Origin of the sequence: Piscinibacter sp., assembly GCF_047600445.1 — a bacterium.
Classification (GTDB): Bacteria; Pseudomonadota; Gammaproteobacteria; order Burkholderiales; family Burkholderiaceae_C; genus Piscinibacter.
Map to the genome: position 1 here is coordinate 834,616 of NZ_JASGKT010000002.1, position 53,790 is coordinate 888,405.

General features: G+C 66.9%; 65 protein-coding genes (2 of these 65 cut by a window edge). 8 read left to right on the forward strand and 57 right to left on the reverse strand.

The features are described 5' to 3' along the window. The 10 genes from QM792_RS07990 to QM792_RS08035 all read right to left on the reverse strand — a co-directional run. Positions 1-478, reverse strand: the start of a protein-coding gene (locus tag QM792_RS07990) for a transglutaminase-like domain-containing protein (RefSeq protein WP_415149022.1). The gene continues 623 nt to the left of window position 1, outside the view; 478 of the gene's 1,101 nt are visible here — the first part of the coding sequence; the start codon lies at positions 476-478; the stop codon falls past the left edge of the window. 26 nt (positions 479-504) lie between these two features. After that, positions 505-1,038: a TlpA family protein disulfide reductase gene (locus QM792_RS07995; protein WP_415149024.1), complete on the reverse strand. Its 534-nt coding sequence runs from the start codon at positions 1,036-1,038 to the stop codon at positions 505-507. Then, a complete protein-coding gene (locus QM792_RS08000; RefSeq protein WP_415149026.1) occupies positions 1,035-2,387 on the reverse strand; it encodes an FAD-dependent oxidoreductase in 1,353 nt (450 codons plus the stop codon). The genes QM792_RS07995 and QM792_RS08000 overlap by 4 nt, the downstream gene beginning before the upstream one ends. A 23-nt stretch (positions 2,388-2,410) precedes the next feature. Beyond that, a complete protein-coding gene (gene selA / locus QM792_RS08005) occupies positions 2,411-3,865 on the reverse strand; it encodes an L-seryl-tRNA(Sec) selenium transferase (RefSeq protein WP_415149028.1) in 1,455 nt (484 codons plus the stop codon). Further along, entirely contained in the window at positions 3,862-4,896 is a 1,035-nt protein-coding gene (fdhE, locus tag QM792_RS08010) for a formate dehydrogenase accessory protein FdhE (protein WP_415149030.1), read from the reverse strand. Before fdhE ends, selA begins: the two co-directional genes overlap by 4 nt. Then, positions 4,893-5,522, reverse strand: coding sequence for a formate dehydrogenase subunit gamma (locus tag QM792_RS08015; protein WP_415149032.1), 630 nt, complete (start codon positions 5,520-5,522; stop codon positions 4,893-4,895). Before QM792_RS08015 ends, fdhE begins: the two co-directional genes overlap by 4 nt. Next, positions 5,522-6,400 (reverse strand): formate dehydrogenase subunit beta, encoded by an 879-nt coding sequence (gene fdxH, locus QM792_RS08020; RefSeq protein WP_415149033.1) that lies wholly within the window; start codon positions 6,398-6,400, stop codon positions 5,522-5,524. The genes QM792_RS08015 and fdxH overlap by 1 nt, the downstream gene beginning before the upstream one ends. Positions 6,401-6,403: 3 nt before the next feature. Next, complete coding sequence (fdnG, locus tag QM792_RS08025) at positions 6,404-9,490, reverse strand: formate dehydrogenase-N subunit alpha (RefSeq protein WP_415149035.1); 3,087 nt, start codon at positions 9,488-9,490, stop codon at positions 6,404-6,406. Positions 9,491-9,624: 134 nt separating this feature from the next. After that, positions 9,625-10,101 carry a hypothetical protein gene (locus QM792_RS08030; protein ID WP_415149036.1) on the reverse strand — a complete coding sequence of 159 codons (477 nt, stop codon included), beginning with the start codon at positions 10,099-10,101 and terminating at the stop codon, positions 9,625-9,627. A gap of 73 nt (positions 10,102-10,174) precedes the next feature. Then, a complete protein-coding gene (locus QM792_RS08035) occupies positions 10,175-12,271 on the reverse strand; it encodes a sigma-54-dependent Fis family transcriptional regulator (RefSeq protein ID WP_415149038.1) in 2,097 nt (698 codons plus the stop codon). A 193-nt stretch (positions 12,272-12,464) separates the two neighbouring features. Between QM792_RS08035 and pedF the strand changes: the two genes are divergently transcribed. Continuing rightward, on the forward strand, positions 12,465-12,947 hold the full coding sequence (gene pedF, locus QM792_RS08040) for a cytochrome c-550 PedF (protein WP_415149040.1): 483 nt from the start codon (positions 12,465-12,467) through the stop codon (positions 12,945-12,947). Positions 12,948-13,013: 66 nt separating this feature from the next. Here pedF and QM792_RS08045 read toward each other — a convergent pair whose 3' ends face one another. From QM792_RS08045 to QM792_RS08055, 3 genes are read right to left on the reverse strand one after another with little or no spacing between them, the layout of a single operon-like run. After that, the gene (locus QM792_RS08045) at positions 13,014-14,324 is read right to left on the reverse strand and encodes a TRAP transporter large permease (protein ID WP_415149041.1); all 1,311 of its coding nucleotides are present in this window, start codon (positions 14,322-14,324) and stop codon (positions 13,014-13,016) included. Beyond that, entirely contained in the window at positions 14,325-14,858 is a 534-nt protein-coding gene (locus QM792_RS08050) for a TRAP transporter small permease (RefSeq protein ID WP_415149042.1), read from the reverse strand. It abuts the gene before it with no gap. Positions 14,859-14,895: 37 nt separating this feature from the next. Next, a complete protein-coding gene (locus tag QM792_RS08055) occupies positions 14,896-15,888 on the reverse strand; it encodes a TRAP transporter substrate-binding protein (protein ID WP_415149044.1) in 993 nt (330 codons plus the stop codon). 99 nt (positions 15,889-15,987) lie between these two features. On the opposite strand from QM792_RS08055, the gene QM792_RS08060 reads away from it, so the two are divergent. From QM792_RS08060 to QM792_RS08085, 6 genes are all read left to right on the forward strand, one after another. After that, positions 15,988-16,536 carry a winged helix DNA-binding protein gene (locus QM792_RS08060; protein WP_415149045.1) on the forward strand — a complete coding sequence of 183 codons (549 nt, stop codon included), beginning with the start codon at positions 15,988-15,990 and terminating at the stop codon, positions 16,534-16,536. After that, a complete protein-coding gene (locus tag QM792_RS08065; protein WP_415149046.1) occupies positions 16,533-20,267 on the forward strand; it encodes a hydantoinase B/oxoprolinase family protein in 3,735 nt (1,244 codons plus the stop codon). Before QM792_RS08060 ends, QM792_RS08065 begins: the two co-directional genes overlap by 4 nt. A gap of 13 nt (positions 20,268-20,280) precedes the next feature. Further along, on the forward strand, positions 20,281-21,048 hold the full coding sequence (locus tag QM792_RS08070) for a hypothetical protein (RefSeq protein WP_415149048.1): 768 nt from the start codon (positions 20,281-20,283) through the stop codon (positions 21,046-21,048). 11 nt (positions 21,049-21,059) lie between these two features. Next, positions 21,060-21,647, forward strand: a complete 588-nt coding sequence (locus QM792_RS08075) for a restriction endonuclease (protein WP_415149050.1) — start codon at positions 21,060-21,062, stop codon at positions 21,645-21,647. Between the two features lie 43 nt (positions 21,648-21,690). Then, positions 21,691-22,746: an NAD(P)/FAD-dependent oxidoreductase gene (locus QM792_RS08080; RefSeq protein ID WP_415149052.1), complete on the forward strand. Its 1,056-nt coding sequence runs from the start codon at positions 21,691-21,693 to the stop codon at positions 22,744-22,746. A gap of 66 nt (positions 22,747-22,812) precedes the next feature. Next, positions 22,813-23,412: an ATP-dependent Clp protease proteolytic subunit gene (locus QM792_RS08085; protein WP_415149053.1), complete on the forward strand. Its 600-nt coding sequence runs from the start codon at positions 22,813-22,815 to the stop codon at positions 23,410-23,412. A gap of 3 nt (positions 23,413-23,415) precedes the next feature. Here QM792_RS08085 and QM792_RS08090 read toward each other — a convergent pair whose 3' ends face one another. The 28 genes from QM792_RS08090 to QM792_RS08225 form a co-directional block, all read right to left on the reverse strand. Beyond that, positions 23,416-23,721, reverse strand: a complete 306-nt coding sequence (locus QM792_RS08090) for a DUF1330 domain-containing protein (protein ID WP_415149055.1) — start codon at positions 23,719-23,721, stop codon at positions 23,416-23,418. A gap of 23 nt (positions 23,722-23,744) precedes the next feature. Then, a complete protein-coding gene (locus QM792_RS08095; protein WP_415149057.1) occupies positions 23,745-24,116 on the reverse strand; it encodes a VOC family protein in 372 nt (123 codons plus the stop codon). 22 nt (positions 24,117-24,138) lie between these two features. Further along, a complete protein-coding gene (locus tag QM792_RS08100; RefSeq protein ID WP_415149058.1) occupies positions 24,139-24,453 on the reverse strand; it encodes a hypothetical protein in 315 nt (104 codons plus the stop codon). A 63-nt stretch (positions 24,454-24,516) separates the two neighbouring features. Next, positions 24,517-24,912 (reverse strand): DUF488 domain-containing protein, encoded by a 396-nt coding sequence (locus QM792_RS08105; RefSeq protein WP_415149060.1) that lies wholly within the window; start codon positions 24,910-24,912, stop codon positions 24,517-24,519. A gap of 34 nt (positions 24,913-24,946) precedes the next feature. Beyond that, positions 24,947-25,396 (reverse strand): GNAT family N-acetyltransferase, encoded by a 450-nt coding sequence (locus tag QM792_RS08110; RefSeq protein ID WP_415149061.1) that lies wholly within the window; start codon positions 25,394-25,396, stop codon positions 24,947-24,949. A gap of 20 nt (positions 25,397-25,416) precedes the next feature. After that, positions 25,417-25,848, reverse strand: coding sequence for a signal peptide prediction (locus QM792_RS08115; RefSeq protein WP_415149062.1), 432 nt, complete (start codon positions 25,846-25,848; stop codon positions 25,417-25,419). A gap of 16 nt (positions 25,849-25,864) precedes the next feature. After that, the gene (locus QM792_RS08120) at positions 25,865-26,233 is read right to left on the reverse strand and encodes a VOC family protein (protein WP_415149064.1); all 369 of its coding nucleotides are present in this window, start codon (positions 26,231-26,233) and stop codon (positions 25,865-25,867) included. Positions 26,234-26,259: 26 nt separating this feature from the next. Continuing rightward, on the reverse strand, positions 26,260-26,508 hold the full coding sequence (locus QM792_RS08125; RefSeq protein ID WP_415149065.1) for a DUF1272 domain-containing protein: 249 nt from the start codon (positions 26,506-26,508) through the stop codon (positions 26,260-26,262). A 31-nt stretch (positions 26,509-26,539) separates the two neighbouring features. Next, complete coding sequence (locus QM792_RS08130) at positions 26,540-27,043, reverse strand: GNAT family N-acetyltransferase (RefSeq protein ID WP_415149067.1); 504 nt, start codon at positions 27,041-27,043, stop codon at positions 26,540-26,542. A gap of 12 nt (positions 27,044-27,055) precedes the next feature. After that, positions 27,056-27,640: a uracil-DNA glycosylase family protein gene (locus tag QM792_RS08135; RefSeq protein ID WP_415149068.1), complete on the reverse strand. Its 585-nt coding sequence runs from the start codon at positions 27,638-27,640 to the stop codon at positions 27,056-27,058. Between the two features lie 28 nt (positions 27,641-27,668). After that, positions 27,669-28,169, reverse strand: a complete 501-nt coding sequence (locus QM792_RS08140) for a GNAT family N-acetyltransferase (protein WP_415149070.1) — start codon at positions 28,167-28,169, stop codon at positions 27,669-27,671. Between the two features lie 28 nt (positions 28,170-28,197). Further along, complete coding sequence (locus QM792_RS08145) at positions 28,198-28,530, reverse strand: YegP family protein (RefSeq protein WP_415149072.1); 333 nt, start codon at positions 28,528-28,530, stop codon at positions 28,198-28,200. Positions 28,531-28,593: 63 nt separating this feature from the next. Beyond that, entirely contained in the window at positions 28,594-29,025 is a 432-nt protein-coding gene (locus QM792_RS08150; RefSeq protein ID WP_415149074.1) for a polyhydroxyalkanoate granule-associated phasin, read from the reverse strand. Between the two features lie 33 nt (positions 29,026-29,058). Next, positions 29,059-29,496: a PACE efflux transporter gene (locus QM792_RS08155; RefSeq protein WP_415149076.1), complete on the reverse strand. Its 438-nt coding sequence runs from the start codon at positions 29,494-29,496 to the stop codon at positions 29,059-29,061. 83 nt (positions 29,497-29,579) lie between these two features. Further along, the gene (locus QM792_RS08160) at positions 29,580-29,948 is read right to left on the reverse strand and encodes a hypothetical protein (RefSeq protein ID WP_415149078.1); all 369 of its coding nucleotides are present in this window, start codon (positions 29,946-29,948) and stop codon (positions 29,580-29,582) included. Positions 29,949-29,967: 19 nt separating this feature from the next. Continuing rightward, positions 29,968-30,393 (reverse strand): DUF3052 domain-containing protein, encoded by a 426-nt coding sequence (locus QM792_RS08165; protein ID WP_415149079.1) that lies wholly within the window; start codon positions 30,391-30,393, stop codon positions 29,968-29,970. Beyond that, a complete protein-coding gene (locus QM792_RS08170) occupies positions 30,390-30,695 on the reverse strand; it encodes a hypothetical protein (RefSeq protein ID WP_415149081.1) in 306 nt (101 codons plus the stop codon). The genes QM792_RS08165 and QM792_RS08170 overlap by 4 nt, the downstream gene beginning before the upstream one ends. 35 nt (positions 30,696-30,730) lie before the next feature. Then, positions 30,731-31,216, reverse strand: a complete 486-nt coding sequence (locus QM792_RS08175; protein ID WP_415149083.1) for a hypothetical protein — start codon at positions 31,214-31,216, stop codon at positions 30,731-30,733. 622 nt (positions 31,217-31,838) lie between these two features. Further along, complete coding sequence (locus QM792_RS08180; protein ID WP_415149084.1) at positions 31,839-32,303, reverse strand: DUF2127 domain-containing protein; 465 nt, start codon at positions 32,301-32,303, stop codon at positions 31,839-31,841. Between the two features lie 57 nt (positions 32,304-32,360). Further along, positions 32,361-32,756, reverse strand: coding sequence for a DUF3224 domain-containing protein (locus tag QM792_RS08185; RefSeq protein WP_415149085.1), 396 nt, complete (start codon positions 32,754-32,756; stop codon positions 32,361-32,363). Positions 32,757-33,445: 689 nt separating this feature from the next. After that, a complete protein-coding gene (locus tag QM792_RS08190; RefSeq protein ID WP_415149086.1) occupies positions 33,446-33,781 on the reverse strand; it encodes a hypothetical protein in 336 nt (111 codons plus the stop codon). Then, the gene (locus QM792_RS08195; protein ID WP_415149087.1) at positions 33,768-34,061 is read right to left on the reverse strand and encodes a BrnT family toxin; all 294 of its coding nucleotides are present in this window, start codon (positions 34,059-34,061) and stop codon (positions 33,768-33,770) included. Before QM792_RS08195 ends, QM792_RS08190 begins: the two co-directional genes overlap by 14 nt. Positions 34,062-34,262: 201 nt before the next feature. Further along, a complete protein-coding gene (locus QM792_RS08200) occupies positions 34,263-34,562 on the reverse strand; it encodes a type II toxin-antitoxin system RelE/ParE family toxin (RefSeq protein ID WP_415149089.1) in 300 nt (99 codons plus the stop codon). A gap of 8 nt (positions 34,563-34,570) precedes the next feature. Then, positions 34,571-34,786, reverse strand: a complete 216-nt coding sequence (locus tag QM792_RS08205; protein WP_415149091.1) for a hypothetical protein — start codon at positions 34,784-34,786, stop codon at positions 34,571-34,573. 767 nt (positions 34,787-35,553) lie between these two features. Next, a complete protein-coding gene (locus QM792_RS08210; protein WP_415149092.1) occupies positions 35,554-35,880 on the reverse strand; it encodes a hypothetical protein in 327 nt (108 codons plus the stop codon). Positions 35,881-36,581: 701 nt separating this feature from the next. After that, the gene (locus QM792_RS08215; RefSeq protein ID WP_415149094.1) at positions 36,582-37,019 is read right to left on the reverse strand and encodes a hypothetical protein; all 438 of its coding nucleotides are present in this window, start codon (positions 37,017-37,019) and stop codon (positions 36,582-36,584) included. A 761-nt stretch (positions 37,020-37,780) separates the two neighbouring features. Next, positions 37,781-38,239 carry a hypothetical protein gene (locus QM792_RS08220; protein ID WP_415149095.1) on the reverse strand — a complete coding sequence of 153 codons (459 nt, stop codon included), beginning with the start codon at positions 38,237-38,239 and terminating at the stop codon, positions 37,781-37,783. Positions 38,240-39,059: 820 nt separating this feature from the next. Then, the gene (locus tag QM792_RS08225) at positions 39,060-39,482 is read right to left on the reverse strand and encodes a winged helix-turn-helix transcriptional regulator (protein ID WP_415149097.1); all 423 of its coding nucleotides are present in this window, start codon (positions 39,480-39,482) and stop codon (positions 39,060-39,062) included. An 80-nt stretch (positions 39,483-39,562) separates the two neighbouring features. On the opposite strand from QM792_RS08225, the gene QM792_RS08230 reads away from it, so the two are divergent. Beyond that, positions 39,563-39,985 carry a GFA family protein gene (locus tag QM792_RS08230; protein ID WP_415149099.1) on the forward strand — a complete coding sequence of 141 codons (423 nt, stop codon included), beginning with the start codon at positions 39,563-39,565 and terminating at the stop codon, positions 39,983-39,985. Between the two features lie 167 nt (positions 39,986-40,152). On the opposite strand, the gene QM792_RS08235 is transcribed toward QM792_RS08230, so the two are convergent. The 16 genes from QM792_RS08235 to QM792_RS08310 all read right to left on the reverse strand — a co-directional run. Beyond that, entirely contained in the window at positions 40,153-40,365 is a 213-nt protein-coding gene (locus QM792_RS08235; protein WP_415149100.1) for a type II toxin-antitoxin system HicA family toxin, read from the reverse strand. Continuing rightward, complete coding sequence (locus QM792_RS08240; RefSeq protein WP_415149102.1) at positions 40,362-40,571, reverse strand: type II toxin-antitoxin system HicB family antitoxin; 210 nt, start codon at positions 40,569-40,571, stop codon at positions 40,362-40,364. The genes QM792_RS08235 and QM792_RS08240 overlap by 4 nt, the downstream gene beginning before the upstream one ends. Positions 40,572-41,829: 1,258 nt before the next feature. Continuing rightward, complete coding sequence (locus QM792_RS08245; RefSeq protein ID WP_415149104.1) at positions 41,830-42,201, reverse strand: hypothetical protein; 372 nt, start codon at positions 42,199-42,201, stop codon at positions 41,830-41,832. A gap of 2,296 nt (positions 42,202-44,497) precedes the next feature. Beyond that, entirely contained in the window at positions 44,498-44,713 is a 216-nt protein-coding gene (locus tag QM792_RS08250) for a hypothetical protein (protein ID WP_415149091.1), read from the reverse strand. A 190-nt stretch (positions 44,714-44,903) separates the two neighbouring features. Continuing rightward, positions 44,904-45,359 carry an NUDIX domain-containing protein gene (locus tag QM792_RS08255; protein WP_415149105.1) on the reverse strand — a complete coding sequence of 152 codons (456 nt, stop codon included), beginning with the start codon at positions 45,357-45,359 and terminating at the stop codon, positions 44,904-44,906. A gap of 135 nt (positions 45,360-45,494) precedes the next feature. Then, on the reverse strand, positions 45,495-46,028 hold the full coding sequence (locus QM792_RS08260; protein WP_415149107.1) for a hypothetical protein: 534 nt from the start codon (positions 46,026-46,028) through the stop codon (positions 45,495-45,497). 1,227 nt (positions 46,029-47,255) lie between these two features. Then, the gene (locus QM792_RS08265; protein ID WP_415149109.1) at positions 47,256-47,549 is read right to left on the reverse strand and encodes a type II toxin-antitoxin system RelE/ParE family toxin; all 294 of its coding nucleotides are present in this window, start codon (positions 47,547-47,549) and stop codon (positions 47,256-47,258) included. Beyond that, positions 47,546-47,770, reverse strand: coding sequence for an addiction module protein (locus QM792_RS08270; RefSeq protein ID WP_415149111.1), 225 nt, complete (start codon positions 47,768-47,770; stop codon positions 47,546-47,548). Before QM792_RS08270 ends, QM792_RS08265 begins: the two co-directional genes overlap by 4 nt. A gap of 182 nt (positions 47,771-47,952) precedes the next feature. Beyond that, positions 47,953-48,486 carry a hypothetical protein gene (locus tag QM792_RS08275; protein ID WP_415149107.1) on the reverse strand — a complete coding sequence of 178 codons (534 nt, stop codon included), beginning with the start codon at positions 48,484-48,486 and terminating at the stop codon, positions 47,953-47,955. A gap of 162 nt (positions 48,487-48,648) precedes the next feature. Next, a complete protein-coding gene (locus QM792_RS08280) occupies positions 48,649-48,999 on the reverse strand; it encodes a hypothetical protein (protein WP_415149112.1) in 351 nt (116 codons plus the stop codon). Between the two features lie 162 nt (positions 49,000-49,161). Beyond that, positions 49,162-49,788: a LysE family translocator gene (locus QM792_RS08285; protein WP_415149114.1), complete on the reverse strand. Its 627-nt coding sequence runs from the start codon at positions 49,786-49,788 to the stop codon at positions 49,162-49,164. 139 nt (positions 49,789-49,927) lie between these two features. Continuing rightward, positions 49,928-50,401 carry a hypothetical protein gene (locus tag QM792_RS08290; RefSeq protein ID WP_415149115.1) on the reverse strand — a complete coding sequence of 158 codons (474 nt, stop codon included), beginning with the start codon at positions 50,399-50,401 and terminating at the stop codon, positions 49,928-49,930. 708 nt (positions 50,402-51,109) lie between these two features. Next, a complete protein-coding gene (locus QM792_RS08295; protein WP_415149116.1) occupies positions 51,110-51,565 on the reverse strand; it encodes a GNAT family N-acetyltransferase in 456 nt (151 codons plus the stop codon). A 138-nt stretch (positions 51,566-51,703) separates the two neighbouring features. Further along, positions 51,704-52,162, reverse strand: coding sequence for a hypothetical protein (locus QM792_RS08300; protein ID WP_415149118.1), 459 nt, complete (start codon positions 52,160-52,162; stop codon positions 51,704-51,706). A 649-nt stretch (positions 52,163-52,811) separates the two neighbouring features. After that, positions 52,812-53,366: a GNAT family N-acetyltransferase gene (locus QM792_RS08305; RefSeq protein ID WP_415149119.1), complete on the reverse strand. Its 555-nt coding sequence runs from the start codon at positions 53,364-53,366 to the stop codon at positions 52,812-52,814. Between the two features lie 143 nt (positions 53,367-53,509). Continuing rightward, positions 53,510-53,790: the 3' portion of a hypothetical protein gene (locus tag QM792_RS08310; RefSeq protein WP_415149120.1), read on the reverse strand. Its footprint extends 178 nt past the window's final position; the window shows 281 of its 459 coding nt (coding positions 179-459); the start codon falls outside the window, past its right edge; the stop codon is at positions 53,510-53,512.

Consider the following 53,790-nt stretch of genomic DNA (forward strand, 5'->3'; position numbering starts at 1 on the left):
GCAGCGCGGTCTTGCGCACGATGCCGTCGGTGGGCAGCAGCGCGGTCGGCGCGAGGCTGGCGCGCAGCAGCGCCGGGTCTTCGTCGACCTTCGTGCGCGCCGCCCAGTCGACCGCGCGGCTGCGCGTCTGCACGCGGCTGACCAGCGTCAGCGCCGGCGCGCCGGCCGTGGGCGCGAACTCGGCATACAGCATGCGCACGCCGCGCGCCGGGTCGGCGACGATGCGCGCGGCCGTGGCGTTGCCACTCCAACTGTTCTCGCCGGGGCGCTGCCAGTCGCTCGCCACGTCGGGAATCGGCAGCCAGACGCGCGTGGTGCCCAGCGCCTCGGGCACGCTCACGCTGGTGCTCAGGTCGAAGGTGCGCCAGGCGCCGGGCTGCGGCTCGAAGCGGCGTTCCTGGGCGCGCGCGGCCAGCGGCGCGGCGAGCAGCGCGGCGCCGCCTTGCAGCAGCGCGCGGCGGGTGAGGGTGCGGTTCATGGCAGTCCTTTCGTTCCAGGGTTGATTCACAGCAGGGCGCGCAGCCAGCCGCGCGCCGGCTCGCCGGTCCAGTCGGCGGCGCCGATCACGCTGAAGGCGGCGCGCCCGTCGCGGCCGATGAAGACGGTGCTCGGGAACAGCCGCACGCCACAGGCCTTGGCGGCCGAGCCGTCGGCGTCGCGCAGCACCGGCAGGCTCATCGCCTCGTTCTCCATGAAGCGGCGTATGGTCGCGGCGCCTTCCTTGAAGTTCACCGCCACCACCTGCAGGCCGTCGGCTTCGTGGCGCTGCGCCATCAGTTCGAGCGAGGGCATCTCCTCGCGGCAGGGCGGGCACCAGGTGGCCCAGAAGTTCAGCGCGAGCACGCGGCCGCGCTGCTCGGCCAGGCGCCAGGCGCGGCCGTCGAGGTCGGGCAGTTCGAGCGCCGGCGTCGCCGCGCCGCGCGGCCAGGGCCGGCGCTGCGCGGGCGGGTCGGCGGCCGGCGCGGGCAGCGCCAGCAGCGCACCGAAGGCGCCGAGGGCGCCGAGCAGCCGGCGGCGCGGCGGCCGCGTCGTCGTCACGCGAACATGTCCTCGAACTTCAGCCCGGCCCAGCGGAAGTTCTCGGCCACCAGCTCGGCGCGGCGCTGGTTGTCGTCGATCTGCTGCTGCTCGATCACGCCCTGCGCGTTCACCGAATAGTCGAACTGCACGCTGATCGCCTCGCGCGGGCTGCCGTTGACGAGCATGTAGCACAGGTTGTCGGGCAGCTTCAGCTCGGGCTCCTTGCCGGCCAGGCGCTGCGCGATGTAGCCGGCGACGATGTGGCCGTGCGAGTTCGCCACGTGGCCGCTCTTCGGATAGAAGCGGAAGCTCGGCGCCACCTCGCCGACCGCGTCGCCGATCACGTAGACGCGGTCGTCGTTCTTCAGGTGCAGCCGGCGCGGCTCGATGTCGGCCCAGCCAGTCGGCTTGCCCTGCGCGTCGGCGCCGATCGTGCCGGCCTTCCAGGCGATGTCGGCGGCCTGGTGCGGCGCCATCAGCACGGCGTGGTCGAAGCGCATGTCGCCGGCGCTGGTCTTGATGCGCTTGGCGAAGGGGTCGACCTCCTGCACGTGTGCGTTCGGCACGTAGGTGATGTAGTCCTTGTACAGCTCGTCGAAGGCGGCCTTGAAGCCCACGCCGATCGGCATGATGCGCGGCTTGTGGTCGAGGATGGTCACGCGGCCGGGGATCTTGTTGGTCTTGAAGTGCCAGGCCACCATGCAGGCGCGTTCGTAGGGGCTGGGCGGGCAGCGCTGCGGCGGCGGCGGCAGGTTCATCACCCAGTCGCCGCCCTTGAAGTCGTGCAGCGCGCGCTTGAGCGCGACGTGCTCGGCGCCGGGGATGTAGGCGGCCGGGAAGCGCGAGCGCGCCGCGTCGGCGGCGCGGCGGTCGTTGCCGAACCAGGCCTCGTAGCCGTAGCGTATGCCCGCGGCGATGACGAGGTAGTCGTAGTCGAGCGCGCCCTGCGTGGTGACGACGCGGCGCGCGGCGCGGTCGATCTCCAGCACCTCGGTCTGCACGAAGCGGTAGCCGTGGCGCTCGGAGACGCGCAGGTAGTCGTGCGTGAGGTAGGCGGTGTCGACCACGTCGATCAGCCACTTGTTGCTCAAGGGGCAGGAGAAGAACACCGGGTTGCGCTCGAGCATCACCACTTCGGCCTGCGGCGCGAGCAGGCGCAACTGCTTGGCGACGCTGAGGCCGCCCCAGCCGCCGCCGACCACGACGATGCGCGGCGCCCTGCCCTTGGGCAGCAGCGTCTGCCCGGGCGTGGCGATCAGCGGGGGAAGCGCGGGCGAGGAGGAGGTGGCAGTGGTGGCGCAGCCGGCGAGCAGCGCGGCCGACGCCCCCGCCGCACCGGCGAGGAACTGGCGTCGAGCTAGGGTCATCTCTTGTCTCCGTTTTTTGTGGGTCAGGCCAGCGCGTCGCGCAGCGCCGGCAGTTGGGCGAGGAAGGGCTGTGCGTCTTTTTCGGTTTCGAGGCAGCGCAGGTCGAGCAGCAAGCGGTCGTCGGCGATGCGGGCTATCACCGGCAGCGGCAGCGAGCGCAAGGCGGCGGCGAGTTCGTCGAGCGCGCGGCCGGCGCCTTTCTTCTGCGCCGGCGCGATCGCGAGGCCGGCCGAGGGCAGCCGCTCCACCGGCAGCGAGCCCGAGCCGATCTGGCCCTGCATCGCCGCCACCTCGACCGTGAAGCGCGGCGCCACGGCCTCGGCCACGGCCGGCGCGAGCTGCTGCGCGAGGGCGCGGATCTCGTGCTCCGGCCGCGTCAGCAGGCGCAGTGTCGGCAGATCCCGTGCGAGGCGCTCGGGGCGCAGGTACAGGCGCAGTGTCGCTTCCAGCGCGGCCAGCGGCAGCTTGCTCATGCGCAGCGCACGCTTCATCGGGAACTTGCGGATGCGGCCCACCGCGTCTTGGGTGCCGACGATCAGCCCGGCCTGCGGGCCGCCGAGCAGCTTGTCGCCGCTGAAGGTGACGACGTCGCAGCCGGCGGCGAGCTTGTCCTGCGGCAGCGGCTCGCGCGGCAATCCATATGCCGCCAGGTCGACCAGCGCGCCGCTGCCGAGGTCGGTGGCCATCGGCAGGCCGCGCGCGTGCGCGATGCGCGCGATCTGCGCCTCGTCTACCGCCGCGGTGAAGCCCTGCACCGCGTAGTTGCTGGTGTGCACCTTCATCAGCAGCGCGGTGCGTTCGCCGATGGCGCGCTCGTAGTCGTGCGCATGGGTGCGGTTGGTGGTGCCCACTTCGACCAGCGTGGCGCCGGCCGAGGCCATCACGTCGGGCATGCGGAAGGCGCCGCCGATCTCGACCAGCTCGCCGCGCGAGACGATCACCTCCCGGCCGCGCGCCAGCGCGGCGATGCTCAGCAGCACGGCGGCGGCGTTGTTGTTGACCACCGTCGCGGCCTCGGCGCCGGTGATCGTGGTGAGCAGTTCCTCGACGACCGAATCGCGGTCGCCGCGGCCGCCGGAGGCGAGCTCGTATTCGAGGTTGTTCGGCCCGGCCATCATCGCCAGCAGGTGCTGCAGCGCCGGCTCGGCCAGCAGCGCGCGGCCGAGGTTGGTGTGGATCACCGTGCCGGTGAGGTTGAGCACGCGCCGCAGGCGCGGCGCGAGGCGCGCCTCGACGCGCGCGCGCAGCGCGGCGTTCAAAGCATCGGGCTGCACCGCGGCAGCGGAAAGCTCACCTGCCAGCGCCTGCGCGCGCAGCGCGTCGAGCAGCGCGCGCGCCTCGCCGGCCACCAGCGTGTGGCCGTGCTCGGCCAGCAGCGCGGCGGCGGCGGGCGTACGGATCAGGCGGTCGACGGAGGGGAGGTCCTTCGCGCTGGCCTTGGAACCGTGTACCACGGATTCTTCGGGCCGGGCGTTCATGGACCGGGGTCTGGCGGCGGCGCCTCGGGCGCGCCGAACAGCAGCATCAGGTTGACGCCATGGCGCTGGTAGCCGGCGTCGGAGACGAGCAGGTCCAGCGTGACGCTGGCCAGGTCATCGGCCACCGGCTCGACGAAGGGGTCGCGGTCGGTGTGCATGATCTTCAGGTAGCTGTGGCAGTCGTCGCAGGTCTCGGCCTGCAACGCGGCGCTGGCGGCGCGGCTGCGGCCGCCTTCGCCGCCTTCGCCGCCGTCGTCGGCGCCGGCGGTGTCCAGCGACTGGTAGGCCATGCGCTTCGTCGACAGGCAGCTCGGGCACTTGATGCGCACCATGTGCCACTGCAGGCCGCACAGCGAGCAGTGCAGGTAGCGCTGGCCCAGCGATTCGCCGCTGCTGCGCGTGATGCTGGCGGTCGGCCGGCTGCCGCAGCAGGGGCAGGCGGTCTCGTCGTCGATGCGGCCGAAGGGCGCGCCGCGCTCCGGCGGCTGGGCGAGCAGGGCGGTCGCCATGTGGGTCCAGTAGACCTGCAAGGCCGCGGCCACCAGCGGCGCCGTGGCCAGGTCCAGCCCTTCCATCACGCCGGTGAGCAGGCAGTCGGCCTGGCGCTCCAGCCAGTCGGCGTCGGCCTGGGCCGCCACGTCCAGCGCCGCCTTGGCGCCGGGCGGCGCGCCGCGTTGCAGGTCGGCGGCGATCTGCCGCGCGGCGCCGTGCCAGGCCGGGTCGCGCGGCCAGTCGGCCGCCGGCAGCGGCGGCCGGCCCATGCCGAAGGCGCGGTCCAGCGCCGCGGCATCCGGCAGCGGCACGGACGGGAAGGCCTCCAGCCGGCGCTGCTGCGCCTGCGCCAGATCGGCCATGAACAGCAGGTAGTCGCCCATCGCGTGGCCGCGCGCCAGCTGGCGCAGGCGCATCGCGCGCTCGGCGAACAGCGTGCCGCGCTGCGGCGGGTGCAGGAAGGCCGTCTCGCCGCCGGCGCGCGCGGCGATCTCCTCGGGTGTCATCACCCGCACGCTGGCGGCGGCGGCTTCCGTCATCGGCGGCCCTGCGTCATGTCACGGTGCCACAGCGCGTGGTGCTGCCGCGCCCAGCTCTCGGTGACGGTGCCGCGGGTCATCGCGCGCACCGTGCCCTTCACCCAGATCGCCGCGTAGACGTGCACGATGGTCGCCAGGATCAGCACCACCGCCGCGATCGCGTGCAGCAGCACCGCGATGCGGCCCACGGTGATCGGGAAGTAGGGCGCGAACCAGGGGCGCCAGAACATCACGCCGGTGACGATCAGCACCGCGAGGCTCACCGCCATCGCCCAGAAGATGCCCTTCTGCCCGGCGTTGTACTTGCCCACCGGCGGCATCTTCGACTTGTCGCCGCGCAGCATGTCGGCGCTGTGGCGGCGCCACTCGCGGTCGGCGTCGGTCATCACGTTGGCGCGCCACAGGCGGAAGAACAGTCCGAGGAAGGACACGAACATGATCACGCCGAAGAACGGGTGCAGGATGCGCGACCACGAACCGCCGCCGAACAGGTTGGTGAGGAAGAAGAACGCCGGGTGGAAGAACGCCAGGCCGGAGAGCGCGGCGAACACGAAGAAGATCGCGATGACCCAGTGGTTCATGCGCTCGCTGTCGGTGTAGCGCAGCAGCAGGCTGTCTCGTCTCATCACGCATTCTCCTTCTCGTCTTCGCTCTTCTCCTCGATCGGGCCGACCTTCATGTAGTGCAGGAAGCCGACCAGCACCGCGCCGATCATGCCCGCCACCGCGAGCGGCTTGGCGAAGCCCTTCCACAGCGACACCATCGGGCTGATGCTCGGGTTGTTGGGCAGCTCTTCCAGTTCGGGCCGGTCGGCGTGCTTGAGCACGTACATCACGTGCGTGCCGCCCACGCCGGCCGGGTTGTACAGCCCCGCGTTCTGGAAGCCGCGCTCCTTCAGCTCGGCCGCGCGCTTCTCGCCGTAGACGACCATGTCGTCCTTGGTGCCGAAGCCGATCGCCCCGGTCGGGCAGGTCTTCACGCACGCCGGTTCGAGGCCCACGCCGACGCGGTCGGAACACAAGGTGCACTTGTAGGCCTTGTTGTCCTTCTCGCTGATGCGCGGCACGTCGAAGGGGCAGCCCTTGACGCAGTAGCCGCAGCCGATGCAGTTCTCCGAGATGAAGTCGACGATGCCGTTGGCGTACTTGACGATCGCGCCCGGCGACGGACACGCCTTCAGGCAGCCCGGATCCTCGCAGTGCATGCAGCCGTCCTTGCGGATCAGCCATTCGAGGTTGCCCTCGGTCGGCTCGACCTCGAAGAACTTCATCACCGTCCACGACGACGGCGTGAGGTCCACCGGGTTGTCGTAGACGCCGACGTTCTGGCCGACCTCGTCACGCAGGTCGTTCCAGTTCATGCACGCGACCTGGCAGGCCTTGCAGCCGATGCACTTGGACTCGTCGATGAGCTTGGCGACCTGCGGTACGGCGGAGCGTGCCTGCGGGGTGGGCGTGGTGGTGGCCGAGCGCGCGACCACATCTTGCGATTGGAGGCTGGCCATGGCTTACACCTTCTCGATGTTGACGAGGAACGCCTTGAACTCCGGCGTCTGCGAATTTGCGTCGCCGACGAACGGGGTCAGTGCGTTGGCCAGGTAGCCGTTCTGCGTCACGCCCTTGAAGCCCCAGTGGATGGGTATGCCCACCATGTGGATCTTCTTGCCGTCGACGTCCCAGGCCTTGATGCGCTTGGTGACCACGCAGGCCGCGACCACCTCGCCGCGGTTGCTGCGCACCTTGACCTTGTCGCCCTGCTTGATGCCCTTCTCCTTGGCCAGCTCCTCGCCGATCTCGACGAAGGGCGCCGGCTGCACCACGGCATTGCTGCGCGAGTGCTTGGTCCAGAAGTGCTGGTGCTCGGTCAGGCGGTAGGTCGACGCGGTGTAGGGGAACTCCTCCTTCTTGCCGAAGGCCTCCAGGTCGCCCTTGTAGACCCGCGCGGCCGGGTTGCTGACGGCCTTCGGGTTGTTCGGGCACATCAGGTTCACGCCCAGCGGGGTCTCGAAGGGCTCGTAGTGCTCGGGGAAGGGGCCTTCGGCCATGCCGATCGCGTGCAGCCGCGCCACGCCCTCGGGGTTCATGATGAAGGAGCCCACGCCCTGGTCGGGCGCGGCGTCGGGCCGCATGTCGGGCACGTCGGCGCCGCCCGCCCAACTCGTGCCGTTCCAGGCCAGGTACTTGCGGCTCGGATCCCAGGGCTTGCCGTCCTTGTCGGCGCTGGCGCGGTTGTAGAGGATGCGCCGGTTCGCCGGCCACGACCAGCCCCAGCCGGGGTACACGCCCAGCCCGGTGGGGTCGGACGTGTCGCGGCGCGCGGTCATGTTGCCCGACTGCTGCCAGCAGCCCGCGTAGATCCAGTTGCCGCAGGCAGTGGAGCCGTCGGCCTGGAGCAGCGCGAAGTTGGGCATCTGCTCGCCGGCCTTGACCAGCACCGGCCGCGGCGACTTCGGATCCTTCGGGTCGGCCGGCGGGCCGAGCACGTCGGTGATCGCGCGGCCGTTGATCTCGCGCAGCAGTTCGGCCGGGGTCGGCACGTTCGCGTTCAGGTACGGCCAGGTCAGCGCGGCCACCGGCTCGGGCAGCGCGCCGCCCTCCTTGGCGTACAGCGCGCGGATCTTCATGAACAGCCGCGCGACGATCTCCGAATCGACCTTGGCCTCGCCCGGCGGATCGACCGCCTTCTCCTTCCACGAGATCACGCGGCTGGAGTTGGTGAAGCTGCCGGTCTCCTCGGCGAAGCAGCTCGTCGGCAGGCGGAACACCTCGGTCTGGATCTCCTCCGGCTTGACGTCGTTGAGCGGCCCGAAGTTCTTCCAGAACTCGCTCGTCTCGGTCTCCAGCGGATCCATCACGACCAGGTACTTCAGCTTCGAGAACGCGGCCGACAGCTTCTTCTTGTTGGGCACCGCCGCCAGCGGGTTGAAGCCCTGCACCAGGAAGCCGTTCATCTTGCCTTGATGCATCAGCTCGAAGATGTGCAGGATGTCGTAGCCGGCGTCGCGCTTGGGCACCCAGTCGTAGGCGAAGCCGTTGTCCGCGGTGGCCGCCGCGCCGTAGTACGACTTCATCAGGCTGGTGAACCACTTCGGGAAGTTCTGCGTGAACGCCATCTGCCCGGGGCGCAGCGGCTTGCCGGTGCGTGTGGCGAGGTACTTGTCGCGCGTGTCGTCGGCGTCGGTCGGCGCCGAGAGATAGCCCGACAGCACCTCCGAGTAGGCGTTCATGTCGGTGATGCCCTGCACGTTGGCGTGGCCGCGCAAGGCGTTCACGCCGCCGCCCGGCCGGCCCATGTTGCCCAGCAGGAGCTGGATCATCGCCATCGTGCGGATGTTCTGGCTGCCCACCGAGTGCTGCGTCCAGCCCAGCGCGTACATGATCGTGCTGGTCTTGTCGGGCGCCGACATCTCGCCCAGCATCCGGCAGATCTGCAGGAACTTGTCCTTCGGCGTGCCGCAGATGCGGCTGACCATCTCCGGCGTGTAGCGGCTGTAGTGCTTCTTGAGCTGCTGGTAGACGGTGAGCGGATCCTGCAGGGTCTCGTCGACCTTGACGAAGCCGTCCTCGCCGATCTGGTAGCCCCACGAGGCCTTGTTGTAGCTGCGCTTGCCCTCGTCGTAGCCGCTGAAGAAGCCGTTGTCGAACTTGAAGTCCGGCTTGGTCAGGAAGGCGATGTCCGTGTTGAAGCGCGCGTAGTCGTGGTGGATCTTGTCGTTGGACAGCAGCCAGTTGATGACCCCGCCCAGGAAGGCGATGTCGGTGCCGTTGCGGATCGGCGCATAGACGTCGGCCACCGCCGCCGAGCGCGTGAAGCGCGGGTCGACGACGATCAGCTTGGCCTTGCGCTGCTGCATGGCCTCGGTCACCCACTTGAAACCGCAGGGGTGGGCTTCGGCGGCATTGCCGCCCATGATCAACACCAAGTCCGTGTTCTTGATGTCGTTCCAGGAGTTGGTCATCGCTCCGCGACCGAAAGTCGGGCCCAGACTGGACACCGTCGGCGCGTGTCAGATACGTGCTTGCGTATCGAGTGCGACCATCCCCAGGCCGCGCGCGACCTTGACGGAGAGATAACCGGATTCGTTGGACGCCGCGCTGGACATCAGGAACCCGGTAGTGTTCCAGCGGTTCACCGTGACGCCGGCGGCGTTGGTCTTGATGAAGTTGGCGTCGCGATCGGCCTTCATCAGCTTGGCGATGCGCGTCAGCGCCTCGTCCCAGCCGATGCGCTTCCACTCGCTGCTGCCGGGCTCGCGCACCTGCGGGTACTTGGTGCGGTTGGGCGACTGGATCATGTCCATCACGCCGGCGCCCTTCGGGCACAGCGTGCCGCGGTTGACCGGGTGGTCGGGGTCGCCTTCGACGTGGATGATGGTCGACTTGACGTTCTTCGCCTTGTCGCCCAGCGTGTACATCACGACGCCGCAGCTCACCGAGCAATACGGGCAGGTGCTGCGGGTCTCGGTCGTCCTGGCCAGCTTGAAGTTGCGCGTCTCGGCGAGCGCCGCCGTGGGCGAGAAGCCCAACGCGACGAGGCTGGAACCCACCAGCCCCGCTCCGCTGACCCGGAAGAATTGCCTCCGGTTCATGTCCATCGTTCCAGTTCTCCTGCGGGCCCGCGGCCCGGCGCAAACCGCCTGCTTCACGGCAGAGCTGGGGAGATTGAAACCCGATACGTTTGCACGTTCGATGGAAGTGATCCCTTATGAAGATCAATGCATAAGAGACATCACGACACGATCTCCGTCGATTCGCTCGAAAAGGCGAGCCGCTGGCCGCTGGCCCGATCCTCGATCAGCAGCGCGACGCTGTCGCCGACACGCAGCGCGTCGCCGCCGGGGCGGTCGACCGCGATGCAGCGCAGGCCGCGCATGCTCTCGACGACGAACTCGGCGCTGTGCACATCGCCGGCCACCGGCAGGGGATGCCAGCGCAGGTCGCCCAGGCGCGGCAGCCGCGTCGTCAGCGCTTCGAACACGCTGGGCGTGGCGTAGAGCGCGAGCGGGTGGCGGCGGCTCAGCGCCGTCAGGCGCGCGGCGTGCTCGAGCTGCGCATCGAGCAGCACCACGCCGGCCAGCCGGCCGTCGTGCGCGGCGGCGTCGAGCGGCGCGTGCGGCGCGATCTCGGGCGCGGCGATGAGCAGCAGCCAGCGCCGCTGCTCGTCACTGACGGCGATCGTGCCGGGGCCCAGCTCGAGGATGTCCATGCTGCGCCGTGCTGCAAAACACATGCCGCGGCTGCTGTTCCAGCCGGGCACAGGGTTCCCCCGTGGTCGCCGATCAGGCGGCTTTGTTCCAGCGCAGCTTGCGGTAGATGGTGTTGCGGCTGATGCCCAGGCGCTTGGAGGCTTCGGAGATGTTGCCGCCGGCGGCGTCGAGCGCGGTGCGGATCATCTCGATCTCGATCTCCTCCAGCGTGCGGTTCGGCAGCGGAGCGGGCGCCGGTGTGGGCGCGGGTGCCATCGGTGGCGGCGGGGCCATCATGGGAGCCACCGCGGCCGGCGCGGTCACCGCCACCGCGACGGGCGCCGCGACGGTTGCCGGCGCCGGCGTCGCCGCGCGCGGCGGCAGGCGGCGCGCGTCCTCGAGGAAGTCGTCCGACAGGTGCGCCTCGGTGATCTGCCCCTCGCCGCAGGCCATCACGGCGGCGGTGCGCAGCACGTTGGCGAGCTGGCGGATGTTGCCCGGCCACTGGTAGCGCAGCAGCAGGTCCATCACCGACGCGCTGATCTCCGGCGTGCCCCGCGGGCACTCGCCCTGCAGGATGCGGCGCGCCACCACCGCGAGGTCGCTGCGCTCGCGCAGCGGCGGCATCTTCAGCACCAGGCCGTTGAGGCGGTAGTAAAGATCCTCGCGGAACTGCTGGCGCTCGATCATCTCGCGCAGGTTGCGGTGCGTCGCGCCGATCACCGCGATGTCCACGCCGATGTGCTTGTGGCTGCCCAGCGGCGTGACCACGCGCTCCTGCAGCACGCGCAGCAGCCGCGCCTGCAGGGGCAGCGGCATGTCGCCGATCTCGTCGAGGAACAGCGTGCCGCCATTGGCCTGCACGATGCGGCCCACCGCGCCCTTGCGCCGCGCGCCGGTGAAGGCGCCTTCTTCGTAGCCGAACAGCTCGGCCTCGATCAGTGATTCGGGGATCGAGGCGCAGTTCACCGCCACGAAGGGCTGCTTGGCGCGGTTGGACTCCTGGTGCACGGCGCGCGCCAGCAGTTCCTTGCCGGTGCCCGTCTCGCCGAGGATCAGCAGCGGGATGTCGCGGTTGATCACGCGGCGCACCTTCTGCACCACCGCCTCGACCTGAGCGTCGCCGGTCTGCAGGAACTGCAGGCCGCTGGGCGGCTTGGGCGCGGTGCCGGCGCTGGCGAGGGCGCCGCCGTCGCTGCGCGTTTCTTCGTCGCGCCGCGCCGTGGTGTCGTCGAAGCCTTCGGGCAGGCTTCCGAAGACGCGCCGCGCGCCCCAGTCGAAGCGTGCGCTGGCGTGGAAGTGCAGCCCGTTGGGCAGGCTCAGCTTCATCGGCACCGGCAGCGGCATGCGGAAGTGGTCGTGCACCGCCGCCACCGTGGTGCCGAACAGCGTGGTCAGCGTGTGGCCGCGCAGCGAGATGCCGGTCATCGCGAGCTGGTCGAGCGCGCTGCGGTTGGCGCCGAGGATCTTGCCGTCGGGGCCGACGACGATGATGCCCTCCAGCAGCGTACCGATGAACTCGGCGCGGGCGTGGAAGTGCAGGCGCAGCCGGTCGCTGAAGTCGTCGGACAGCCAGTGGTTCTCGATCATGCGCGCCGACATGCGCACCAGCCCCATCGTGTGCTGGTGGAAGCTGCGCTGGTCGCCCGACACGTCGAGCACGCCCAGCATGTTGCCGCGCGGGTCGAAGATCGGCGCCGCCGAGCAGGTGAGGAAGTGGTTGGCGTGCATGAAGTGCTCGTCGGCATGCACGATCGTGGGCCGCTCCTCGAATAGCGTCGTGCCGACGGCGTTGGTGCCCTTGCTGTGCTCGGCCCAGTTGACGCCCGGGGCCAGCGCCACCTTGCCGGCGCGGCCGAGGAAGTCGCTGTCGCCGATCGCGTGCAGGATGGTGCCCTGCGCGTCGGTCAGCACGATCATGCTTTCGGTGTCGACGATCTGCTCGAACAGCATCTCCATCACCGGCGCGGCGTGCGTGAACAGGCGCTGGTTGCGGTCCTTCGCGACGTTCAGGTCGCTGCGCATCAGCGGCGCGAAGTCGGGGCGCTCGATGCGCGTCAGGCCGAGCGCGGCGCAGCGCTCGTGCGACTGCTGGATCAGATCGACGTGGCGCGCGTCGCGCAGCGGCGGCGCGCTGGCGGCTTCGGCGCTGCTCCAGCCGCGCGGACTCGGGTTCCGGCTCATAGGCATGGCTGCTTGCTGGCCGCCGGCGGTGGGGCGGCCTGTCTCCTGGATGGCGCACTGTCGGGCAGGCGTGCGCCATTGTCCACCGAGGGACTGCCCCGACGCCACGGCCCGAAGTGTTCGAGGATGAAACACTTCCAGTGGCATGGCGTTTGCAGTCGCTGGGGCAGTCCATGACGAGCCACAAGGAGACAAGCTCATGCCCGCCACCCTCTCTCGCCACCCCCGATTCCGCCTGGCCGCCGCCGTGCTGGCGGCCGCCTTCCAGGCCGGCGCCTGGGCGCACGGCGACGTCACGCCACAGGCGGTCGACACCAGCGCCCTGCCCAAGCTGGGCGACAACTGGCGCGCCGAGAACCCGTTCCGCAAGAACGACGCGGCCATCAAGATCGGCAGTTCGGCCTACAACCAGAACTGCGCGCGCTGCCACGGGCTGGAGGCGGTGTCGGGTGGCATCGCGCCCGATCTGCGCAAGCTCGACAACGATTGCGCCACGCAGAAGGACGAGAAGAAGAAGGCCGTCTGCGTGAAGGAGGTCGACGACTACTTCCTCGGCAGCGTGCGGCGCGGCAAGACGCGCAACGGCGCGGTGTACATGCCGCCGTTCGAGGGCCTGCTCAACCAGGAGGCGATGTGGTCGATCAAGTCCTACCTGGAAACGCGCCGCGAGAAGCCGCTGTAAGCCCGCAGCGTTGTAGCCGCCTGGAACAGCGAGCGAGGGTTTTCCCGATGCGCTGGTGAAGGGCGGCTACTTCGAGACGCCCATCACCGCGTCGGGCAGCCAGGTGACGATCACCGGGAACAGCGTGATCAGCACGATGCACAGCACCAGGCAGACGAAGAACGGGATCGCCGCGCGGGCGATCGTGTTGCTGTCCTTGCCGGTCATGTTCTGCAGCACGAACAGGTTGAAGCCCACCGGCGGCGTGACCTCGGCGATCTCGACCAGCAGCACGATGAAGATGCCGAACCACACCAGGTCGAAGCCGGCCTGCTGGATCATCGGCAGCACCACCGCGCTGGTCAGCACGATCATCGAGATGCCGTCCAGCGCGGTGCCGAGCACGAGGTAGACCAGCGTCAGCACCGCGATCAGCGCGTAGGGGCTGAGGTGCATCGCGTTGACCCACTCGGCCAGCTCGCGCGGGATGCCGGTGAAGGCCATCGTCTTGGTCAGGTACGACGCGCCGGCGAGGATGAACATGATCATGCACGAGGTGCGCGTCGTGCCCATCAGGCCTTCCCGGAAGTTCTTCCAGGTCAGCGAGCGGCTCCACGCCGCCAGTGCCAGCGAGCCCAGCACGCCGTAGGCGGCGCATTCGGTGGCGGTGGCCCAGCCGGCGATCAGCACCCAGCAGATGAAGACGATCAGCGCCGCGCAGGGGATCAGGTTGCGCGATTGCCTCAGCTTCTCGCGCCAGCTCGACGGCGGATCGGCCGCCGGCACGCGGGCGGGGTGCCGCAGGCTCCACCACGCGATGTAGCCGGAGAACAGCAGCATCAGCAGCGCGCCGGGCAGGAAGCCGGCCAGGAAGATGCGGATGATGGAGGCGTCGGCCGCCACCGCGTAGACCACCATCGTGATCGACGGCGGGATCAGGATGCCCAGCGTGCCGGCGGTGGCCAGCGAGCCCAGCGCGATGCGCTCGTCGTAGCCGCGCTTGAGCAGCTCGGGCAGCGCGACCTTGCTGATGGTCGCGCAGGTGGCCGCCGACGAGCCCGACACCGAGCCGAAGATGCCGCAGCCGAGGATGGTGGTGTGCATCAGCCGGCCGGGCACGCGGTTCAGCCAGGGGCGCAGGCCCTCGAACATCTCCTCCGACAGCCGCGTGCGGAACAGGATCTCGCCCATCCAGATGAACAGCGGCAGCGCGGCCAGCTCCCACGAGGCGTTGCTCTCCCAGAAGGCCGAGAACAGGTTCTTGCCCGGCTGCGTGCTGGTGAAGAAGGCCTGCCCGACCCAGCCGCAGATGGCCAGCGTCATCGCGATCCACACGCCGCCGGCCAGCAGCACCAGCATCAGCGCGAGCAGCACGGCGCCGACGACCAGGATGTCCATTCAGACCTCGGAGGAAAAGTCGCCGTGCGCGTGGCGTTCCTCGACGGCGACCACGTAGCTCGGCCGCCCGCCGCGCAGCACGATCAGCAGCTCGTCGGCCAGCGCGACCCACAGCAGCACCGCGCCGAGCGCGAAGCTGGTCTGCGGGATCCACAGCGGAATGGGCAGCAGGCCCTGCGCGATGTCGTTGAAGCGCCAGCTCTCCCAGGTGAAGGCCAGGGCCGACCAGGCGAGGTAGCCGACCGCGACGCAACCGATCGCGAGCGCGGCGGTCTCCAGCGCGCGCCGCGCGCCGTCGCCCAGGTGCTCGAGCAGCAGCGTCACGCGCACGAAGTCGCCGTGCTTGAAGGCGTGCGGCATCGCCAGGAAGGCCGCCGCCGCGCAGCACCAGGCCACCATGTCGTTGACCGCGCCGGTGCGCACGCCGAACTCGCGCAGCACGCTCTGGCCGAGCATCAGCACGGCGATCAGCAGCACGAAGGCCGCGGCGAGCGCGCCGGCGCCGAGGTAGATCGCATCGAGCGCGCGGCGCATCGGGCGGGTGTCCGTCGGTCCGTCGGTCGTGGTCGGCTCAATTGCCGCGGTAGGCCTTGACGATCGCCTGCCCGTCGGGGCCGGCGCGCTTCTCCCAGTCGGCCAGCATCACGGCGCCGACCTGCTGCATGTCGGCCACCAGCTTGGGCGTCGGCTTGACGATCTTCATGCCCTTCTCGGCCAGCGCGTTCTTGTACCAGTTGTCCTTCTCCTCGCTGACCTTCCAGCCGCGCTCCTCGGCGTCGGCGGCGGCCTTCAGCACGGCGGACTGCGTGGGCTTGTCGAGCGCGTCGAAGGCGGCCTTGTTGACCAGCACCGCGTTCTTCGGCAGCCAGGCCTGCGTGTCGTGGAAGTACTTCAGGCTCTCGTAGGTCTTGCTGTCGTAGCCGGTCGAGCCGGAGGACATGTAGGAATCGACCACGCCGGTGGCCAGCGCCTGCGAGAGCTCGGCCGCCTGGATGGTGACCGGCTGCGCCTCCACCAGCTCGGCGATCTTCGCGGTGGCCGGGCTGTAGGCGCGCCACTTCAGGCCGCGCATGTCGGCCCCCGAGTTGATCTCCTTCTTGGCGTAGATGCCCTGCGGCGGCCAGGCCACCGTGTACAGCAGCATCAGGCCCTGCGCGCCGAGCAGTTTGTCGAGCACCGGCTTCTGCGCCGCCGCCAGCTTGCGCGCCTGCGCGTAGCTGGTGGCCAGGAAGGGCACGCCGTCGGCGCCGAACACCGGGTTCTCGTTCTCGAAGTTGACCAGCAGCACCTCGCCGATCGGCGCCTGCCCGCCCTGCACCGCGCGCTTGATCTCGTTGGCCTTGAACAGCGAGGCGTTGGCGTGCACGGTGATCTTCAGCTTGCCGGCCGTGGCCTTGTCGACGTCGGCGGCGAACTGCGTCAGGTTCTCGGTGTGGAAGTTCGTCGCCGGGTAGGCGGCGGGCAGGTCCCACTTGGTCTGCGCGAAGGCGGGAAGCGCGAGGGCCGACAGCACGAGGGGCGCGGTCAGCGCGGCGGCGTTCAGGGTGCGGCGGGTCAGCGGCATGCGAACTCCTGCGATGGTGGTGGGGTGATGTGCCGTTGCAGTCTAGGGAGCGTTCCGATAAATTGTCAATAAATCTTCAATGTTTCGGGGTAATCACCCATGAGCGCACGGACGGCCGGCAAGGCCCCGGCCAAGCCCAAAGCACGAAACGCGCCGCGCGGCATCGTCTCGTCGTCGCACCTCGTGTCGGCGCGCAGCGTCGAGCTGTCGGAGTTCGAGTTCGGGCTGATCGTCGCCTGGAACGCCTTCTCGCGCTGGGCGATGCGCTGCATGGCCGCCGCCGGCTGCCCCGACCTGACCATCACCGACGTGCTGGTGCTGCACCACATCAACCACCGCGCGCGCAACAAGAAGCTGGCCGACATCTGCTTCGTGTTGAACTACGAGGACACGCACGTGGTCGGCTATTCGCTGAAGAAACTGGTGGCGCTCGGCCTCGCGCGCGGCGACAGGCAGGGCAAGGAGGTCTTCTACAGCCCCACGCCCGAGGGCGAGGCGGCGGTGGCCAAGTACCGCGAGGTGCGCGAGCGCTGCCTCGTCGACAACCTCGACACCGCGCGCAACACCGACATCGGCGAGGTGGCCAAGCTGCTGCGCACCATGTCGGGGCTGTACGACCAGGCCGCACGCGCGGCGACCTCGCTATGACGACGACGCATCGAGCCCCGCGCTGGCAGTTCTGGATAGACCGCGGCGGCACCTTCACCGACATCGTCGGCAAGCGGCCCGACGGCACCCTCGTCACGCACAAGCTGCTGAGCGAGAACCCCGAGCAGTACCGCGACGCGGCGGTGGCCGGCATGCGGCACCTGCTGGGCCTGGGCGCGGACGAGCCGATCACGCCCGATCGGGTCGAGTGCGTGAAGATGGGCACCACGGTGGCCACCAACGCGCTGCTCGAACGCAAGGGCGAGCCGACGCTGCTGGTGATCACCCGGGGCTTTCGCGACGCGCTGCGCATCGCCTACCAGGACCGGCCGCGCCTGTTCGAGCGCCACATCGTGCTGCCCGAGCTGCTGTACACGCGCGTGATCGAGGCGCAGGAGCGTGTCGGCGCCGACGGCGCGGTGGTCGAGCCGCTGGACTGCGACCACCTGCGCGAACGGCTCTGGGCCACCCACGACGCCGGCCTGCGCAGCGTGGCGATCGTCTTCATGCACGGCTACCGCTTCCCGGCGCACGAGAAGGCGGCGGCGCGGCTGGCGCGCGAAGCCGGCTTCACGCAGGTCAGCGTGTCGCACGAGGTCAGCCCGCTGATGAAGCTGGTCGGCCGCGGCGACACCACGGTGGTCGACGCCTACCTCTCGCCCATCCTGCGCCGCTACGTCGACCAGGTGGCCGCCGAGATGCCGGGCGTGAAGCTGTTCTTCATGCAAAGCAGCGGCGGGCTGGCCGACGCGCGCGCCTTCCAGGGCAAGGACGCCATCCTCTCCGGCCCGGCCGGCGGCATCGTCGGCATGGTGCGCACCGCGCAGCTCGCCAGCGCCGACCTCGGCGGCGACAAGGTGATCGGCTTCGACATGGGCGGCACGTCCACCGACGTGAGCCACTTCGCCGGCGAGTTCGAGCGCGCCTTCGAGACGCAGGTGGCCGGCGTGCGCATGCGCGCGCCGATGATGAGCATCCACACCGTCGCGGCCGGCGGCGGCTCCATCCTCGGCTTCGACGGCGCGCGCCTGCGCGTCGGCCCCGAGAGCGCGGGCGCCAACCCCGGGCCGGCCTGCTACCGGCGCGGCGGGCCGCTGGCCGTGACCGACGCCAACGTGATGGTCGGCAAGCTCCAGCCGCGCTGGTTTCCCAAGGTGTTCGGGCCGAACGCCGACCAGCCGCTGGACTGCGAGGTCGTCGCCGCGCGCTTCGGCGAACTGGCGGCGCGCATAGCGCAGGCCACCGGCACGAAGCGCACGCCGGAGGAGGTGGCCGAGGGCTTCATCGACATCGCCGTCGGCGCGATGGCCAGCGCGATCAAGAAGATCTCGGTGGCGCGCGGCTACGACGTGACGCGCTACACGCTGCAATGCTTCGGCGGCGCCGGCGGCCAGCATGCCTGCCGCGTGGCCGACGCGCTGGGCATGGACCGCGTCTTCGTGCACCCGCTGGCCGGCGTGCTGTCGGCCTACGGCATGGGCCTGGCCGACCAGAGCGTGATGCGCGAGGCGGCGGTCGAGCTGAAGCTCGGCGCCGAGGCGCTGCCCGCCGTCGCGCAGCGGCTCGACGCGCTGGCGGCGCAGGCCGAGGCCGAACTGCTGCGCCAGGGTGTCGCCGGCGGCGCGCTGCGCACGCACCGGCGCGTGCACGTGCGCTACGAGGGCACCGATTCGGCGCTGGTGGTGCCCTTCGGCGCGCTGGCCGAGATCGAGGCCGCCTTCGAGGCCGCCTACCGCCAGCGCTTCGCCTTCCTGATGAAAGGCCGCGCGCTGGTGGTCGAGGCGGTGTCGGTGGAAGCGGTGGGCGCGGGCGACGCGCCGGCCGAGCCGGCGCAGCCGCTGCAGGCGCCGGCCGTGATGCCGGAGGCCGAGACCGTGCGGCTGTTCAGCGGCGGGCGCTGGCACGAGGCCGCGCTGGTGCTGCGCGAGGCGGCGCGGCCCGGCCTGTACGTCGACGGCCCGGCGGTGATCGCCGAGCGCAACGCCACCACCGTGGTCGAGCCCGGCTGGCGCGCGCGCGTCACCGCGCTCGACCACCTCGTGCTCGAACGTGTGCAGCCGCGCGAGGCCCGGCGCGCCATCGGCACCACGGTCGATCCGGTGATGCTGGAGGTCTTCAACAACCTCTTCATGAACATCGCCGAGCAGATGGGCCTGCAACTGCAGAACACCGCCTACTCGGTGAACATCAAGGAGCGGCTCGACTTCTCGTGCGCGCTGTTCGACGCCGAGGGCAACCTGATCGCCAACGCGCCGCACATGCCGGTGCACCTGGGCTCGATGAGCGAGTCGATCAAGACGGTGATCGCGCGCAACGCCGGCGCGATGAAGCCGGGCGACGTCTACGCGCTCAACGACCCCTACCACGGCGGCACGCACCTGCCCGACGTGACGGTGGTGACGCCGGTATTCATGGAGCCCCCGGGCGATGGCGTACCGTCGCCCACCCTTCGAGGGGGTTCGGGCCCGGCTTCGGAGCGGCCGGGCGCCGGGCCCGGCGCGACGCCGCAGATACTGTTCTACGTCGGCAGCCGCGGCCACCATGCCGACATCGGCGGCAGCACGCCGGGCTCGATGCCGCCGTTCTCGACGCGCATCGAGGAAGAGGGCGTGCAGCTCGACAACGTCAAGCTGGTCGAGGGCGGCCGGCTGCGCGAGGCCGAGATGCTGGCGCTGCTTTCGAGCGGCGAGTTCCCCTCGCGCAACCCGCAGCAGAACCTCGCCGACCTGAAGGCGCAGATCGCCGCCAACGAGAAGGGTGCGCAGGAACTGCGCCGGATGGTGGCGCAGTTCGGCCTGCCGGTGGTGCAGGCCTACATGCGCCACGTGCAGGACAACGCCGAGGAATCGGTGCGGCGCGTGATCACCAAGCTGAAGGACGGCGCCTTCACGCTGCCGCTGGACAACGGCGCGCGCATCGCCGTGGCGATCCGCGTGAACGCCGCCGAGCGCGGCGCCGTGGATGACAAGACCGCGCCGAGCGCGGTCATCGACTTCACCGGCACCAGCGCGCAACTGGAGAACAACTTCAACGCGCCCACCGCGGTGTGCATGGCCGCGGTGCTGTACGTGTTCCGCACGCTGGTGGGCGACGACATCCCGCTGAACGCCGGCTGCCTGAAACCCTTGAAGGTGATCATCCCGGAAGGCTCGATGCTCAACCCGCGCCCGCCGGCATCGGTGGTGGCGGGCAACGTCGAGACCTCGACCTGCATCACCAACGCGTTGTACGGCGCGCTCGGCGCGATGGCCGCCGGCCAGTGCACGATGAACAACTTCACCTTCGGCAACGAGCGCCACCAGTATTACGAGACCATCTCCGGCGGCTCGGGTGCCGGCCCCGGCTTCGACGGCACCAGCGTCGTGCAGACCCACATGACCAACTCGCGCCTGACCGACCCCGAGGTGCTGGAGTTCCGCTTCCCGGTGCGGCTGGAGAGCTACGCGATCCGCGCCGGCTCGGGCGGCGCGGGGCGCTGGAAGGGCGGCGACGGCGGCGTGCGCCGCGTGCGCTTCCTCGAAGCGATGACGGCGTCCATCCTCTCCAACGGCCGCGTGCACGGCGCCTTCGGCATGGCCGGCGGCGCCGACGGCCTGCCCGGCGTGAACCGCGTCGAGCGCGCCGACGGGCGCGTCGAGCCGCTCGGCCACATCGGCTCGGTGCAGATGAACCCGGGCGACGTGTTCGTGATCGAGACGCCCGGCGGCGGCGGGTACGGCACGGCCGGCTGAAGCGCGCCGCGCGATGCTGCTCAAGCTGCTGCTGGTCGCCGCCTCGGCGCTGCTGTCCTCGCTGGTGGCGCGGCGTTTCGGCCACGCGGTGGGCGGCACGCTGGCCGGCATGCCGATGATCGCCGGGCCCATCATGGGCTTCGTGCTGTGGGCCACGCCGGTGGACGGCGTGCGCGCCATCGCGCTGGCCACGCTGGTGTGCCTGCCGGCCACGGTGGCGCACCTGGTCGTCTACGCCTGGAGCGCGACGCGGCTGCCGTGGTGGCCGGCGCTGGCGCTGGCCAACGTCGCCTTCTTCGGCCTCGGCGCGCTGCTGCCGCTGCTCGGCCTGCCGGCCTGGCTGAGCTGCGCGCTGGCGCTGGGCGCGCTGGCGGTGGGCGGCGCGGCGATGCCGCGCCTGCCGGTGGCGCCCGGCGCGGTGGACATCCCGAACATCGAGCTGGCCTGCCGCGTCGCCGCGGCGCTGCTGGTGGCCTGGCTGATCATCCGCAGCGCCGGCGTGGCGCCGGCGGCGCTCAGCGGCCTGCTGCTGGCCGTGCCCATCACCGGCAACGTGCTGCCCTGCTTCACGCTGCCGCGTTACGGCGCTGCCGCCACGGTGGCGCTGCTGCGCGGTTTCGTGCGCGGGCTGTCGGGTTTCGGCGCCTTCTTCGTCACGCTCTACCTCGGCCTGGCCGCCTGGCCGGCCGCCGCGGCGTATGCGCTGGCCTGGGTGGCGGCGCTGCTGGTGGCCAGCGGCCTGTACCTGCTGCAGCGGCGCCGTCTCGCGGCGACCGCATAGACTGCACCCCGATGAAGCTGCAACCCGCCCCCAACTCGATCTTCGGCCTGCTGCTGCGCTCGCCGTGGTGGTATGCGCTGGTCGTGGCGCTGCTGTTCGGCGGCGCGTTCGCCGCGTTCCTGCCCGAGGGCTGGCGCGTGGCGGGGGCGCTGACGGGCTTTCCGTTCGTGGTGATCGCGGTCATGGCCTTCGCGCGCCAGCGCGGCCGGCCGAGCGAGGCGCAGGTGGAATCCGCCCGCGCCGCGCTGGCGGCCATGCCCTGGCCGGAGTTCGCCGCGCTGCTGGAGCAGGCCTTCGTGCGCGACGGCAACCGCGTCGAGCGCCTGGCGCACGAGGCGGGCGACTTCGCGGTCGAGCGCGGCGGCCGGCAGATGGTGGTCAGCGCGCGGCGCTGGAAGTCGGCGCGCACCGGGCTCGAGCCGCTGCGCGCGCTGCAGGCGCTGCGCGAGCAGCGCGGCGCGGCCGACGCGCTGTGCATCACGCTGGGCGAGCTGGGCGAGCCGGCCGCGGCCTACGCGGCCAAGCAGCGCGTCGAGGTCTGGCGCGCCGCCGAGCTGGCGCAAGGCCTGCGCGGGCTGCTCCCGGACAGGCAGCGCTGAGGCCGCTCGGGGGCCGCCGGGCGGCCGCTACCATGCGCCCGCGATGAAACGTCTGCTGCTGCTCGGGGCCGGCCCGGCCCATCTCCACGTGATGCGCGCGCTGGCCGCCGAGCCGCTGCCCGGCGCCGAGGTGACGCTGGTGTCGCCGTGGCCGCGGGCGGTATGCCCGGCCATGCTGGCCGGCCACGTGGCCGGCGACACCACGCTAGACGAATGCAGCGTGGCGCTCGCGCCGCTGGCCGAGCGTGCCGGTGCGCGGCTGCTGCAAGCCGCCGCGACCGGCCTGGACGCCGCCGCGCGCAGCGTGGCGCTGGCCGACGGCCGCACGCTGGCCTACGACGCGCTGAGCCTCGACCTGGCCGCGACGATGGAGCGCGACGCGATCGCCGGCGCGCGCGAGCACGGGCTGTTCCTGCGCCCGGCCGAGGTCTTCGCGCCGCTGTGGCAGCGCATGCTCGAACTGGCCGAGCGCCAGGCGCTGTGCGTGGTGGTGGTCGGCGCCGGCGCGCCGGGCGTGGAGATGGCGCTGGCCTTGCAGCGGCGCCTGGGCGAGCGCTCGCGCGTCAGCCTGGTCGGCGCCGGCATGGCGCTGCCCGGCGGCATGCTGCGTTCGTGCGTGCTGCGCGCGCTCAGGCGCGCGCGGGTCGCGCTGCTCGAAGACGAGTGCGTCGAGATCACCGCGCAGCACGTGCGGTTGGCCGGCGGAACGCGCGTCGCCTGCGACGCCGCGGTGATCGCGCTGCCGCAGTGCGCGCCGGCCTGGCTGGGCGCGAGCGGCCTGCTGCTCGACGAGGCCGGCTTCGTCGCCGCCGGCGCCACGCTGCAAAGCCGTTCGCATGCCGAGGTGTTCACGGCCGGCGCTGTCGGAACGGATGCGCGCGGCGCCGGCGCGCTGGCGCTCAACCTGCGCCGCTTCCTGGCCGGCGGCGCGCTGACCCGATGGACGCCGCCGGCGCGCCGGCTCGAACTGCTGGCCAGTGGCGAGCGCCGCGCCATCGCCGCCTGGGGCGGCTGGGCGGCGGAGGGCCGCTGGGCGTGGCGCTGGAAGCGCCGCCACGAGCGCGCCTGGCTCGACGCCCAGCGCGCCCACCGCGCCTGACGCGCCTGACGCGCCTGACGCGCTGGGCCAGAATCACGCACCCGCCGCAACGAACCGGAGAACACGATGACCCCCTCGCACCTCGCCGCCGACGACAAGAAACCCGCGGAGGCCGGCCCCGGCCGCATCGAGGAACAGCTCGCCTTCAAGTCGCGCTACGTGCTGGTGTTCGGCGAGATCGACGACAAGCTCGCGCTGGCCACCTGCCGGCGCCTGCTCGCGCTGTCGGAAGACTCCGACGCGCCGATCACGATGCTGATCTCCTCGCCCGGCGGCCACGTCGAATCGGGCGACGCCATCCACGACATGATCCGCTTCGTGCGCGCGCCGGTCACCACCGTGGGCAGCGGCTGGGTGGCCAGCGCCGGCGCGCACATCTTCCTGGCGCCGCCCAAGGAGCGCCGCCTGTGCCTGCCCAACACACGCTTCATGATCCACCAGCCGGCCGGCGGCGCCGGCGGCCAGGCCACCGACATCGCCATCCAGGCCAAGGAGATCCTGCGCACGCGCGAGCGCATCGCGCGCGTGATCGCCGCGCAGACCGGCCGGCCCTACGAGACCGTGGTGTCCGACATGGAGCGCGACTTCTGGATGAGCGCGAGCGAGGCGGTGGAGTACGGCATCGCCGCGCGCATCATCGAGCGGCAGGCGCAGATCGGCGGTTGATTTCTACGCGGGCTGCGGCCCCTCGTAGCCCTCGACGATGATCAGGTCGGCCTGCGACACCGGCTGGCGGATGGCCCGCGCGTGGCGGTATTCGGGCGAGTTCCAGCAGTCCAGCGCCGCCTGGTAGCTGGGGAACTCGATCACCACGTTGCGCTGGCGCGAGGCGCCCTCGAGGCTCTCGAAGCGGCCGCCGCGCGCCAGGAAGCGCGCGCCGTACTTCGCGAAAGCGGCCGCGCCGGCGGCCACGTAGTCCTTGTAGCGCTCGGCGTCGGCGACGTCGACATGCGCGATCCAGTAGGCCTTGGGCATGGTTGCTCCTTCTTCGATGGCTGTCAGCCGCGTGGCCGCTGCACGACCTGGAATTCGTTGCCGTCCGGGTCGCGCACGGTGGCCAGCGTGCCGCCCCAGAACTGCCGCTGCGGCGGGCTGGTGAAGACCACGCCGCGGGCGCGCAGGTCCTGATGGGCGACGTGGATGTCGTTCACCTGGAAGGATAGCCCGGTGAAGCGGCCGACGAGCGCCTGCTCGTCGGGCGGCGCGTCGACGTGTACCGCTTCGACCACCAGCTCGCAGTTGCCGGCGTTGAACACGCACCAGCCGCGCGCCGGGTCCTGCGCATGCAGCGTCAGGCCCAGCGCGTCGGCGTAGAAGCGCCGTGCCTGCGCGAGGTCGCGCACGAAGACGCGGGCGGTGTTGAGGTTCATGCCGGCAGTCTAGCGGCCCGCCTCAGTACGACGACGCGCCGGTGTGCTTGTGCTCCAGCAGCGCGCGCCATTCCACCAGGATGGACGCGACGCGCCGCGCGTGGCTGGGACGCGGCGCGAGGCCGAGGAACTCGGTTTCGAGCAGCAGCAGCAATTCCATGACGCGCTGCTCGTCGGCGTCGTCGAGCAGCGCGGCGAACACGTCGGGCACGAAGCCGGCGTAGTGCTCGCGCGCGAGCGGGTCGCGCGACACGCCGTTCGGGTCCCACTGGTACAGCAGCACCTCGTCGATGCGCTGGAACAGCTCCTGGTCGAACTGCTGGGTGTTGAGGTCCATGGCGATGCCAGCATACGGATTGCCGCGACGAGCTCCAAGCGCCTGGGCTAGGGATGGCCGGCCCTAAGGCTCGCCGTGCAGCCGCGCGCCGGCCGCGTGCAGCAGCTCGCGCAGCGCCGAGCGGTGGCAGCGGTCTTCGCGCTCGCAGTAGCAGCCGAGCGAGAAGTCGGTTTGCCGCGACAGCGCGGCGAGCAGCGCGATGGCATGGCCGTTCTCGGGCGTGGCCATCTCCGCGCGGTATTTGCGGAAGAACGCCGCCCACTCGGCCGGCGTCGTGGCCGCGCGCGCGAGCTTCATCGTCTCCAGGCTGGGCGCGAGGTTGGGGAACCAGGCGTCGTACCAGTCCCGGCGCGAGAACTCGGCCTTGGGAACGCCGCGCGGCGGGCGGCGCACGGTGCCGATGCGCAGCCCCTCGTTCTCTGCCCGGGGGCTGCCCAGCCTGACGACGCGGATGACCATCGGGTGCTCCTTCGGGCTTGGGGCCGCGCCGCGCTCACCGCGGCGCGGGCCACTGGTATTTGACGTCTTCGAGCTGCCACGTCGGCTCGAAGCCGTGCGCCACCGCCACGAAACCCTGCTTCTCGTAAAAGGCCCGCGCCCCCGTGTTGCGGACGAAGGTGTAGAGCCACAGGCTGCCGGCCGACTGCGCCTTGGCCCAGTCCATCATGCGGCCGCCCAGTCCCCGGCGCAGCAGCCCGACGCGCACGAACAACTGCGACACCGACTCCGGCGACGCCGCGACGAAACCCATCAGCCGGCCGTCCGCGACGGCCAGGCGCACCGTGTTTCGCGGCAGCACTTCGTCGATGAAGTACTGCCGCTGCCGCTCGATCGGGTTGGGATCCTGGATGCCGACGCCGAACTCGAAGCCCTCGCGCCACATGGGCACGAGTTCATCGAGCCAGCTCGAGTCGTACGCGATGAGTTCGATGGCCGGATGCATGCGCGCGCTCCCGCAAAGGCTCAGGCCGCGTCGCGCGGGCCGGCGCCGCTCAGCCGGACGGCATGCCGCTCGAACGCATTGCCCGCATGCGCGCCTCGGCCGCGCAGGGCCGCCACCAGGCCGGCCAGCGGGTACGCCACGAAGAACAGCGGGCCGAACCACAGGTATTGCCGCACATGGACGTGCTCGTGCAGGCGCAGGCGGTCCAACTCGGCGGTGCTGACGCCGACGATCACCTGGCCGAGCGTGATGGCCGCGAACGGCAGCCGCGCCGCCCGGCTGCCCGCCGGCGCAGTTCCTTCGTGCAGGTACACCTCGACGGCGAGGCCGCAACGCCTGACGCCGCCGCCCGCGAGCAGGACCGGCAGGCCGAGCAAGGCGCCGACCAGGGTGCAGGGCAGGGCCCAGGCCATGCCGGCCAGCGAGGCCAGGCGCCGCACGGGGGCTTGCATCGCCGCCGCCGAAGGCTCAGGCCTGCGGCTTGTGGCAGACGGCTTCGACGTTGTGTCCATCCGGGTCGATGACGAAGGCGCCGTAGTAGTCGGGATGGTAGTGCGGGCGCAGGCCGGGCGCGCCGTTGTCGCGGCCGCCGGCGGCGAGCGCCGCCGCATGGAAGGCGTCGACCTCGGCGCGGCTGTCGGCGACGAAGGCGATGTGAACCGGCGCCGACGGTGCCTGGGCCTGCGAGAGCCACAGCGAAGGCTTGCCCTTGCGGCCGATGCCGACGCCGTAAGGCCCCTCCATCACCACGGCGGCCTGCAGCGGCGCCAGCGCCTGGAGGAAAAACGCCTTGCTGCGCGGCAGGTCGGAAACACCGAGACCGAGATGATCGAACATGGCTGCTCCGGGGTGGTGGGTGGCGTTCACGCGGCCTTGCCGCAGCCCTGCGGCTTGACGACGCGCTGTGTCGATGCGGGGAACTTGGCCAGCTTCGCCGCCGGGCGCCGCGGGCGCGCCACCAGTTCGCCGCCGCAGTTCGGGCACTTGCCGGCCAGCAGGCCTTCGGCGCAGGACGTGCAGAAGGTGCACTCGAACGAGCAGATGCGCGCGTCGGCCGATTCCGGCGGCAGGCTCTTGTCGCAGCACTCGCAACTCGGGCGCAATTGAAGCATCGGGTGTTCCTCCGTGTCGGTCGACGATGGCCTACGAGTCCAGGATGGCCCAGCGCTCATGATCGCGCCAGCGCCCGCGAATCTTCAGATACCGCGGCGAAAAACCCTCGCGATGAAAGCCGCAGGCGCGCACCAGCGCGATGGAGGGCTCGTTCTCCGGCTGGATGTTCGCCTCCAGCCGATGGAGCTTCAGCTCGGTGAAGGCCAGCCGCACGAGCCGCCGCAGCCCCTCGGCCATCAGGCCCTGGCGCGCGTGCTCGGCAAAAGCGTAGCAGCCGAGGTAGGCGCTGCGCAAAGGGCCGCGAACGATCTGCGTGATCTCGATGCAGCCCGCCAGCGCCGCGTCGTCCGCGCGCCGCACGGCGTAGGCCAGGTCGGCGGGGCCCTGCATGCGCGCGAGCTTCTCGCGGAAGGCCGCGCCGGTGGTGGGCGGGTTCACCCAGCGTCCGTGCAAGGCGCGGCTGGCTCGCGCGGCGGCGACGAACTCGGCTTCGTCGTCGAGTGTCAACCGGGTGATGCGCACTCGCGGCTTCATGCGGCTCGATCGTCAGGGATGGAGAAGAACTTCGGCGACTCGCGCCTGCAGCCGCGGCACGAGCTCCTGCTCGAACCAGCGGTTGCGCGCGAGCCAGCGATTGTTGCTCGGGCTCGGGTGCGGCAGCGGCACCACGGCCGGCCAGTGGCGGCGCCAGTTCTGCGTTGCCGCCGTGAGCCCGGAGCGCTCGTCGGGCAGATGGTAGGCGGCGGCATAGCGTCCGATGACCAGCGTCAGCCGAAGCCCGCCGAGGGCTTCGAGCAGCGGCGCGCGCCAGCGCGGCGCGCACTCCGGCCGGGGCGGCTTGTCGCCGGAACTGCCCTGGCCCGGATAGCACAGACCCATCGGCACGATGGCGAACAGCGTCGGGTCGTGGAACTGCTCGCGCGTGACACCCAGCCAACGGCGAAGCCGCTCGCCGCTCGCGTCGTCGAACGGAATGCCTGTTTCGTGCACCTTCCGGCCCGGCGCCTGCGCGGCGACGAGGATGCGCGCCGCCGGGTGAAGCTGCAGCACCGGGCGCGGGCCCAGCGGCAGGTGCCCGGCGCACAGGGTGCAGGCGCGCACCTCGGCCAGAAGCGAAGCGACCGACGACACGGCGGGTGGCGGCGTGGCAGGCCGGAGCTCAGGCCTGCGCCAGCGCGCGGCCGGGCAGCCAGCAGGCCATGCGCGTGGCCAGGCAGCCGCCGCGCCGGAACGGCTGCGAGATCGGATAAAAACCCAGCGCCTCGTAGGCATCCACGGCGCAAGGCGAGGCGTTGAGCTCCACCGTGGTGACGGCGGGGAAGTTCGCCTCGACGTGCGTGCGCGCGGCTTCCCACAGGCGGCGGGCGATGCCCTGGCGCAGATGGTCGGGCGCGACGAACAGGAATGCGAGCACCGAGGGCGCGCTCAACAGGATGAAGCCGACCAGGCGCCCGTCGCGCTCGGCGACCGCCGCGAAGGCCGCGGCCGGAACGAGCGCAGCCAGGCGCTCGGCCGACGACTGCTCGAAAAAGACCTGCCTGGCCTCGGGCGTCCAGTCGGGGGCGACGAACCGATCGAAGCCATGCCGCACCAGCGCCGAGATGGCCGCGGCATCCGCGGCCTCGGGCTGGCGCAACAGGGTCTCGGAGGGCGGCGCCATGCCGGTGGGCGCCCGCTCGGCCGCAGCCTCAGGCCGCGGTCTTGACCGTGGTGGTCGGGCCGTTGGTCTTGACCGACTCGATGCCCTTGTCGCGGCTGGCGGCCGACTGGTACATCTGGCTCGTGCCGATGACCTGGTGGTTGGCGGCCTTGAGCACGAAGTACTGGCGTCCGTCCGAGGCTTCCTTGGACTCGTAGCGTTCCGCGAGCGGACTGTTCTTCTGCACGGAGGCGATGCCGTTGTCGGCCGAGGCCTTGCTCTCGTACTGCTCGCTGGCGAGGATGACCTCGCCGTTGCCCGCCTTCAGGACGAAGGAGTACTGCCCCTTGTCGTTGGACTTGATCTCATACCAGCCAGCCATGGTTGCTCCTGTGAATCGCGGCAAGGGCCGCGGCGGGATGGTAGCGGAAGCGGGGTCGCGATCTCAGCGCTTTCGCTTGGCCGGTGCGGGCCGCGAGCGAGACAGGCGCTTGGCGTTGTGCACGGCCTTCTTGCGCACCGGCTCCAGCGCGGCGCCGACGACCGAAGCGGTTTGATGTTCCAACTGCCGCGCCAGTTGAGCGGCCGTGCGTGAAGGGGCCAGCCAACCGCCGAGCATCAGCGAGCGCCATGCCGCCGCATACAGGGCCTGCTGCGCCTTGAACGCCTGTTGCGAGGCCGCGAGCCAGGCCTGGGTGAAGGCGAGCGGCTTTTCCAGCACCATGCCGGTGAACTCCTTGCGGTCGCGGGCCGAGGGCGCCGGGCCGGCCAGCGCCATGCGCGCGACGCGGTGGGCGATCACCACCGGCGCGGCGGCGCCCAGTTCCAGGGCCTGGCGCGCGGCCTTGGCCGAACTCGATCGTTGGCGTGAGGGCATGGGGTTTCTCCGTTGCTGGACTGCGTGAAGAGCTCAGGCCTCACAGGGCGGGCTGGCCGACTGCGGCAGGCCGAACACCCGATCGAAGGCCCAGGTGAACACGATGGCGTAGACGAAGAAGAAGGCCAGGATGCCGAGGTCCGCGAGAAAGGCCTTGAGCAGCGTCGTCTCCAGCCAGTAGGCCATCACCGGCACGAGCAGGAAGACCAGGCCGCCCTCGAACCCGATGCCATGCGCCAGGCGGCGCCCGAACGAGCGGCCCTTGACCGCCTGGCGCGACTCCCAGGCCTCGAACAGCCCGTTGAAGACGTAGTTCCAGCCCAGCGCGATGGTCGACATGACGACGGCCAGCGCGAGCGTGGAGCCGGCCGATTGCCCGAACATCAGGCTCATCGCCGGGCCGACGAACGCGATGGCAAAGACTTCGTAGAGGATCGCCTGGACGACGCGGCGGCGGGTGGTGGGTGACATGCGGGCGGATTGTGCGCCGGGCCGCCAACGTGCGCAGAAGCGGCAGGCCCGCTGGCGCGACCACTCTTCGCGGTAGCGAAGGCTCAGGCCTCGGGGGCTTGCAGGCCCTGGGAAGGCTGGCCGCGAAGCAGGGCCCAGAACGTGTAGACGCTCAAAGCGGTGCCGATGGGAAAATTGATGACGTGGAAGGCCGCGCTGAGCAGGAGCAGGGGCCGGCCGATCGGCTTGGAGGCCAGGAAGGCGGCGGCGCCGACGAGTTCGATGCCCGCGACGATGCACAGCGCCGTGCCGACCACGAGCCCCACGCTGCCCATCAACGACTTGACGAACGGCGAGAGCGCGCTGTCCGCGTACTGGCTGGCGGCCGTGGCCAGGACGACGCTCAGGACGACGATGATGGCCACGCCGGAGACGAGGTGCAGCCAGGCGCAGAGACGGGAATGGTTGAGCATGTGTACCTTGCGCCTGGTTTCAACTGGGTTCATGGGGCCGTGCGCGAAGCTCCTTGCGCACGGCCAGCTTCAGGCCCGACCATACCGCGTCGACCGCGCAGACCTTGATGTCCACGTACCCCAGAGGCAGCGCTTCCTCACGGATGACGTCTTCGGTGATGCTCGTGGGCACCTTGGACGCCTTCTTCGGCCACGACGTCCAGACCGCGGCGTCCGGCGCGAGCTCCCCGCGCAGGGATGTCAGCCGGCGGGCCAGTTCCGCGCGCTCGGTGAGGAAGACGTGAACGAGGTCGACGTTCGAGCCGATGGTGCGGGCGAAGACGACTCCCGGTGGAAGCGGCGCCAGCAGGGTCGCGTAGTCCGCCGGGGCGCCGATGGCGACGGCAACCGTGCCCGCCTTGTAGCCGAGCTTCGTGGCCAACGGCGTGCCGGAGTAGCCGTTCATGGCGCGTTGGCGCGCATGGTTTCGAGCGCCTCGTCGCACTCGGCGGGCGAACGAAACGCGAGCAACTCGCCACCTTGCTTGCGCGTACAGGTGTGATAGGCGATGGGGAGGCCGAAGGCACCGGACTCACTGAATTCGCAGCCCTTGAATGTCTTGGCGACTGCCTCGCTGATCGGCGCGCACTTGGCCGTCTTCGGCGACGTCCAGACGAAGCCGACGCTTCCCACGACGGGAAACCCGCCGACCGGCGCCGAGATCGCCACATGCGGGGCCGACAGCAACATCGCTGCGAGCAGGGTCACGCGCTGGAACGTTCGATGGATCATTTTCCGGGGCCCTACTTCCTCTCGGCAATCGTGCGAATGCCCTCCAGCATGCGGGTGTACTGAGCGTCGTTCGTCGCACCCACTCTTTCGAGTATCAGGCGCATGTCGGCGGCGCTCAGGCAGGCCATCTTGAAGTCGCCTTTCTCCTGGTGACCGATCACGGACTGCGCGGCGAGCGCCAGCAGATCCAGGTCGGATTTCTTCTTCTTCTCGGCGGCAACGTAGGCCTCGGTCCTGATCTGAGCCTCGAAGAAAATCGCACGATCCTGCTCCACCCACTTGCCGCTTCGAACGAGGCCATCGGCGACTTCCTTGATCCGCCGTTGCATCGCCTCTTCGCGAGCTTCTTGCTGATCCCGCAGTTGCACAAGATCCTTCTCGATCCCTTCGACACTCTTTCTCGCACTCGGTTCATCATCGCATTGGGCGTTGGCCGCGGAGAACGTCGTGGCCAATGAGAGCGAGACAGAAACGATGAGTCGAAGGCTGGATGACATTTGTCGTCTCGAGAAGATGGGCATCATTCGGCTGCGGCAACCGGCTACAGCGACATGTGGAACGCAGCGACCATGAGCGGCAAGCCCGTGCGGCCCGAACTCGGCTGCTACCCTTGCGCGAGCCGATACGCCAAGTAGACGAAGAGCGCCATTACAACCCAAAGCCAAAACATGGAGCCGGAGCGCGGAACTTCGCCAGGCGAGAGCGCACGACCAGCCGCTATGGACTCGACGGTTGCGGCAGTAAACGCCTTGCTTGGACTTGCGGGACTGCTCGGTGTGGGCTTCGCTGAAGCCCGAACCGCGGGCCTGGCCGGCGCCTTGGCTTCCCGTGCGGCCCGGGCCTGCTGCGCGAGAAGCAGCTTGATGGCTTGAATGGGCTCACCCCGCGCAAACGCGGCGGCAATCTCCGGCGGCAAAGGCTGAACTGGCTTGGCCACGACTGTTCCTTCGGTTGACGCTCGATGTTCCGGTCATGCGCCCCAGCGAGAGCTCGGGCTGGCAGTTTGCCAGAAGGGAACCGAGGTGGGGCTGGGTGGATCGCAAGGGCTGGCCGCGCGAGCAAAACGGCCAAACGAGCTTAGCGCGGCCAGCCTTCGCGGGCCCGCGCTCGAGCGAAGGGTCAGGCCACACTCCCTGGAGCTCGCAGGCGACGGCGCACGAGCGCACCAACCATCAGCAGCACGACGGCCAGATTGCCTGCGAGCAGGGCCGCATGCAAGGCGGAGGGGCGATGCACGAACTCCACGAGCTCGAACGGAAGATAGATCGCCCCGCTCGCCGCGGCAAGCACCTCGGCCCAGGTGCGACCCCGAAAAAGGCCATATGCCTCGACGAAGCGCAACACCGAGTACGCGGCCGCGCCAAGCGCGAGAAAGACGAGCCGAGAGTTCTGCAAGTTGCTCGCCGCGGCGAGGAAGATCTCCGGATACCTTGCGGCGGGATTCAGGTGAGCATGCTCGACAAGGCGCAGGGCGAGCGCGTGCAGGTCTTTGTGGACGAGCGACAGAAGGCCTGTCGCCGCGAGGAGGGACAGCAAGCCCTTGAGTGCCTCGAGGAGCGCGACGAAGCGAACTGCGCTGTTCATGGCTTGCCGGTGGCCGTCCCTTCCGATGAAGGGGTGGGTGTCATTGGGAGCCAGGCACTACGGCAGCGAGTACTCGAACTCGTAGAAGTGCTTGCCCTCGGTGATGTTGATCTTGAAGACGCCGGAGATTCCCGCCAGGGCTCCGGTGCCGGAGTCCGGCACGACCGTGATCGACAGCCGCTGCGCCCCTTGGTCCATGGTGCCGCTGTGCTGGAAGACGAAGCTTCCGCTGCGACCCTGGAGCGTACCGGCGACTCGCTCGATGGCGACGTAGCCGGCCGAACCCTTGGTTGGCGTGAGCGCCGTGAGCATTTCACCCTTTCCGGTGGCCACCAAGTCACCCTCGAACTGCTTGTCGAGCGACATGCGACCAAGGCTCACCCCGTCGACTGTGCCGGGCTCGGCTTGGGGCTTCATCTCCACGGTGAACATGCCTTTGGCGACGGTAGACATGCGGCTCTCTCCCTTTGGCTGTGCGGATGCTACTGCCGGCGTGAGCAAGGCACCAGCAAGCGCTTGGAGCGCCGCGCGCCGCGTTGTGTTGGTCATGACGCCGAACGCTTGAGCTGAGCCACGCCGGTGCTTGTCGGCTCCAGTGAAGGGTTAGGCCCCACGCGTTTGCCCCAGCTCAACGGCCATGACTGCGTATGGGCGACTCGAGCCATAGACGCCTTGGCGGCGCCTTTGGCTCGACCCAAAGAGGCTACGCCTTGGACGCCAAGAGAAAGGCCAGGCCCAGCGAAACGATGCTGAAGCCCAAACCGACGCGTGTTGCGCGGGATTCGCGAGCCACAGCATCGCGGGCGATGCCCAGGCCGAGCAATCCGACTACCAGCGGCGACAAGCCCAACAGAAGAAGAGGCAGTCCGCTGAAGTGGAACCGAACGGATGGTTGCCTTGTAGGCAGCGACACGCCACCGCTAAAGAGCAAGAACAAGCCAAGAGAGGCGAAGACCAAGCCGAACATGAACACACAGAGCTTGGTCAACCTGGACATACGCGACGACGGGTCCACTTGTGGGGCCTAACGTTTGAGCCGAGCCGCGAGCGCCGGTGTGGCGCTTGGCCCGCCGGATGGATGATGCACCACTCCAGGAGGCGGGCCAAGTGCCACGCCGGTGCACGTCGGCTCCAGCGAAGGGTTAGGCATCGCTGCGCGATGAGCGACCAGTCGGGGTTTTTGCCTTTGGCGCTGGCGCCGAACCACCGGACTTGCGCTCTTCGAGCCGCCCGGTGACGTACTTGTGGAGGATGCTGGCGATCAGCGTCTGATACGGCATGCCCTCGGCAAGTGCTTTGACCTGAATGTCTTGCAGATCGCCTGCTGACAGCCGAATATTCACTCGTCGGTCTTTGATGGCTGTAGCACGTGCGGCGGCCCTCAGCCGACTGAGTTCGGCCTTTGATGCCACAGACTTCAACTTGCCTGCTTCGTAGGCTTCAACGAGATCAGCTTCAAGCGAATCAGGTTGCGTCATCTGGATCTCCGGTCGTAAGGTAGTCGCGTGTAGCCTTTCGGCTGGGGATGACCGTCTCGAGGAAAAAGTACTCTGCCTCTTCGACATAGGGTACCAAGTAGGCGTAGCTATCCCACGTGACGACCAACAGCCGCTGGCTCGGGTATCTCTTGGTGTTCGGGTGTGCCAGGACATCCAAGAGGCCACCGCCCTCGATGGCGACCACGACTTGCTCGAACGAGACACCGCGTTCCGCCAGGAGTTCGCGGTTCTTATCGGGGTTCCACCGGCAGGGCGTCACGCGGCAAGTGTACTCCGATGTGTGCCTTTTGTCGCCACGTGATGAAATGATGCTGTTCGGCGACGCCTAACGTTTGAGCTGAGGGGCGGGCGCCGGTGAGACGGCTTGGCCGCGAGGCGGATGATGGACAGTGAGCGCCTCGCGGCCAAGCTGGCTTGCCGGTGGCCGTCCCCTCGAGCGACCAGTTAGGCGGCGCTGGGCCTAGACAACAGGCTGCTGACCTCTGCTCTCATGCCAGAAGGCAAGAACACGAAGCTGCTCGTCGGAGGAGAGGTAGTAGACGAAGTACTTAATTCGGCTGAGGTAGAGGCGGCGCACGCCAGGCGTTCGAGCTCCCTCGTACCGGGCTCCGATTCCTGGTTGCTCAGCCAGCAAGGCAATGGCTTCTCGGAAGTCCGTGGCGACAGCGCCAGGTGCCGCAGCTCGGTTCTCCTGCCACCACGTGGCTGCTTGGCGCACCTGAGCAGCCGCTCGGGCGGAAACGAGAACCTTGCGAGCCATTCGCAGGGCTAGTTCGGGAGGGAAGCCAGCAGTTCTTCGAGCGAGACAGCCTCGCCACGGTCGATCTCCGCCATAGCGGCGAGCAACTCGTCTTCCTGCTGAGGCGTCAGGCGAAAACCTTCATCCGCGCCGCGGGTCACAACTGTGACGACGGCGCCTTCCGGGAGTGGAACACCTTCCAGGACGATTTTGCCGTTGACGACGGTACCGGTGGCGACTTGCATGTGGCGAATGGTACTCCTTGCTGCAATGAAGGCGGATGCCGCGCCGCCTAACGTTTGAACTGAGGGGCGGACGCCGGTGAGGCGGCTTGGCCGCGAGGCGAATGATAGACAGCGAGAGCCACGCGGCCAAGACGGCTTGCCGGAGGCCGTCCGCTCGAGTGACTAGTTAGGCCTGCGGCCTGGTGGCAAGTGAGGTCGCGGTTGAGTTGGCGAAATACCAAGAGCGAGCAAATGCTGCAATAGTGGTGCTCGCTGAGCCTCCGACGCCCCAGGCAGAGGTACTGCGTGGAACCGGTGATTGCAGCCTGCATGGTGGTGACAGCGGGCCTGGGGCGGCGACGTGAGTCAAGCTAGACGGTAGGACCGCGACAGCAGCCGATATTGGCAAGTGCGCCCCAGTAGCCTGGAGCGGGCATGCCGCCCACGGACTGACCGATGGCGGGGGAGGGAAGGCCAGTGCACCGAGGAAGGCACCGTTTCTTCGCGCAGGCCATGGGCTGCTGCTGCCAGAGCGCGGCCAGTGGAGTGACCGCAACGGCCTAACGTTTGAGCTGAGCCGCGTGCGCCGGTATGGCGCTTGGCCCGCCGGATGGATGATGTACCACTCCAAGAGGCGGGCCAAGTGCCATGCCGGTGCACGTCGGCTCCAGCGAAGGGTTAGGCCACACTCGTTGCACAGCAGAGTGCCGCCCGGTGCGGCTTACGGAGGACAAGTGAAATAGCTCGCCGAACAATGCGTAGGTGTACGGCCGACTGTCCGGCCAGCGCTAGAGTTGAACGACAGCGACAGTGCACAAGAACACGGTAGCCAGTATGAGCGCAACGTCCGCTGACAGCGGATTGACTTGGTCCTCGGGGTTCTGCTCGATCTCTTTGAGGACTCGCGCACCGAACCAAGCACTTTCGCGCCCATGCGAACGCCGATGAAGCACGACGGCTAGCGTGGCTGTGAGGAACAGAAGTGCGAGATTGGCGACCAGCTCGTTTTCAGCGAACTGCGCCAAGGCTGTATGCCATGCACCTGCAAGCAAGACCACAAGCGGTGCGAGGTATGCGAGCAGGCGCTGAATCCGACGAGTTGTTCTGACGTTCACGGCGGGGCGGCTGTGTGGCCTAACGTTTGAGCTGAGCCGCGTGCGCCGGTGTGGCGCTTGGCCCGCCGGACGGATGATGTACCACTCCGGGAGGCGGGCTAAGCGCCATGCCGGTGCACGTCGGCTCCAGCGAAGGGTTAGGCCTCGCTGTTTGAGGGCCAGGTGCGGGCTCGACGCTCAAGGCCAGTAGCAGGAAGGAACAATGCCCGCTTGGCTGGTGACGACGAGTGCTCCATAGAGGCAGAACAAGCCAAAGGCGATGAACATCCAACTGCGAGCGCGTCTTCCCTGAGCAACAAGATCATCGCGGGAGAGGCTTTGATGCAGCCCTTGGAGCAAGTACGAGAGAACGGCCGACTCGTGGAGTTCGGAGTTCTCGTTCCACCGATGCCAAGTACTGAGTTCCTTCCACAGTGTTGGCTCCTCATCTTTCAAGCGAAGCGCAAACCGTCGTTGGAAGATTCCCGCAGTGACGGCCGAAGTGACCCACGCGAGCAAGAGGGCAATGATCCAGTGATCGACGGGGCGACACATTGCGAGGCCTAACGTAGAGCTGAGCTGCGTGCGGAGGCAGACGGCCCTGGCCGCGTTGTGCATGATAGACAACGGGCGCAACGCGGCCAGGGACGGCTGCCGTAGCACGTCAGCTCGAGCGTTGGGTTAGGCCTCAGTCGGTTTGATGTCAGGGCCATTGGAAACTCTTAGCCTTCCTGCCGAGACTGCTCAGTCCAGCCCGCTGGACCGATGACACGGCCCGAGCCTACGATCTTGCTCCCTTCGCGGATCGTGAAGGTTGCGCCAGGAAGCAATTCGGAGTAGAGGTTGTCTTCCGGCGTTCCATAGGGCAGAGCAAACAACACTTCGGCTTGCTGGCCAGGGAGAATCCGATCTGGGCCAGACCAAGCACAAACCCCGAGATATCGCTCAAGAAGAACATTGCCTTCACCAATGAGCGCTTCACGTTGCTCAGGATTGCCTACAACAAGGTGCGGCCAATACTGACGCTCCTTGAGGCTCCGGTGCCCATTGAGAGTGTAGTTCATCTGAACGACTGTTCGCATAAGTGGAACGGATGTAGTCATGCGGCCTGCCTCACTTTCGATGATGCCGATGATGCTCGAATTGCGTTGGACGTACACGAAAGTCTCGGGACGAGAGATTGCTCGGCAGTGGCCTGCAGGTGCTGGCCTCTGATGAGGCCTAACGTTTGAGCTGAGCCGCGGGCACCGGTGTGGCGCTTGGCCCGCGAGGCGGATGATAAGAACCAGCGCCTCGCGGGCCAAGTGCCATGCCGGTGCACGTCGGCTCCAGCGAAGGGTTAGGCCGCACTCGCGGATAGTGAATGGTGCTCATGTGCGGCGCGGTGCAGCCATAGCTGCTGCAATTGCTGGCCACCGAGGCCAGACCCAAACTGCGAGCCACGACGAGAGTGCACCGCACGCGAGAGCAGCGAAGAACGGTTCTTTCCCGGCTACCCACGTAGCTGCCGTATGCCAGAAGGGTGGCGAGCCCAGCATTTGCACCGTTGCAGGGACCAAGAAGACGAGAGCGATGGCCGTGGGTATGTACACGACGATCAGAATCAGCCAAAGCGCTGTGTAGGCGAGTAGTGGCCCAGCCACCAGGAATAGCCAGCGACCGTGGACCCCGCGGCCCCGTGCGAAACTGAGGAAGGCGCAGACAGCAATAGGTGAAGCCAGGGCGAGCCAAGCGACAAGAACGACGATGAAGTAGAGCGTGGTACTGTCCATTGCGCGCGTGAGCGAGGGGTGTTGTGCGGCCTAACGTTTGAGCTGAGGGGCGGACGCCGGTGAGACGGCTTGGCCGCGAGGCGGATGATAGACAGCGAGAGCCTCGCGGCCAAGGCGGCTTGCCGGTGGCCGTCCCCTCCAGCGAAGGGTTAGGCCGCACTCGCTGCTTTGTATTGCTGTGCGTGGCGAAGGAAGGCGAAGAACTCCTCTTCTGAGGTACTTCCCACTTTGGTGACAGGAATGGGAGCAGTTCGCGTGGCCAGCAGGACGGCGAACTCGGCATCAATGACGAAGACTGAGACTGCGGACCAGTGAAAGACAGCGGTCATTGAGGTTGTAGTGACCGTCAGGTTGGAAGCCGTGGCCTCAAGGGTGAGAGGCTCCTCGGCGTGTGGTGCCAAACTGGCCAAGGCCTTGGCGTCCGCAAGGCGAAGGCGGCTGATCCCGACGACGAAGAAAGCGGGAACGATAAACAGAGCTAGTACAGACCAGCGGAGCACCGAACGGATGGCTTCATCTTGGTGGTTCGGAGCTACCAAGATGACGAACAATGGAACGGTATACAGCACATAAGCCAACAGCGCCAAAGGCTTGAGCGACGTTGGCATCGCACCCGCTCGGCGAAGCCTGTCGACGACAAACGCCGAAGCTCGTGAGTAGTCTGACTGCGTGAGACGAAGACTGATTTGTGCCACTTGTGCGGCCTAACGTTTGAGCTGAGCCGCAAGCGCCGGCGTGGCGCTTGGCCCGCCGGATGGATGATGTACCACTCCAAGAGGCGGGCCAAGTGCCATGCCGGTGCTTGTCGGCTCCAGCGAAGGGTTAGGCCGCACTCGTTGATGGGCAGTGGGTGACCTAGAGCCCTCGCAGGCGACAAGCATGGCCAAACACTCGCCCTGTGGCCTGCGGTTGCTGCTCCGGTTGAGTGGCATGTTGGACCTTGCTTTGGGCCAGCTACAGCTTCACGGCATGTCAAAGCTGCGGCACTGTGCCACGATGCAGAACAGGATGGGCGCGAGGACGGCAAGCACAGGCAACAGAGTGCCCACAAGCAGAGAGAGTGCAAGGACTCTTGGCGTTGATGTAGAAGCTCGTCTTCCAAGGACGAAGTAAACGGCAGCTGTAACGAAGGCGATGGCGACGAAGACGTATGGGGCATGGCCTTCAAGAAGGCCGCCATCGGAGGAGAACCTGCCATTGAAGAGAACAAGCCAAACGCCGCCAAGTGACACGATGCCTGAGGCGAAACCAGCGACTACGTGTGGACTGAGCTTCATGGTGCTGACGTGATGTGGCCAGCGTGCGGCCTAACGTTCGAGCTAACTGGCCCGCGGAGGCAGGCCGCCTTGGCTCGAGCTGAGAAAATATACAGCGTACCTCAGCTCGGGCCAAGGTGGCCTGCCGTAGCGGGTCCGGTTGAGCGAGGGGTTAGGCCGCACTCGCGATGCCGTGACTCTGTCGGAGTTGTTGCTCAAGTTGTTTTAGAAGCCGAGGGCCCCCCTGCAGTAGTTGTACAGCTTCGGGTCGGCGGGTACTGGGATCATGCTTCTGGGTCCAAGCGCTCATCGCGACCAACAGCGGCAGGAGATCGAGCCCTTTCTCGGTCAGGCTGTACACGGCCTTCTGCGCATGCGTCGGATCGTCGTCGCGCCGGAGGATGCCCCTCTCCATCAACGCTCGAAGTCGATCGGACAGCACGTTGGTTGAGATGGCCTCCTCGGACTGAAGGAACTCGCGAAAGCGGCGCTTTCCCGCGAAGACCAGATCTCGGATCACGAGCAGCGTCCAACGGTCACCCACCAGTTCCAGGGCCGTACTGATTGGGCATGTTGATCGCTGATCTTGTCTCATGCCTCAGACTCTACACCGGTTGCAAAACGCAATCGGTATGGATAGAGTTGCGATATCGAAATGCAACCAGTTGAGGTGTGATGACTTATCAGCGGTATCTGGGCAGTTGTCACTGTCAAGGCGTGCGGTACGAGGCAGAGTTCGACTTGGCAGCGGGAAGCAATCGTTGCAACTGCTCCCTCTGCAGCAAGGCCCGCGCTTGGTTCCTCTTCGTGCGCGGCGACAAGATGAACCTGCTATGCGGAGAAGAGCTTCTCAGTACGTATGAGTGGGTTCCGGAAGGGCGATCTGAGTCGGGGCTGAGCTACCGCTTCTGCTCAAGGTGCGGCATCCGGCTCTATGCGACGGGTGAGCTCGCGGAGTTGGGCGGCAGGTTCTACGCCATCCATGTCCCAACGCTCGATAGCTTGGACCGGGACGAACTTGTCAACGCGCCCCTGCGTTTCGTCGACAACGCTCATGATCGACCCGATCGAGCGCCCACGGACACGCGACTAATGTGAAGGACGAGGGCTGTCTTCGTGCGGCCTAACGTTTGAGCTGAGCCGCGGGCGCCGGTGTGGCGTCCTGGCCGCGAGGCGGATGATAAGAACAAGCGCCTCGCGGCCAGGGTGCCATGCCGGTGCACGTCGGCTCCAGCGAAGGGTTAGGCGTCACTCGCGGCCAAGTGCTACAGGTGCTGGGGTTCGAGGCCGGTGTGTTTGGCGATGCGTGCCAACATACGTGGCCCAAGTTCTTCGCCGTCGTGAAAGGCGAACACGAAGTCAGGCCAACCTTCGCGCGCAAGAGTGCGATGGGAGCCAGTTTGGCGCTTGACCTGCCAACCCAACTTGAGAAGCGCGGCGAGGACACGCCTGGCCTTCGATGAAGGCCACTGGCTCATGCGGCTGCCGGGACCGAGATGCTGATTTCTTGCGGCTTGGCCTCACCATGCTCAAGGCGCTCAGCCAGTACGCGCAGGGCAAGTACCTCGGCCTTAGCCATGGCTTCGTTGGCGGACGCTCCGTAAGCCAGTACGCCAGGCAGTTGCGAGACCTCTGCCAGCCAACGACCGTCGTCTTCGCGCTCGCATTCGAGGGTGAACTTCATAGGGCTCTCCGAAGAAGGTGACAGTCTAGCGCGCGGCGCATTTGGTGACGCCTAACGTTTGAGCTGAGCCGCGGGCGCCGGTGTGGCGCTTGGCCCGCGAGGCGGATGATAAGAACCAGCGCCTCGCGGGCCAAGTGCCATGCCGGTGCACGTCGGCTCCAGCGAAGGGTTAGGCGTCACCGGTTGGCGCGCCGACTCATTGTGCGCTACTGCCAACAAACCAGAACTCTGGAGTACACGACTCGTTGCTCAACGGGGCGCACTGAAGCTTCAGCCGCCACTGCGCTCGCAAGTACGAGAACCGGCTTTCCGACGAAGATTCGAGCTGCCAGCCCCGCTCGAGCAGTAGCTTCGGACTGACGGTGACGTTTCCGCAGGTCATGTACAGATGCTTGGGCCAATACTTACACGCCGCAGCTGCTTGATTACCAAACAAGGAAGTGACCTCTTCTCGGAACGCATGCTCCAGCTTGCGCGTCGGGGACTTGCTCGACGGCATTGGGACAAGCCACCAGAGCGCCGCGAGGACAACGGCAAGGCCTCCGATGAGGTAGAGCTTGAAGGCCTCACGCTGGAGCTTGCATTTGATGTATGGCTGCATGCGCAGAGGGGTGCGAGTCGTGACGCCTAACGTAGAGCTGAGCCGCAGGCGCCGGTATGGCGCTTGGCCCGCCGGATGGATGATGGACCACTCCAGGAGGCGGACCAAGTGCCATGCCGGTGCTTGTCGGCTCCAGCGAAGGGTTAGGCCGCACTCTTGGCGAGCCACGTGGCGACGGCGACTTCGCCCACCGCGAGATGCACCCACCAAGCTATGCGTGCTACATGCCCAACTGTTGACGCTGGCGCCAACTTGCTGTTGCTACGAGGCCGAAGACCAGGAGAAGTGTGAACGATGCTAGACAGGAGACCTCCACGCCGATGCATCCCAAAGCTCTCACAGTGGAAGCGCCAGCAGCTAGAGCGAGGGCTGCGGTGGCGTAGAGGCCAAAGGAGCATTGACCATGCGCACTGGCTCAGCTGCGGAACACCTTGAGCAATGCGTGAGCGACTAATAAGCCAATGAGTGCTCCAACTGCGATGTAGACCTTGGCGTCGAGCCACGACCTGACACCATTCAGGTGAGCCACTAGTGCCCCCGCGCCAGCACCAACTACTGCCAGGGCGCCCAGGGCTGGGCGATTGCCACGATGTTGCATGTGCGGCCTAACGCCTGAATTAAGCCGCCTTGCGAAGCAAGGTCGGCTTGAATGAATTGTTAGGCGGCGCCCCACAGCGCAATGCCGCCGATGGTGAACAGTACCAGCCAAGACAGATGCTTGCCACGAGTAATGAAGAGTGGAAGAAGGCCTGAAAGTATGAAGGTGACGCCAATGATGCGTAGCGTACCGGAAGTGGTGAGGTCGACCCGCCCGGCGTGCAACAGGAGTGCCCCAAAGCCGAACCATGCGACGGTGGTGATATGCCAAGCGAAACGCAATGTGCGGGTAGTGAACTCTGTATTGCCAAATAGCTTGGGCAGGTTGTCCCGCCGGAAGAGGCGGACAAGAATGTACCGCTCCCCAAGAACAGAGTGCGCAATACCGAGGGCGACTGCTAGGAATGCTGCAAGATAGAGGAGTTCTTTCATAGCCGCCTAACGTTGAAGATCAGCGTCGCCCGCAGGGTGACGTTGGATCGCCCGGTTAGGCGTCATTGTGGGTCGAAGCCGGGCTGTCGGGGCTGCCGGGGGTGGACCCCCGGCTTGGAGTTCGGCCGGACCGCGCACGGCGAAGATGAGGGCATAGCCCGAAACCCGCAGGGTCTGGAACCCTTGGGTTCCAGATCGAGCCCTGCGCGGAGCGCGCGCAGCGCGCGGTCCGGCCGCCTCGAACTCGGTGCTACTTCCCGGGCCGCGCGCAGCGCGGCCTAGATTTATCTACAGGACACTTAACGTACGGAACACAACGGACGGCGGTTTTTCCCTGGGAGGACAACCACCGGTGAGCGGCCCGCCGCAGGACGGGCAGCCCCCCGACACCCTGCCCTGGATTTCACGTGATGGGAAGCCATCGGTGAACTGCCCGCCGCAGGACGGGCAGTCCCCCACCACCATCACCCGTAAAAGTTGGTGAACACCAACAAAACCACCATCCCCTTCAAACCCCCTAAAGAAGAAAACCCCAAAAAAATAAAACATAACGGCCCGGAAGGGCCAACACCCGAAAACCGAACGGGCGCCCCTTGGGGACACCGGCGGCGGGGGTGCGGAGGGAAACGGGTCGCAGCTCGGGGCCCCGTGTCAAGGGTTGTTGTGGTCGGCGAAGCCGGGCGAGGGTGACCGGAGGCTGGGCGGGGCGGGCCCGACTGCGGAGGGCCCATCCCGGCCGGCCGCAGGGAGGTCGAGCCCGCAGTTCGACATGGGCTCAATCGCCCTTGATACGGGGGCTGCGGCCCGTAGGCTCGCCCTAGCCCCGCAGCGTATTGGGGCGCCCCCAAAGCCCAACAAGTCAGTGGACACCAACAAAGTCGGGCATGCCAGACGCCTAACGTTTGAGCTGAGGGGCGGGCGCCGGTAAGACGGCTTGGCCGCGAGGCGGATGATAGACAGTGAACGCCTCGCGGCCAAGCTGGCTTGCCGGTGGCCGTCCCCTCGAGCGACCAGTTAGGCAGCGGGTTTTCTGGTGACGGACAGCCAGGCTACCAGGCAGCGGTGTTGAGCAGCCTTGGTTGACGCTGCAACCTTGCGAGAAGCCCCGGGGCGACTTGACTTGGCTGAGAGCACCACCAAAGCCACTTGATTGACGAAGGGCAAGCTGCCGTTGCCAAGGACGCAGGGCTGGGGAGGCGAGCTTGGCCGAGGCGCTGGCCTTATGGCACCAACGGTGCCCAAGTTGCCAAAGCGCAAGACGATGAACCCTAGCGGTGAGTTCGTTGAAACGCGAACCGCAACCGCTGCACACCCGATTTGCTGCTGCCGGCGCCCAGTGCAGCGACCGAGCTTTGGTATTCAGCAAAGCGACGAGTACCAACCGAACTGACCTGCTGCCTAACGTTTGAGCTGAGGGGCGGACGCCGGTGAGGCGGCTTGGCCCGCGAGGCGGATGATAAACAGCGAGCGCCTCGCGGGCCAAGTGCCATGCCGGTGCACGTCGGCTCCAGCGAAGGGTTAGGCAGCGGGTTTTGCTCGTGGCAGACAGCCGCGGCGCGAGACAGGAGCATTGAGCAGCCTGAACCGAGACCATAGACCTGCGAAGAGCCGCAGCCTGGTTTTGCTTGGGCGAGAGCACCACCAAAGCGGATTGGTTTGGCGATGAACACGACACCACAGCTACCGGGGCTGCTGCAAGACCAAGGCCGCAACCGTGGCTGAGGCCCTGACCGCGCAAAGCTCACAGTGGCTGAGCTGCCGAAGCGCAAGGCGATGAACCTGAGAGGTGGCTTGTTGATGCGCGAACCGCTACTGCTGCCCGACTTACTGCTCTGCTCCAACACCCCGCACAGTGATGGCGTTTTGGTATTCAGCAGCGCAGCGAGCACCAAACCGACTCTGCCTGCTGCCTAACGTTTGAGCTGAGGGGCGGCCAAGCCGGCTTGCCGGTGGCCGTCCCCTCGAGCGACCAGTTAGGCGGCGCTGGGCCTAGACAACAGGCTGCTGACCTCTGCTCTCATGCCAGAAGGCAAGAACACGAAGCTGTTCGTCGGAGGAGAGGTAGTAGACGAAGTACTTAATTCGGCTGAGGTAGAGGCGGCGCACGCCAGGCGTTCGAGCTCCCTCGTACCGGGCTCCGATTCCTGGTTGCTCAGCCAGCAAGGCAATGGCTTCTCGGAAGTCCGTGGCGACAGCGCCAGGTGCCGCAGTTCGGTTCTCCTGCCACCACGTGGCTGCTTGGCGCACTGAGCAGCCGCTCGGGCGGAAACGAGAACCTTGCGAGCCATTCGCAGGGCTAGTTCGGGAGGGAAGCCAGCAGTTCTTCGAGCGAGACAGCCTCGCCACGGTCGATCTCCGCCATAGCGGCGAGCAACTCGTCTTCCTGCTGAGGCGTCAGGCGAAAACCTTCATCCGCGCCGCGGGTCACAACTGTGACGACGGCGCCTTCCGGGAGTGGAACACCTTCCAGGACGATTTTGCCGTTGACGACGGTACCGGTGGCGACTTGCATGTGGCGAATGGTACTCCTTGCTGCAATGAAGGCGGATGCCGCGCCGCCTAACGTTCGAGCTAACCGGCCTGCGGAGGCAGACGCCGGCTGGCCGCGGAAGGACGATAACAAACATGGCCTGGAGCGGCCAGGCGGTGGCTGCCGTAGCGGATCCGGTTGAGCGAGGGGTTAGGCCTCACGCGCGACCCAACTACCAAAACTGCATTTGACGAAGTGGCAGGCTTACTGGCGTAGGGAAGCCGGCTACTCGATCTTGCCAGTAGCGGCCACTGAGGACAGGAGGAAAGACGGTCTTGTCCTTGATCTCTTCTGGTGTGAGCCAAGCTGCTTCAACGATGAACTCGGCCACCGTCTCCGGATGGCTGACATCAAGTGAGCCACCAAGTAGCGAAGCAGTGAACCAAAACTTGACGTGCCGGCACTCAGGGTTGACCAGTTCTTCGATGTAGATCAGCTTGGACACATGAATGTCCAGTCCTGATTCTTCCTTTGCTTCGCGCGCGGCAGCAGCTTCTAAGCTCTCATCGTCTTTGACGCCGCCTCCAGGCGCCACCCAGAAGTCGTACTTGCCAATCCTGCGGTGCCGAACAAGGAGTACGCGGCCTTCGTTCTCGACGATTGCGCCGGCGGAGATGCGATGGAGCATGTTGTTGTGAGGCCTAACGTTCGAGCTAACCGGCCTGCGGAGGCAGACGGCGCTTGGCCGCGCAAGGACAATTTAACACTGTGGCCTGGAGCGGCCAAGCGACGGCTGCCGTAGCGGGTCCGGTTGAGCGAGGGGTTAGGCCGCATTCGCGCGCTGTGCTTCGCGGCGAGTAATGTAGTGCCACTGAAGAGTGATGAGGTATGAAAGGAGTAGCCAGAGCAGTGCGAAGAACGCATGGCTCTCCCGCTGCAACTGTTGATACTGGACCTTTGTAATCTCGAACTCAGGTTGCTTGTTTAGTGAGAGCCAGTATCTTCCTTTGCTTTCGCTCCAGTTCTTGCTATGTACGGCTGTTCCATCCGGCAAGGTTCCAAAATCGAATTGAACATTCTTGGTCGAGTATGCGGCGATTGCCGCTGCGATGATGCCAAGAATGATCAAAGTTCTGGGTATCGGAAGGAAGGCGTGCCAAACCTCTGACCATGTAGACTTGAGCTTCCTTATTCGCAGGCTTCCCAAAATTCCGAGCATGATGACCGCGATATGAATCCAGAAGAGCAGCGGGAAGAACTCAGTTGCTGCCTCGATGGGTGCTATCAAACAGGCGAACGCGCTCGCCGTGAGAACGCATACTGAAGCGATGGTGAGAGTTCGAGATGCTATGGTCATGCGGCCTAACGTTTGAGCTGAGGGGCGGGCGCCGGTAAGCCGGCTTGGCCGCGAGGCGGATGATAGACAGTGAACGCCTCGCGGCCAAGCTGGCTTGCCGGTGGCCGTCCCCTCGAGCGACCAGTTAGGCAGCGGGTTTTCTGGTGACGGACAGCCAGGCTACCAGGCAGCGGTGTTGAGCAGCCTTGGTTGACGCTGCAACCTTGCGAGAAGCCCCGGGGCGACTTGACTTGGCTGAGAGCACCACCAAAGCCACTTGATTGACGAAGGGCAAGCTGCCGTTGCCAAGGACGCAGGGCTGGGGAGGCGAGCTTGGCCGAGGCGCTGGCCTTATGGCACCAACGGTGCCCAAGTTGCCAAAGCGCAAGACGATGAACCCTAGCGGTGAGTTCGTTGAAACGCGAACCGCAACCGCTGCACACCCGATTTGCTGCTGCCGGCGCCCAGTGCAGCGACCGAGCTTTGGTATTCAGCAAAGCGACGAGTACCAACCGAACTGACCTGCTGCCTAACGTTTGAGCTGAGGGGCGGACGCCGGTGAGGCGGCTTGGCCCGCGAGGCGGATGATAAACAGCGAGCGCCTCGCGGGCCAAGTGCCATGCCGGTGCACGTCGGCTCCAGCGAAGGGTTAGGGCTCACTGGTTGGGTGGCTCAGTGGTTGGGTGGCTCAGTGGTTGCCGTAGCGCAAACGCGAGGGACGTACCCGGCGCCTGAGGCGACCAAGGCACAGCACAACGAGTTGCCCCAGGCGGCTACTAAGCCGTACCGCCGCTTGAGGACGACTCAGACGTATGCGCTGAACCGAGGGGTTTGTCCTGCTCGACCGGAGCGAATGGCCCCTGAGTTTGTTGCTTGAGGTAGCGCTCGCCAGCGGGAGAGTTGAATGCCTTGGAGAGCTTGGCAAACGCCAGCACCAGGACGACCACCGCGCAAGCTATTGCGGCCCACTGCATGGAATGGCTCATTGGCACTCTCCTTGGCTCTAGGACGGATGATGCACGAAAGTGGGCCGGCTTGGGCCACTGCTTGCCTGACCTTCTGCCCGATGAACAGCCAAGCTCGGCGAGCTGCGCTGGCGCTGCTGCTGTGAGCCCTAACGTTTGAGCTGAGGGGCGGACGCCGGTGAGGCGGCTTGGCCGTGAGGCGGATGATAGACAGCGAGCGCCTCGCGGCCAAGCTGGCTTGCCGGTGGCCGTCCCCTCCAGCGAAGGGTTAGGCCTCGCTTGCTTACGAGCGCCCGCGCCAGTAGCCGGGCCTACGGCTCTGGTGGGCTATGGCGATGATGCGCAGCGCGGCCAGCGACTCGTGATAGACGATGCTGTATGGGAAGCGCCGCATCGGAAGTCTGCGCAATGGGCCGCGCCACCGCGCGCCAAGCTTTGGATGCTCGCGGAGCAACTCGACCGCGTGGTGAAACTCGGCAATGAAGGCCTCGCCCAGCACTGCATTGGCCTCCTTGGCGTAGAAGGAGGCACCATCGACAAGCTCTGCTTCCGCCAGGGGATGGATTGAGAAGATCATCGGATCGCGTTGCGAGCGCGAGCGATGGCGGCTTCAATCGGAATGGCAGCAACGGTCCCGGCCTCGAGTTCGGCGAGGCGGCGTTGAGCTTCCGTGGCCCACTCTTCCTCGATCGACGTGTCGGCAGACAGGCTGGCGAGCAACCGATCGGCAAGCTGCGCGCGTTCCTCAGGTGCGAGGCGCAGTGCCTGTACTTCCAGGTCGGTAACGGTGCTGGGCATGCGACTACTCCTCGGAACCAGAACTGCGCGAATCATACGCGCCCGCGTTGCCTGCGAGGCCTAACGTTCGAGCTAACCGGCCTGCGGAGGCAGACGGCGCTTGGCCGCGCAAGGACAATTTAACACTGTGGCCTGGAGCGGCCAAGCGACGGCTGCCGTAGCGGGTCCGGTTGAGCGAGGGGTTAGGCCGCATTCGCGCGCTGTGCTTCGCGGCGAGTAATGTAGTGCCACTGAAGAGTGATGAGGTATGAAAGGAGTAGCCAGAGCAGTGCGAAGAACGCATGGCTCTCCCGCTGCAACTGTTGATACTGGACCTTTGTAATCTCGAACTCAGGTTGCTTGTTTAGTGAGAGCCAGTATCTTCCTTTGCTTTCGCTCCAGTTCTTGCTATGTACGGCTGTTCCATCCGGCAAGGTTCCAAAATCGAATTGAACATTCTTGGTCGAGTATGCGGCGATTGCCGCTGCGATGATGCCAAGAATGATCAAAGTTCTGGGTATCGGAAGGAAGGCGTGCCAAACCTCTGACCATGTAGACTTGAGCTTCCTTATTCGCAGGCTTCCCAAAATTCCGAGCATGATGACCGCGATATGAATCCAGAAGAGCAGCGGGAAGAACTCAGTTGCTGCCTCGATGGGTGCTATCAAACAGGCGAACGCGCTCGCCGTGAGAACGCATACTGAAGCGATGGTGAGAGTTCGAGATGCTATGGTCATGCGGCCTAACGTTTGAGCTGAGGGGCGGACGCCGGCGAGACGGCTTGGCCGCGAGGCGGATGATAGACAGCGAGCGCCTCGCGGCCAAGCTGGCTTGCCGGTGGCCGTCCCCTCCAGCGAAGGGTTAGGCGTCGTTGCATGAGTGAGACGGTGGTCGCATGCTCAACGAATGAAGAGTTCGAGAAGACCGCTGACCCCATAAACCACGCTGAGTATGACGAACACTAGCGAGACGCCAGTGCAAACCAGATTGGCTTTCGTGCGAAGCGAGGGATGCTGCCGCAGGGCGGGTAATAGCGCTCTGAGCGAGAGGAACGAGAACACCGTGCCAACGATGAGCAGAACGAAGAATGCTCCTAGTAGTAATGCGCCTTCCGCGTGAATGTTCCACACGTGCCCATTGATCTCGGCCAGCCATGCACCGAGCAGTAGCGTTGCTGGTAGCGCTGGTGGCCACAGGAGTTGCAGCTTCGGGAACTCGGCTGGGTCAGGCGGGATGGTTCGGAATTCCATGTCCACTCGCAAGATGGTTCAGCAGCGTGATGCAAGCGCTCTGCGGCAGCTTGCGACGCCTAACGTGCGACATGAGCGGCAGCCGACAGCAGGCCGCGCGGAGGCAACAATGCGCAGCTGCTGTAGCGCGGCCTGCTGTTGGCTGTCCGCTCGATGAAGAGGTTAGGCGACACTTCGCTTGGCGGAGGCGAGTGCGGCCGCCGCGGCTAGGAAGACACCGCCGGTAGCGCGGTTGAAGGCGACGGCGCGTCCTGGCTGCTGCAACCATTGCTTTGCGCGACTGCCTAGCGCCGCATAGGTGATCAACCAGAACAGTTCGAAGGCAACAAACGTGGAGCAAAGAATCAGAAACTGTGGAAATTGCGGACGAGCAGGATCGATGAACTGAGGGAACAGTGCGGTGAAGAAAACCAAGGCCTTCGGGTTGCTTGCCCCGACAAGGAACCCACGTACGAAGCTACGGGGTTGAGCAGACTCCGTTTGTTCTGTGAGTAGGACATTGCGGCTAGACGAAAGCAATGAGGTGATACCAAGGTAGGCTAGATACGCGGCACCGGCCCACTTTAGGACGGAGAACAGCACCTCCGATGTAGACAACACTGCGCCTAGGCCGACCGCAGACAGCACCATGAGGCAAACGATGGCACTCGTACTGCCCAGGGCAGCGAATATGGCCTGGCGAAACCCGCGATTGACCGATGTAGATACCGCCATAAGAACAGACGGGCCCGGAGTGACTGTGAGTACGAGAACGGCGGCGACGAAGACGAGCCAAGTGTTGAGTTGCATTGGGTGTAGTTGTGTGGTGCCTAACGTTTGAGCTGAGGGGCGGACGCCGGTGAGACGGCTTGGCCGCGAGGCGGATGATAGACAGCGAGCGCCTCGCGGCCAAGCTGGCTTGCCGGTGGCCGTCCTCTCCAGCGAAGGGTTAGGCCTCAGCCGGTGTGCGGACGGCTTGCTTGCGATAGCAATACCAGAAGGCCAGGCTGAGCCCGACCCAAGGTGCCAGCAGGTTAGGCAAGCCCCACCAGGAGCCCGAAACGGCGACCCACAGGCTGTGCAAGAGGGAGCCGCTTGAGCCAGAGTAAGGAAAGAACAGGACGTGTAGGGCGACCCAGGCGAGGACCATGCCGACGAACGCGCCAGCAAAAGCAGAGCGAGGCGAACCGCCTTGCAAGCGAGCCAAAGCAGCGACCGCTACCGCACTGACTGCGGCGATAGGCAGCGCGTAGCTCGTAAACGAAAGCAGGGCCACCGCAAGGGCGCCACGCTCACGCCCGAAGAACGCGAAGTACTCGGGAGGTACATGGATAGCTGCCAAGTAGCCACCGAGGTATACGACCACGACGAAGTACAGCAGAAAGCCTGCCGCTACAAAACCGAGGAAACGCAGCGCGCGCACGTGACTTCTGAGGCCTAACGTTTGAGCTGAGGGGCGGACACCGGTGAGCCGGCTTGGCCGCGAGGCGGATGATAGACAGTGAGCGCCTCGCGGCCAAGCTGGCTTGCCGGTGGCCGTCCCCTCCAGCGAAGGGTTAGGCCGAACTGGCTGAACTGCGCCTTGCTGCTCGCGAGCACAATTACTACGCCCAACGGACCAAAGGATTGAACAACTGGCTCCTTGGCTACATGCACTTGTTCATGTAGAAGCACGTAAAGGCCAAGCCAAGATACATGCCTAGTACGAGTCCCATTGGCAATGCAGCTCCGAGGGTTACCAGCTTCACGGGTGATAGCCGGGGCCGTGGCAGAACGAACCACCAAGCCAAGGCAATTGAGATGAGTGGCAGCCAGAAGACCATAGCTGAGCGCGACGCTAGAAGCGAGTACCAGAAGCCGCTGCCGGATTCAAACCAGGCTCTAAAAGCGACATACCAAAGTACGGGGAGCAGGACGGCAAGGACAGCGAACAGTGCAAACCTGACACCTGCTCGCTCCGAGCGAGAAGTGGCGCTATCTGTGGTGGGCATGATCGTCGTGCGGCCTAACGTTTGAGCTGAGGGGCGGACGCCGGTGAGACGGCTTGGCCGCGAGGCGGATGATAGACAGCCAGAGCCTCGCGGCCAAGCTGGCTTGCCGGTGGCCGTCCCCTCCAGCGAAGGGTTAGCCGTCACTGGGCGAACAGCGGATGCCTTGCGCGTAGCTCCGAGACGCTGGCGATGAACTCCACTGCTTTTGCGTTCTCGCGGGTGACCTTGAAGCCAAGGCGAGTATGGAAGGCCATAGACAGGTGGTTGGTCTTGTAGACATTACTGCGCAGAGACGCTATGCCTCGGCGCGACGCGATGTGTAGAAGCTGACCGAACAGAGAACGCAACACTGCTGCACTGCGGTGCTCGGGATGTGTGCTGAAGCCTGTGACGAACCACTGGCCTGCCTCTTGTGGCTGAAGCATGGCGTAGGCGACAAGAGCGCCTTGGCGGCGCACGACTGCCACCTCAGAGAAGGGGAGCAGGTTCTCGATCGACTGGCGAAGACGTACTGGGTCAAGCGTGTCGCCCGCGCGTTCCGTGTGTTCACGCAGCGTCAGGAGATCGAGTTCGAGGATTTCGTCGACTTGGGGCACTTGCTGACGGCTAACGTTCGAGCTAACCGGCCTGCGGAGGCAGGCGGCGCTTGGCCGCGGAAGGCATGATGCCACGGGCGCCTGGAGCGGCCAAGCGACGACTGCCGTAGCGGGTCCGGTTGAGCGAGGGGTTAGGCGTCACTGGGCGATGTGCGAGCATGTGTTTGACTTTGCCTCCCAGCGGCCACCGGAATCAAGACACTTGTCTTGCTCGATGAACTGCGATGCTTTTGAGTACAGCAGTGCAGCGAGAAGTACCGCCACTGCGGCTGATAGCGTGCGCAGCGGGGGCAGCCAGGACTTGTGTTCTTCGAACGCCCTGCGAACCAGTGGCAAAGATTGTGTTGACTTGCCGTCCTTCGCTCCAATCCAGTAGCGACTGTTGTCGCCATACGGTTCCTCAATTGCGAACTTGTCCGGTCCGATGGTGAAGATGCAGAACTCGTCTGTGTCACGGAACAGCCTGCTTCGTTTCATGATACTCGCGCCAGGAATGGCTTCGACTATCTTGCAGGCCCGCGATCTTGTGAGCAGCAGGTTATTCACCTCAAATGCGTTGGTCTTGCCTTCAGCGCTGGGAAGATCGCGTACGCGCATTCTGTGACGCCTAACGTTTGAGCTGAGGGGCGGACGCCGGTGAGGCGGCTTGGCCGCGAGGCGGATGATAGACAGCCAGAGCCTCGCGGCCAAGCTGGCTTGCCGGTGGCCGTCCCCTCGAGCGACCAGTTAGGCAGCGGGTTTTCTGGTGACGGACAGCCAGGCTACCAGGCAGCGGTGTTGAGCAGCCTTGGCTGACGCTGCAACCTTGCGAGAAGCCCCGGGGCGACTTGACTTGGCTGAGAGCACCACCAAAGCCACTTGATTGACGAAGGGCAAGCTGCCGTTGCCAAGGACGCAGGGCTGGGGAGGCGAGCTTGGCCGAGGCGCTGGCCTTATGGCACCAACGGTGCCCAAGTTGCCAAAGCGCAAGACGATGAACCCTAGCGGTGAGTTCGTTGAAACGCGAACCGCAACCGCTGCACACCCGATTTGCTGCTGCCGGCGCCCAGTGCAGCGACCGAGCTTTGGTATTCAGCAAAGCGACGAGTACCAACCGAATCGGCCTGCTGCCTAACGTTTGAGCTGAGGGGCGGACGCCGGTGAGACGGCTTGGCCGCGAGGCGGATGATAGACAGCGAGCGCCTCGTGGCCAAGCCGGCTTGCCGGTGGCCGTCCACTCCAGCGAAGGGTTAGGCAACGCCGCGCGCTACGCCACTGCAATGCGAAACCTAAGCCCGGGCTTGCTGCCAAACTGCGGCGGCTTGGTGAACCGCTCCACGAGGACGCCACCATTGGCCAGAATGACCCGCTGGGATGCGAGGTTCTCTGGATCGGTGGTGAGTTCCACGAACGGCAACCCCACCGACTTGGCCTCTGGCAGCAACTGCGCCAGCGCCACCGTGGCATAGCCAAGCCGTTGCTTCCAAGGAACCACGGCATAGCCGATGTGCCCGAGGCAGTGAGGCGGCAGATCGGTAGTGCCCTCTTGCCAGCGAAAGCTGATGCTCCCGCAGAACTCGCCGTCCCACAGCCAGCGCCGAAAGCCCGGAATGCGATTGACCACCGAACCGTCTGGGAGCGTGACCGGCGGACCCTTGGCCTGGCGGTCCTCCATGCTGGAGAGAAACGCCTGAGCGTCAGCTCGAACGCGGGCAAGTTCTTCCTGCGCTGCTTCGGGGCGCAGGTTGTCCGCAGACCAACCGCGCTCCAGCGCTGCGACATAGCTCGGCAAATGGAGTTCAGACGGTCGAACAAGCTGCATGGGTGGGGTTTGCGTTGCCTAACGTTTGAGCTGAGGCGCGAGCGCCGGTGTGGCGCTTGGCCCGCTGGACGGATGATGGACCAGACCGGGAGGCGGGCCAAGTGCCACGCCGGTGCGAGTCGGCTCCAGCGAAGGGTTAGGCCTCATTTCGCCGGTGCGCAAGAAAGGACCAATGCAGAAGTTGCTGATGCGGGGGCCGTGGCACTGGAGTTCAGTTCACAGCGATAGGTGGCCTCTTTCACTTTGACGAAATCGCTGGCGCCAACGACCGTGAGAGAGCCCGTCAGGGCTACCCAGACCGCAGCGCTGACTTGCTGCCCGTGCTTAAACAGTTCCCAACTGTCGGGAGCGCCGCCTTCTCGATAGATGAAGAAGTACTCGTAGAAGAACCACATTGGGCCGCCTATGCCCCACGTGGCCGCGA

Bases quoted from the DNA above. Each gene is read 5' to 3' on its own strand.
- QM792_RS08000 (WP_415149026.1), bottom strand. From the start codon at position 2,387: ATGACCCTAGCTCGACGCCAGTTCCTCGCCGGTGCGGCGGGGGCGTCG.
- selA (WP_415149028.1), bottom strand. From the start codon at position 3,865: ATGAACGCCCGGCCCGAAGAATCCGTGGTACACGGTTCCAAGGCCAGC.
- fdhE (WP_415149030.1), bottom strand. From the start codon at position 4,896: ATGACGGAAGCCGCCGCCGCCAGCGTGCGGGTGATGACACCCGAGGAG.
- QM792_RS08015 (WP_415149032.1), bottom strand. From the start codon at position 5,522: ATGAGACGAGACAGCCTGCTGCTGCGCTACACCGACAGCGAGCGCATG.
- fdxH (WP_415149033.1), bottom strand. From the start codon at position 6,400: ATGGCCAGCCTCCAATCGCAAGATGTGGTCGCGCGCTCGGCCACCACC.
- QM792_RS08030 (WP_415149036.1), bottom strand. From the start codon at position 10,101: ATGGACATCCTCGAGCTGGGCCCCGGCACGATCGCCGTCAGTGACGAG.
- QM792_RS08035 (WP_415149038.1), bottom strand. From the start codon at position 12,271: ATGCCTATGAGCCGGAACCCGAGTCCGCGCGGCTGGAGCAGCGCCGAA.
- pedF (WP_415149040.1), top strand. From the start codon at position 12,465: ATGCCCGCCACCCTCTCTCGCCACCCCCGATTCCGCCTGGCCGCCGCC.
- QM792_RS08045 (WP_415149041.1), bottom strand. From the start codon at position 14,324: ATGGACATCCTGGTCGTCGGCGCCGTGCTGCTCGCGCTGATGCTGGTG.
- QM792_RS08050 (WP_415149042.1), bottom strand. From the start codon at position 14,858: ATGCGCCGCGCGCTCGATGCGATCTACCTCGGCGCCGGCGCGCTCGCC.
- QM792_RS08055 (WP_415149044.1), bottom strand. From the start codon at position 15,888: ATGCCGCTGACCCGCCGCACCCTGAACGCCGCCGCGCTGACCGCGCCC.
- QM792_RS08060 (WP_415149045.1), top strand. From the start codon at position 15,988: ATGAGCGCACGGACGGCCGGCAAGGCCCCGGCCAAGCCCAAAGCACGA.
- QM792_RS08065 (WP_415149046.1), top strand. From the start codon at position 16,533: ATGACGACGACGCATCGAGCCCCGCGCTGGCAGTTCTGGATAGACCGC.
- QM792_RS08070 (WP_415149048.1), top strand. From the start codon at position 20,281: ATGCTGCTCAAGCTGCTGCTGGTCGCCGCCTCGGCGCTGCTGTCCTCG.
- QM792_RS08075 (WP_415149050.1), top strand. From the start codon at position 21,060: ATGAAGCTGCAACCCGCCCCCAACTCGATCTTCGGCCTGCTGCTGCGC.
- QM792_RS08080 (WP_415149052.1), top strand. From the start codon at position 21,691: ATGAAACGTCTGCTGCTGCTCGGGGCCGGCCCGGCCCATCTCCACGTG.
- QM792_RS08085 (WP_415149053.1), top strand. From the start codon at position 22,813: ATGACCCCCTCGCACCTCGCCGCCGACGACAAGAAACCCGCGGAGGCC.
- QM792_RS08090 (WP_415149055.1), bottom strand. From the start codon at position 23,721: ATGCCCAAGGCCTACTGGATCGCGCATGTCGACGTCGCCGACGCCGAG.
- QM792_RS08095 (WP_415149057.1), bottom strand. From the start codon at position 24,116: ATGAACCTCAACACCGCCCGCGTCTTCGTGCGCGACCTCGCGCAGGCA.
- QM792_RS08100 (WP_415149058.1), bottom strand. From the start codon at position 24,453: ATGGACCTCAACACCCAGCAGTTCGACCAGGAGCTGTTCCAGCGCATC.
- QM792_RS08105 (WP_415149060.1), bottom strand. From the start codon at position 24,912: ATGGTCATCCGCGTCGTCAGGCTGGGCAGCCCCCGGGCAGAGAACGAG.
- QM792_RS08110 (WP_415149061.1), bottom strand. From the start codon at position 25,396: ATGCATCCGGCCATCGAACTCATCGCGTACGACTCGAGCTGGCTCGAT.
- QM792_RS08115 (WP_415149062.1), bottom strand. From the start codon at position 25,848: ATGCAAGCCCCCGTGCGGCGCCTGGCCTCGCTGGCCGGCATGGCCTGG.
- QM792_RS08120 (WP_415149064.1), bottom strand. From the start codon at position 26,233: ATGTTCGATCATCTCGGTCTCGGTGTTTCCGACCTGCCGCGCAGCAAG.
- QM792_RS08125 (WP_415149065.1), bottom strand. From the start codon at position 26,508: ATGCTTCAATTGCGCCCGAGTTGCGAGTGCTGCGACAAGAGCCTGCCG.
- QM792_RS08130 (WP_415149067.1), bottom strand. From the start codon at position 27,043: ATGAAGCCGCGAGTGCGCATCACCCGGTTGACACTCGACGACGAAGCC.
- QM792_RS08140 (WP_415149070.1), bottom strand. From the start codon at position 28,169: ATGGCGCCGCCCTCCGAGACCCTGTTGCGCCAGCCCGAGGCCGCGGAT.
- QM792_RS08145 (WP_415149072.1), bottom strand. From the start codon at position 28,530: ATGGCTGGCTGGTATGAGATCAAGTCCAACGACAAGGGGCAGTACTCC.
- QM792_RS08150 (WP_415149074.1), bottom strand. From the start codon at position 29,025: ATGCCCTCACGCCAACGATCGAGTTCGGCCAAGGCCGCGCGCCAGGCC.
- QM792_RS08155 (WP_415149076.1), bottom strand. From the start codon at position 29,496: ATGTCACCCACCACCCGCCGCCGCGTCGTCCAGGCGATCCTCTACGAA.
- QM792_RS08160 (WP_415149078.1), bottom strand. From the start codon at position 29,948: ATGCTCAACCATTCCCGTCTCTGCGCCTGGCTGCACCTCGTCTCCGGC.
- QM792_RS08165 (WP_415149079.1), bottom strand. From the start codon at position 30,393: ATGAACGGCTACTCCGGCACGCCGTTGGCCACGAAGCTCGGCTACAAG.
- QM792_RS08175 (WP_415149083.1), bottom strand. From the start codon at position 31,216: ATGTCATCCAGCCTTCGACTCATCGTTTCTGTCTCGCTCTCATTGGCC.
- QM792_RS08180 (WP_415149084.1), bottom strand. From the start codon at position 32,303: ATGAACAGCGCAGTTCGCTTCGTCGCGCTCCTCGAGGCACTCAAGGGC.
- QM792_RS08185 (WP_415149085.1), bottom strand. From the start codon at position 32,756: ATGTCTACCGTCGCCAAAGGCATGTTCACCGTGGAGATGAAGCCCCAA.
- QM792_RS08190 (WP_415149086.1), bottom strand. From the start codon at position 33,781: ATGACGCAACCTGATTCGCTTGAAGCTGATCTCGTTGAAGCCTACGAA.
- QM792_RS08200 (WP_415149089.1), bottom strand. From the start codon at position 34,562: ATGGCTCGCAAGGTTCTCGTTTCCGCCCGAGCGGCTGCTCAGGTGCGC.
- QM792_RS08205 (WP_415149091.1), bottom strand. From the start codon at position 34,786: ATGCAAGTCGCCACCGGTACCGTCGTCAACGGCAAAATCGTCCTGGAA.
- QM792_RS08220 (WP_415149095.1), bottom strand. From the start codon at position 38,239: ATGCCAACGTCGCTCAAGCCTTTGGCGCTGTTGGCTTATGTGCTGTAT.
- QM792_RS08225 (WP_415149097.1), bottom strand. From the start codon at position 39,482: ATGAGACAAGATCAGCGATCAACATGCCCAATCAGTACGGCCCTGGAA.
- QM792_RS08230 (WP_415149099.1), top strand. From the start codon at position 39,563: ATGACTTATCAGCGGTATCTGGGCAGTTGTCACTGTCAAGGCGTGCGG.
- QM792_RS08235 (WP_415149100.1), bottom strand. From the start codon at position 40,365: ATGAGCCAGTGGCCTTCATCGAAGGCCAGGCGTGTCCTCGCCGCGCTT.
- QM792_RS08240 (WP_415149102.1), bottom strand. From the start codon at position 40,571: ATGAAGTTCACCCTCGAATGCGAGCGCGAAGACGACGGTCGTTGGCTG.
- QM792_RS08245 (WP_415149104.1), bottom strand. From the start codon at position 42,201: ATGAAAGAACTCCTCTATCTTGCAGCATTCCTAGCAGTCGCCCTCGGT.
- QM792_RS08250 (WP_415149091.1), bottom strand. From the start codon at position 44,713: ATGCAAGTCGCCACCGGTACCGTCGTCAACGGCAAAATCGTCCTGGAA.
- QM792_RS08255 (WP_415149105.1), bottom strand. From the start codon at position 45,359: ATGCTCCATCGCATCTCCGCCGGCGCAATCGTCGAGAACGAAGGCCGC.
- QM792_RS08260 (WP_415149107.1), bottom strand. From the start codon at position 46,028: ATGACCATAGCATCTCGAACTCTCACCATCGCTTCAGTATGCGTTCTC.
- QM792_RS08265 (WP_415149109.1), bottom strand. From the start codon at position 47,549: ATGATCTTCTCAATCCATCCCCTGGCGGAAGCAGAGCTTGTCGATGGT.
- QM792_RS08270 (WP_415149111.1), bottom strand. From the start codon at position 47,770: ATGCCCAGCACCGTTACCGACCTGGAAGTACAGGCACTGCGCCTCGCA.
- QM792_RS08275 (WP_415149107.1), bottom strand. From the start codon at position 48,486: ATGACCATAGCATCTCGAACTCTCACCATCGCTTCAGTATGCGTTCTC.
- QM792_RS08280 (WP_415149112.1), bottom strand. From the start codon at position 48,999: ATGGAATTCCGAACCATCCCGCCTGACCCAGCCGAGTTCCCGAAGCTG.
- QM792_RS08285 (WP_415149114.1), bottom strand. From the start codon at position 49,788: ATGCAACTCAACACTTGGCTCGTCTTCGTCGCCGCCGTTCTCGTACTC.
- QM792_RS08300 (WP_415149118.1), bottom strand. From the start codon at position 52,162: ATGCGCGTACGCGATCTTCCCAGCGCTGAAGGCAAGACCAACGCATTT.
- QM792_RS08305 (WP_415149119.1), bottom strand. From the start codon at position 53,366: ATGCAGCTTGTTCGACCGTCTGAACTCCATTTGCCGAGCTATGTCGCA.